Consider the following 57,671-nt stretch of genomic DNA (forward strand, 5'->3'; position numbering starts at 1 on the left):
GCCAAAGCCTGTATTAAAATTTAACATTGTTTTAATCCTTATTTATTTTGGAATAAAATAGCAAATTCTATTCCAAAATTTAAAATTGTGAAATTAAATCACTAAAATTGAGTAACAAGAATTTTATTTAAATCCTTACCTACACGATTTAAAACTTCTCGAGCAACACTGCTATTAGCATTTGCACTTCTAATTTTATAAATTGTATCTCCATTTATACCTACAACCATACCACCATTTGAAAATTTAACTTGAGGAATTCCAAAAGGACCTATAATCGTAGTTTTTGTTGCAGTTACAGCTAAATACTCTCCTAATTCTGGATTGGCAATCGACGCAAGATTATTGTAAGCTTGTTTATTGGTGTATAAGTCTGAACAACGACCTCCACCAAAACCACAAAGAACTCCATTATCTTGTTCATATTCAGTAGGTTTTACAATCACACCAATTTGACTTAACTTTGTCATACCTAAATTAATGTTTTGAAAAATAAAAACACTATCTCTAAAAAGCTTATACCCACCCTTAACTTGTTTCATCTCATCTAAATTAAGAGCTTTAACACCTGCACTATTATCACTGAGTGCACCATTGCTGACTTTAGCTAGAAAATCATCTGCAAAAGCAGAACTTGCTAATAAAGCACCTAAAGTTGCAATGCTAAGTAACTTTTTGATCATATTTGCTCCTTCTATGTAAAAATATAACATAAATTATTTTATCATAAATGATAATTTTAAATCAAATTTTTAAAAGTCTTAATTTTTAAGGGTTTAAATAATGTTTATAATGAATTTATAACACTTTAAAAGTTTTTTATTTTTTTAATATAATTTAATAATAATGTGTAAATTGGTAATATTATTTAGTAATTAATTTTAATAAATTTTCTAAACCTTAATATTCACACTTCTATGTTTAGTTTTAGTTCTAGAACTTAATTTACTAAGATGATTGGTATTGGAATTGTTATTTGTATTGTCATTCGTATTAGAACTATTATTATCTATTTTTACATCAAAAAGAATTTCTAATTCTTTTACTAAATCAAATTTATTTTCAAGAAGTTTTTTTATGAGTTCATTTCTTATATTATCATCTTTATAAGTTTCTTTGTTTTTACTTTCTGCTTGGATGGGTTTAAAGGGTTTGTCTTTTGTTTGATTAGTTTCGTTGGTTTGTTGTGTTAAGTTAGAATTATTTTGTTGTGCTATTTGTGCCTTATATTTTTCTCCCATAGCGTCACTCTTAGCTTTCATTTCTAGCCATTGTTTTTTGAATTCTTCTACACTACTTATATTTTCAGTTAAAGAAAGCATCTTCATCATACTTGAACCTATATTATCATCTAGGGCATAAGTAATATTATTATCTTTCATAAATTGATATAACTCTTGTATTTTATCTGCTCCAAAATTGTCATCAAGACCTGCTAACTTGCCTGCAATTGTTGTTTCACCGCGTAAAAATTGAGAACTATCATTTGAAGCAAAAAATGCCATTAAAACTCCGCCTTTAGATATTGAACCATCTATGTTTGTATAAATATTTTTTCCTATATCCACACCTGTGCTTAATTTAAAAATATCTGATTTTTTATTGATGTAACCATCACCAAAACTATCCCAATCAGGAAAGCTTATAGTATTTTTTAAAGAATTTTCATATAAGTTTTTATCTGTCATATCTACAAAACCTGTAGGATTTGAGCTAGCAGCTTTATAATATTCATCTTTAGTATAGATTTTTGTTACTTGCAAGGTTTTACTATCCCATTGAAACCATTGTGGAATTTTATTTATATCTTCAGTTGTAAAATTTCCTTTTGGCTCATCAATAAGTTGTGAAAAAACTTTATAAGCTCTCCCTATACTTTTAGCTATATCTAAACTTGTAAAAGCTTTCACCGTATCTATTTGATCTTTTACAAAATTCTCCATACCCTTAGCATAAATCTTATAATCTTTAGGTATTCCTGCAGCTTCATTGAAATCACTGGTAAAAAAACCATCTTCATCTACACCATAACCTAGTATTTTATTAACGGCCTTAGATTTATCACTTACTAAATTTGAATTTGTTTGTTTTAATGAGGTATTGTTTGAAATATTGTTATTATTATTTAAATTTGTATTGTTGTTTATTTCTTTATTATTATCTACCAAATCATTTGTTTTAGAATTCTTTTTAGAATTTAAAGTATTTGTATAGTAATTATAATTTGAGTAAGAATTTATATTATTTATCATTTTACTGCCTTTTGGTTATAGTGGTAGATAATTTACCATTTCTACCTTATATATCGGTAGAAATGTAGAAAAGTTTAGTGAGAAATGCGACCAATCTGTAAGCCACCAAAATAGCTATCAAACTTATCTTTATACCCAATACTTAATTGCCTAACTATTAGATTATTATTAAGAACTTGACTAGATAACTGATAAATTTGTCCATTAGGAGCCAACATAATAGCTGCATAAGTAAAATAGTTATAAGGAGTTCCTAAACTTGAAACAGTCCAATTGTTTTGAGCTAAAAAACCTAAGTAATACTTAGAATTTTTTGGATCTTTTTCTAAAGTTGCAGTTTTCCAAGCAGTTTCTTCTGCTGGTGTAAGAGTTCCAGCTAATGCAGCAGCTCTATGATTGGCAATAGCAAGACATACATTACCTGAACACTGGGTAGAAACAGGATACCACCCACCCTTAACTTGTTTCATCTCATCAAGGTTAAGAACTTTAACACCTGCACTATTATCACTGAGTGCACCATTGCTGACTTTAGCTAGAAAATCATCCCCAAAAGCAGAACTTGCTAATAAAGCACCTAAAGTTGCAATGCTAAGTAATTTTTTAATCATAATTTATCTCTTCTATGATAAAAATATAACATAAACTATTTTATCATAAATGATAATTTTAAATCAAATTTTTAAAAGTCTTAATTTTTAAGGGTTTAAATAATGTTTATAATGAATTTATAACACTTTAAAAGTTTTTTATTTTTTAATATAATTTAATGATAATGTGTAAATTGGTAATAAATTAGAATTTATAAAAATCATTCATTCCTTAAAGTATCTAAAACATTGATTTGAGTTGCTTTTTTAGCCGGATAAAAAGAGGATAAAGCGATAATAATCAAAGCTCCAATGATCGTCAAAGTAAAATCCATAATCGACAAATCAAGCGGTAATTTACTCGTCCCATAAACATCGGCTGGTAAGGTAACGATATCGAAATTTCCTAGAAGCCACAAAGCGATAAAAGCAAGTAAAATACCCACTATCATACCACCACCACCTATAAGCATCCCTAAAGCAAAAAAACTTTTTTTAACCTCTGCTTTGCTCGCACCCAAAGCAAATAAAAGAGCGATTTCGCTACGACGATTCATAACGATCATTAAAAGAGAACTGACTATATTTAAACTGGCAACCAAGATAATCAGCATCAAAACTATAAAAAGCGCTCTTTTTTCAAGCTTTAAAGCTGAAAAGAAATTTTTATTTTGTTCCCACCATCCTATAACGATATAATCATCTTTTAAATAATTTTTTATTTTTTCCACATCTTTAAAAGCATCATCGCTATAAACATGGATTCCATCATAACCTTGATTTTCATTCATTCCAAGAACTTTTCTTAAAGCCTTAACATCAGTATACATATAAGCTTTATCATAAAATGCTAGTCCAGAAGTAAAACGAGCCTTTACTTTAAAACGTTTAGTTTGTGGGATCAAAGAAAATCCACTAGGATTAAAATTTGAAAAAATAAGTGAAATCATATCGTTTTTACGTAAGCCATACTCATCCACCAAAGCCGATCCTAAAAGTATATCAAAACCACTTAAATTTTGATCTTTAATAGCCTTAGCAACGATTTCATTGATCTGAATTTCATCTTTAAAATTGACACCAAAAAGCACTCCGCCTTCAAAGCGATTATCTCCTTTTACAACAACTTGAGTGCTGACATAAGGACTAAAAAGTAATTTAGGAAATCTTTCTTTAAGTTCATTAACTAATTCGTCGTTAGCAGGAGCGTAGAATTTTGGCATTATTGTAATAGGATAATTCATTACAAAAAAACGTTTTTCAAACTCCTTATCAAAACCATTCATGATAGCCATTGCTACAAGTAAAACGCAAAGTCCTACACATACGCCCAAAAAAGCTAAAAGCATAGATAAATTGATAAAGGGTTGCTCTTTATCAAATCTTAAATATTTAAAAAGTAAATATTTTAAAACGCTTTTATTCAAGCTAAAATCCCTTGTTTTGGACCGCTTTTTCCATGGCATTCTTTAAATTTTTTACCACTCCCGCAAGGACAAGGTGCATTTCTAGGAACTTTTTTAAATTCGGGCTCATCAAACCCATCTTCACTCACACCAATTTCTACTGAATTTTCAAGGATTTTTTCATTCTCTTTACTTGCTTTGTTTTCTAAATCTTTTACTTCTTCTTGATTAAATCTCACACTAAAAAGTAATTTAATGCTATCAAATTTGATACGATTGACAAGCTCTAAAAAGAGATTATAGCTCTCTTTTTTATATTCTACCAAAGGATCTTTTTGATTGTATCCGCGAAGACCTATACCTGTTTTTAAAATATCCATTTGATATAAGTGTTCCCTCCAAGCATTATCTAAAACTTGCAAATACAAAATACGCTCGATATTGTGCAATTCTTTTTCATCTAATTTTTCCATTTTCTGATGATAAGAATTTTCTAAAATTTCACTTAATTTATCTTGCATTTCAATCAAGCTAAGATTTTCAAAATCACTTTCTTTGATTTCAGTAGAACATTCATCAAAAATTTTATTTTTTAAAATTTCAAAATTAAAATCCGCATTACTCTCTTCAAGCATAAATTCGCTCATCACATTCGCACTATATTCTGCAATATTTTGCGATATTTTAGCTTTTATATCATATTCTTCATCTAATAATTCATTGCGATAACGATAAATAGTCTTTCTCTGCTCATTGGCTACATCATCGTATTCAAGCAAATGTTTCCTACTTTCAAAATGCAAACTTTCAACTTTTTTTTGGGCATTTTCAACCGCCCTTGTAACTATGCTTGATTCTATATGCTCACCTTCTTTTATACCCAAACGTTCCATGATTCCTTTGATACGATCTCCGCCAAAAATTCTCAATAAATTATCTTCTAAACTAAGATAAAAACGGCTTGTTCCAGGATCGCCTTGACGTCCTGCACGACCACGAAGTTGATTATCTATACGGCGACTTTCATGTCTTTCAGTTCCTATGATATAAAGGCCGCCTAAAGCTCTTACTTCATCGTCAATTTTGATATCAACCCCACGTCCTGCCATGTTGGTAGCTATGGTTACAGCTCCTTTTTTTCCAGCATCTTGTATGATTAACGCCTCTTGCTCATGATTTTTAGCATTTAAAACATGATGAGGAATTTTTTCTTTTGCCAACATATTGTGAAAAACTTCACTTCTTTCTATGCTTGCTGTTCCTACAAGAACAGGTTGTCCTTTTTTATTTGCTTGTTTAATCTCTTCAATTACAGCTTTAAATTTTTCATTTTGCGTTTTATAGATCAAATCATCTTTATCTTGTCTTTTGATAGGAATATTAGTTGGAATTGAAATCACATCCAAGTTATAAATTTGTGAAAATTCTGTCGCTTCTGTTTGTGCTGTTCCAGTCATACCGGCGAGTTTTTTATACATTCTAAAATAATTTTGAAAAGTGATATCGGCTAAAGTTTGGCTTTCTTCTTGAATTTTTACATTTTCTTTAGCCTCTAAAGCTTGGTGAAGTCCTTCACTAAAACGGCGTCCTTCGCTTAAACGCCCAGTAAATTCATCCACTATAATCACTTCTTTGTTTCTTATAACATAATGCACATCCTTCTCAAAAAGATTGTGAGCTTTTAATGCTTGATCAAGCTGATGAGCCAAAATAGCATTATCGAGACTATATAAATTTTCCACCCCAAAGAGTTTTTCCGCTTTTGCAATCCCTGCTTCAGTGATTAAGATATTTCTATTCTTTTCATCAACTACGAAATCTCCTTCAGGTTTAGCAGGAGGCAATACCGCCTCACCTCTTTTCATCTGTTTTGCTACTTCATTAGCCTTGATATAACCATCTAAGGTTCGATTGGTAGGACCGCTGATAATCAAAGGAGTTCTTGCCTCATCAATCAAAATGCTATCTACTTCATCCACAATAACAAAATTATGCTCTCTTTGAACTTTTTCAGCCTTTGAAAATTTCATATTATCTCTTAAATAATCAAAACCAAATTCATTATTTGTTCCATAAGTAATATCGCAATCATAGGCTTTTTTATGCTCCAAATCGCTATTTTGCGATGAAAGAACAACGCCGACACTAAATCCTAAAAAATTATAAATTGCACTCATTTGCTCGGCATCTCTTTTTGCCAAATAATCATTAACGGTTACAACATGAACACCTTTTCCACTCATAGCATTTAAAACGACAGGTAAAGTTGCCACAAGGGTTTTTCCCTCTCCTGTTTTCATTTCGGCAATCTTACCTTCGTGCAAAACCATTCCACCGATTAATTGCACATCAAAATGACGCATATTTAAGGTTCTTTTTCCTGTTTCCCTTACTATTGCAAAAACATCATTTAAAATATCATCTTCTTTTTTTTCTCCGCCTAAAATTTGGTTTTTAAGTTGTAAAAATTCAGCTTTAAGCTCATCATCGCTTAAATTTTGATATTTAGATTCAAGCATATTAATCTGTGCCACTCGTTTAAAATACTTTTTTATCTCACGATCGTTTTTTGTTCCAAATATGACTCTTAAAGCATTTAAAAACATTATTTAAACCTTTTACTAAAAAAATTTTAAGCCACTATTATAGCTATTATTTAATTAAAATTAGCTAGAATTAGTAAAAAATTTAAGGAAAATAATGAAAAAAATTTTTATATTTTTTTTAATCACTATGGTTAAACTTTGGGCTATTGATCTTGATTTTAACACCTATTCAAGTAATTTTACCCAATTAATTAAGTCTAAAAATTCAACACTTCTTTATAGCGGGCATTTTATCATAAGCAAAGACAAGGCATTTTGGGAATATGATACACCCAATAAAAAAGAAATCTATATCAATAAAAATCAAGTCGTGATTATAGAACACGATTTAGAGCAAGCCATCTTTTCAAAACTCGATAATATACCCAATCTTAATCAAATTTTTAAAAATGCTAAACTAATATCAAAAGATAAACTTTTAGCAAAGTATAAAAATATTAACTACACTATTACTTTAAATCAAGAAAAAATTCAAACTATTGCCTATAAAGACGAATTTGAAAACGACGTAACAATAACCTTAAGCAATGAAATCAAAAATCCTAAAATTGATTCTAAGGTTTTTGAATTTAAAATTCCAAAAAATTACGACATAGTTCAATAAGAAACTATTGAACATGGCTTGAGTTATTATCCAATTTTAAATCAAAACCCGTGCTTGAATTTTCATCAGCAATAGCTTTTGTTGTATTTTTTTCTTGAAATATTTTTGGCGGATTTTTAATTAAATCCTGTTTGATTTTTTCCTCAAGCTCCAAAGGACTAATTTTTGGAATATTAAGAGAATCTGGGTTGATTTCTCCATTGTCTTGTTTTTCATTATCTTCTTCTGTGTTTTTAAAAAGCTGCCCTATTTGTTTTGATTCAGGTATATTTGGAATTGAAATATTATTTGAAGTTTTTACTTGCGGAACTTCAGGAACGCTTAAATTTTCTAAAACTTTTTTAACTTCATTGCTTGTATTATTTTTTTTAGCTTCAGTACTTTCTAAAAATCTTTTAAATTCCTCTAAATCAAATTTTTCAACTCCGCTTAAAGATAAAATATAAATTTCATCAATATTCATTTTATATCTTTTCTCCACAAACTTTTTTAAAACTTTTTTAAAATTATCCTTGCCAATCTCAGTAAACATATCTTCATAAAAAAATCCAGAAATCACGGTATTGATAGAATCGATTAGCTTAAGTTCATTCTCTTCTAAATTTTTTCCCTCAAAATCTAAAGAAATTTCAATCTTTTTAAGAGTATTTGATCCACTTTTAGAATATAAATCCGTTCTTAGTTTGGATATCTCAAGACTTTGTGCATGTAAATTTAAAAATAGAAAAATTACAAAAAATATTTTTTTCATTTTTATTTCCTTATATTAAGAGATATTGTCTTCAAATTCAAGATCCAAAAAAACATTGTCTTTATAAAAATCAATAACCCTAGAATCAAATTTTAAAATACTTGCAAAATAAGTTTCAAATTTCACACCCTTAGTAAAATAAATTTTTAAGGTGTTGGGATTGATTGCTCGTGATAATGCTACATAAAGTTGTCCGTTCTCAAATATATGATCTATATCACAAACTAATTTTTCTATACTCATACCTTGGGATTTATGTATAGTAATAGCATAGGCTAATTTTATAGGGAATTGACTCACACTTGCTAGAGTATTAACGAACAGTTCTCCATTATTTTGCTCAATTTCCTCCATAAAAAAAATATAAGGCTCAAGCATGATATTGATCCCATTATTTTTTACAATACTAATATAAATTTTATCCTCATCGTAGATGATATCCTCAATTATTCCTTGTTCGCCATTATAATAATTTTTATCCCAGTTATTGATACAAAAAATAATTCGAGCTCCTATTTTAATCTTAAGCTCTTCTAAAATATTTAAGCCCTTAATCCAACTTTGTAATTTATGATCCTCAAGATCTTTATCTTCTTTTTGAATTTTAGCTTGAAAACTAACCAAAGGAGTTGATAAACGATTGAGTTTGTTTTCATTGATTTCATTTACCTTTTTGTTTATCCCACAAAGCAAGGTATAATCATCTTCTAATTTTTCCAATTCCCTTGTATCAATGCACATTTGCTCAAATCGCTTTATAATCTTTTCATCTAAAAATCCCTGTCTTATTAGAGATAAATTTTTATAAAATTCTAAATTTTGAGTTCTTTTGGACTGAGAAAGCTTAACATTTTTAAAATTTAAATCTTTCCAAAAAAAAGAAGAAAAAGCGTAATAGGAATTTAAAAAAAGCGTCTCTTTTTTTTCTCTAATCACAGGGGGTAATTGAAAAAAATCTCCTACAACTAAAATTTTTCCATCAAATCTTGAATTTTTTATCCTAAAACCTATCATTTCAAAAATATTAGCACTCACCATAGAAATTTCATCGATAATAATAAGATCGATTTTCTTTAAATTCTCATTTAATTTAGCGATTTTTTCCTTTTGTTTGCGATCAAAAACACTCAAAGCTATTATATCTTCGCAATAACCCAAGCAAAAAAAACTATGCAAAGTAACTCCGCCAATATTAAATGCTGAAAGGGCACTAGAGCCTAAAGCGACTACAAACTTACCTTTTTTCTTATAAGAATTTATCAAATTATTAGTCAAAAAACTCTTTCCTACACCAGCGCCACCACTTAAAAAAACATTATCATTGATTAAAATTTTTTCTAGTTTATCAAGCATTATATTTCCTTGGCTTTAATTATAACGATTTTTTGTAAAAGGTTGATTATGCAATATATTTTAGTTTTTTCTCTATTGTTTTTTACAGCTTGCTCTTTTAAAAACCCAATAAACCATCTTAAAGAAAATAAAACAGATACGCATTATGCAAAATTAGAATTCAAGCAAAGTATTGATATATTACCCAAATATGACCAAAATATCAATCTTGATGCTAAAAATTATAAAAAAATCTTTTTCAAACCTTGGCACTCTTCTTTTAAGAACTATAAAAATCAAAATCTATTTTGGTCCTTTCCAATCTATTTGAATTTAAAAAATAAATATTATTTTTTTAATAAACAAGAAATCTCCAAATCTTGGTTCAAAAAACAAATTGAAAATGCCAATACAAGCAATATAGGAAAATTAAACCAAAAGGCCTTAGTGATCCAAAACACTCTACTTAAAAATTTCCCTACACAAAAAGCAATACTAAAAAATCCTTTTCAAGAAAACGAAGGTTTTCCATTTGACTATGCAAATGATGGAATTTTAAATATTGGCACACCTGTTTTAATTTCTCACTATACAAAAGATAAGCGATACGCTTTTGTGGTAAGTGAAACTGGATTTGGTTTTGTCGAGAGTAAAGATCTAGAGATATTTTCTAATCCTAGAGCAAAAATTTATGAAAAACTTGATTTTATTACACCGCTTAAAGAAAAACAAGCTGTTTTTAGTGAAAATAATCATTTTTTCTTTGAAACTAGAATCGGTGCTATTTATCCATATTATAAACAAGATAAAAAATATTTTTATGGAAAGATTGGTTCTAAAAAATATAAAATTTTGAAAAAAGATGCAACCAAATTTCCTTTAAAATTAAACGATACTAATTTAAAAAACCAATTAAATCAAATGCTTGGTTTGCCTTATGGGTGGGGTGGATATAATTTAGAAAGGGATTGTTCTTTATTTACTCGTGATGTATTTTCAGCTTTTGGGCTTTATTTGCCAAGAAATTCAAGTGCGCAAAAAAATGCTTTTCATCATTTTGATATCAGCATGTTAAATAATAACCAAAAAAAAGATTTTTTAGATCGATTTGGAAAAGCTTATATAACCTTGCTTTATATCCCAGGACACATTATGCTTTATGCTGGAAAAGTTGAAAATAATAATATAGTTATACATAATATCTGGGGATTAAGAAAAGGAGAAACACAAAGACTTATCATAGGAGAAAGCTCAATCACTTCTTTAGAAATAGGAAAAAAAGAAATTCTCGAAAAAAACCTATTGCTTTCAAAACTTAAAGAGGTAAGCTTTATCAGTTTAAATCAAAAAGAAATCGATGAGATAAATAAGTATTTAGCCAAAGATTTATCTAATCGATAAATCTTTTATTTAAATTATGAAAATATTCTATACGTCTATCCCTTAAAAATGGCCACCAACGCCTTACATTTTCACTTCTTTTTTTGTCAATCTCTATAACCTTAACACATTCGTTTTCATTATCCAACAAACAAAGCTCTTCTCCTTGAGGGCCAAAAATAAAAGAATTTCCCCAAAATCTTATTCCATCCTCTACCCCACTTGCGTCTTTTTCAAACCCAACACGGTTAATCGCAGCCACAAATAAACCATTAGCAATAGCATGTCCTTTTTGAACTCCTAACCAAGCTCCAAGTTGCTTTTGCTTTTCTTCTTCCTCATCCTTATCAAACCATCCAATAGCCGTAGGATAAATAAGAATTTCAGCCCCCTGCAAAGCCATCAATCTTGCCGCTTCAGGATACCATTGATCCCAACAAATCAATACTCCAAGCTTACCCACGCTCGTTTGAATTGGTTTAAAACCTAAATCGCCTGGCGTAAAATAAAATTTTTCATAAAAGCAAGGATCGTCAGGTATATGCATTTTTCGGTATTTTCCGGCTATACTACCATCTTTTTCAAAAACAACGGCTGTGTTATGATAAAGTCCCGCACTACGTTTTTCAAACAATGAGGTTAATAAAACTATATTGTGCTTTTTAGCTATATTTGACCAAAACTCAATATCTTTTTCATAATCATTTGCATAATCAAAATAAGCAACATTTTCGCTTTGACAAAAATATTCACTTTGATGAAGTTCTCCTAAACATACAAGATCGGCTCCTTTTTTTACTGCCTCTTCTATGAATTCACAAGTTTTTTTTATCGTTTGTTCTTTATTGGAATGAAATTTTTGCTGCACAAGAGCTATTTTCATTGTCTTTGCCTTTCTTGTTCTTGATCATCATAAGGATCTAAATGAATTTGCATATCCCATTTTTCATCTTTAAACATCAAACGCACATTATTTTCAATCTCATCTGAAATTTTATGCGCATTTAAAAGCGAAATTATAGGACAAAAAACCAAATGCACACTTAAATAATTACAATTTGGCGTTCTTCTCGTTTTTAACTCATGATAAGAAATAACCTCTGGATGTTTGGAAATTAAAGTACAAATTTGATCAACTTGATCTTTTGGTAAAGCCTGATCCATTAAAAATGATAAAGCTTTTTTAATAATCTTAAAAGCAGAAAAGGCCGTATAAAGGCTGATTACTATCCCAAAAATAGCATCGATAATATATAAATTTGTAAAATAAATCAGCACCAAAGCAAGTAAGGTGCAGATATTGGTTAAAAAATCACTTCTATAATGTAAAGCATCACTTTCAATGATTAGACTTTTTGTTTTTTTTGCTACATAATTTAAAAAAAGGATGAGAAAAAAAGTTACAATAAGAGCAAAAATCATAACATAGATACTTGAATTTAAATCAATAATTTCTTTTTTATAATAAATTTTTAAAATACTTTCATAAAAGATAAAAATACCTACGCATACGATAAAACCACCTTCTAAAAGACCCATTAAAGCTTCGATTTTAGAAAAACCGAAATTATAATTTTCATTTGCCCTTTGCGCACTCTTTTTTAAAGCCAAAAAATTAAACGCAGAAATTGCAAAATCCATCAAAGAATCAATCGCACTTGAAAGCACTGCAACCGATCCACTCATCAAGCCAACTACAAATTTAACACAAGCCAAGCTAAGGGCACAAACACTTGCAATGATAGTGGCTTTTTTTTGCAAACTCATCTTAAACCCTTAAAGCGATTTTGACAAGAACAATGCAAAGAACCATTTTGACGCACAAATACTCTCGCATCCACTCCCACAATCTTTCGATCAGGCAAAGCCTTAGAAAGCCTTTCGATTACGATATTATCATTATCATCTTTATACAATGGAACGATTAAGGCATTATTGACAAAAACAAAATTTGCATAGGTTGCACCCATTCTACGATTATCATAAAAAAAAGGCTTAGGCAATGGCAATGGCAATAAATTAAATCCTGTTTTTTCAAGCTCTTCTTGCATTTTCTTTAAAGGTAAAAAATGCTCATCTTTTTCATCTTCGCAAACACAATGTGCTATCGTATTTTTATCGATAAATCTAGCCAAAATATCCACATGAGAATCCGTATCATCTCCTTTAATAAAACCATTTTCTAGCCAAATAATATGTTTTAATCCAAAAATTTCTTTTAATTTTTTATCGATTTGAGTTTTATCAAGATGAGAATTTCTATTTGTATTTAAAAGACAATTTGTCGTCGTAAGCATAACTCCATCGCCATTAAAATCAATACTTCCACCCTCTAAAATAAAATCGATTTTTTCAAGTTTTTCTTTAAATTTTATATCAAAAAGTTTAGAATTTACAGCATTGTCTAATTCGCTTTGAAATTTATTTCCCCAAGCATTGAAGGTAAAATCAAGAGCTTGCAAACGATCATCCTTTAAAACATCTATAGGACCAAAGTCCCGTATCCACGTATCGTTTGTATTGCATTTAAAAAATTCAACGTTTTTTATATCCTTAAAAGGGATAAAATCTTGATCTTGCGGAGCAATCAATAAAACCTTTTGAAATTGACTTACAACCCTTACAAATTCTTGATAGCTTTCTAAAATTTCGTTCAGATAAGGCTTCCAATCTGTCTTTTCATGTGGTAAAGAAAGGATTAGATATTCTTGCTCACTCCATTCTGGTATTGATTTTATCATTATATACCTTTGCTGATTAAAAGATTTAATTGTGTTTGTGAAATAAATTTAAGAAAGTAGCCCACAAAAAAGGGCTAAAAAATTATTTGAAAAAGATTTTCACTTTACCATTATTTAAAACAAGCTTTCCATCTTCGTTTGAAATTTTAAAAGTTCCATTAAAATTGGAAAGGAAAGAATTTTCAAAATCCATTACATCCAAAGGATGGCAAAGCATTTGAGTCGATGCAGCACGATCTCCGTTGATTTTTATAGCATTGCCATTATTGGTGTATGATCCAAAAAAGCGATTACAACCTGCATAACCGTAAAATTTATCTTTATCAAAGCTAATATTTGGAGTTTCTTCGGCATTCTTAGGATCAAATGTTTTTCCATTGACTACAATTTTTTCTATTTTCAATAGTTGATTTTGCATAAGTTTATTTTGAGCGTTTGAAGTCGAATCTGAAGTTACTGAAGTACTCGCACAACCTGCAAAAAAAGCTGTAGCTAAAGCGATTTTTAGTGTTTTTTTCATATTTTTATCCTTTAAATTTGAAATTGCTTTAATTCGTTATCAAGATTATGACATACTATTTTTAACTCATCAGCAACTTGAAGCAAAATTTTTGAAATTTCTTCATTTTTTTCACTTGCTTCAACATTTTCCTCCATTCTCATTAACAAATCTTGTATATTTTCTTGACTTGCTTTTATTTTTTGACTACATTGATGCACAAGATTTTTTGCATCTTGATTGCAAAATTTAACTTCATTTGCACTATTAACTAATAAATTTGTGTCTTCGTTTAAAGAATGAATTTTTTGAGAATTATCCTTAAGTTCATTAGCTACTTTTTCTATGCTGATTAATAATTCTTTTGTAATGACTGCGACACTATTTAAAAATTCTTCACTGTTATTCGCAAGCAATCTTATATCTTCTGCAATAACAGAAAACCCTTTTCCATAAATTCCAGCTCTTGCTGACTCTATACTCGCATTTAAAGATAAAAGATTAGTTTTATCAGCAATTTCATTCATCATTTGAGTAGCTTTTTGTATATTTTTTGCTTGCTCAACCATACTTTCAATTTTCTTGGCTAAGCTGTTTTCACTTTCGGCTATATCTGTAACTTTTTGTGCTACTGCAAACAAAGATTGAAGCATTTGTTCTAATAATTCATAAGATTTATCATTAGCAATATTTGCATCACTTGATAAATTTGCCAACTCTCTTAAATCTGATCCTATACTATTTCCAAGATGAAAACTCGAATCAATCTTTTTGTGATTTAGCTCTGTAATTTCGTTTAAAGAGGTTGCATTTGAATTTAAAAGAATGCTTTGGTGTTCCACATTTTTAGAACTCAAACTTGCCCCGCTTACAGCTTTATGGGTTTTTTCAATAAACTGATTTATATATCCACAAGCAGTTGCGATTTCATCTTGACCTTTGATACGAATCCTTGCTTTTAAATTTCCACTGCCTTGAGCCAATTCTTTAGCATGATTTAAAAGCTCCAAAACAGGACGACCTATAACGATTTTTAGTACAAAAAGCACAACTACTAAAGTTACTATTAAAGCAATTGTAAAAATCACTATATAGGTTTGGCTTGTTCTTGAAATATCTTTTTCTATATTTTCTAAAGAATGATATACATCCATAACACCTATAACGCTACCTTCCTTTACATTTGCATGACAAGCTATACATGTTTTATTTGCAACCAAAGGACGAATAAGTCTTAAATGATCTATTCCATTAATACTTTGTTCTAAAGAAATCAAACTAGGATTTGAAAATTGATCTAAAATAATATTTTCGTTAGAAGTAATAGGATTTTTAATATCAAAAAGCTCTATCGTCTCTTTGGATGGATAAATTTTTATATCACTAATTCCATCTATAGTTTTAGCATCATTAATAGCTTCTTTTATTTTGTCCGGATCACCTAAATTCATAGCCATTCTCATAGTTTGAAAGACTAAATTGCTAGCTGTGTTAAGATTTTCTTTGCTCATCTGATTGGCCGTATTTTTAAAATCAAAACTAACTATAATTTGCATAATCACAAAGCTTAATAGTAAAACAACAAAAATCGCTGATGAGACTTTAAATCCAATAGTCTTAAACATTTACGCATTACTTTCACATATAAAATATTACATCATTGTACTAAAAATATTATTTAATTTTTATTAAATAATATTTTGATTATCAAAAAATGGAATTATTGTATTTTAATGTAAAAAATGTCTCACTCCGGTAAAATAAAGAGCCATAGCGTATTCATCCGCAGCTTTTATCACTTCATCATCTCTTATGCTTCCACCAGGTTCAACTATAGCCTTAACTCCAACTTTACTTGCTTCATCTATGCTATCTCTAAATGGAAAGAAAGCTTCACTTGCCAAAACACAACCTTGTAAATCAAGTCCCATTTCATTAGCCTTAGTAATGGCTGCTTTTGCTGCGTCAATTCTGCTCGTCATTCCCATACCTATAGCTACCATAGCTCCATTTTTAACATAAACGACATTATTTGATTTTGTAAATGCAGCAATTTTCATAGCAATTTCTAAATCTTGAAGTTCTTCCTTGCTTGCTTCTCTTTTTGAAACAAGCTTGGCATTTTTAAGTTCATCATTGCCTACTTCATCACTATTTTGATACACAAATCCACCATCGATATGTTTAAAATCATGCGCATCAAAACTACGCACTAAATAAGGATTTTCTTGAGTGAAAATTTTAATACGTTTTTTACCCTCAAATACCTCCAAAGCCTCTTTACTTACATTTGCAGCGATTATCACTTCGACATAAATTTCATTTATTTTTTCAGCTAAAGTTTTATCAAGTGTTCCATTGATTGCAACCACTCCACCATAAGCACTTACATTATCACATTTTAATGCGCTAATATAGCTTTGTAAAAGATTTTCTTTGATTGCAAAACCGCAAGGATTTCCATGTTTTACTATTGTAACTGCTGGAGAATCGCCAAAACTACTAGCTAAATTTAAAGCCGCATTGATATCGGTAAGATTGTTAAAACTAGCTTCGCCTTTAAGGGCTTTGAAATTGGTGCTAAAAAAGGAGTCAAACTCATACAAAGCACCTTTTTGATGAGGATTTTCCCCATATTTGGTATCAAAAACCTTTTGTCCTACTATAAATTTACTTGCTCCAAAACCCCCATTAAAACGCTCGTTCATATAATTTGCTATATAAGAATCATAATTTGCTGTATGCTCATAAGCTTTTATCATTAAATTTAGGCGAAATTTTTCATCATTTTTTTCATTTTTTAAAGCCTCAATCACCTCTTCATAATCAAGTGGATTACAAATCACCATCACATCTTTATAGTTTTTTGCTGCAGATCTGATCATCGCAGGTCCGCCTATATCGATATTTTCTATGATTTCATCAAAATCATCACTCATAATAGTAGTCTTTTTAAAAGGATACAAATTCACACATACCAAATCAATACCTAAAATTCCATTTTCTTTGGCTTGTTTAACATGATTTTCATCATTTCTTTTATGTAAAATTCCCCCATGAATTTTAGGATGCAAAGTTTTTACTCGCCCTTCAAAAAGCTCAGGACTTTTTGTAAAATCACTCACTTCTACAACTTTTATCCCATTTTCTTTTAAAATTTTAAAAGTTCCACCCGTTGAAAGAAGCTCAAAACCTAAATTTTCAAGCTCTTTGGCAAATTCTACTATACCTTCTTTATCACTGACGCTAAGCAATGCTCTCATTTTACTCCTTTAAATATTTTTGTAATCTGTCATAATTCTTTTGCAATTCTACAAATTGATTATGTGCCTCTTTTTTCCTATGTAGTGGTACGAGATCGGGGTGAAGTTGCCTTGCTAATTCTTTATAATGTTTTTTTAAATTTTCTTTATTTAATGTTTCTTGTGTTAAATCAAAGATTTTTAATAGCATATCAAGTTCGCTTTGTTCAAAATTATTTATTTGCTCTTGTCTAGAAAAATCTTTATCTTGTTCTTTTTTATACCGTTTGCTTTGATTTAGTTTTTTATAAGCTTTAATATAAAGCAAACTTTCTGTTTTCTTAAATAAAAAGATTACTCCCAAACTAATAATATTAACAGCGACACAAATTCCAAAAATATTAAAAATATAATTATAATTTATTCTTCTTATATTGATAATTTCTTTATAATATCCACTAAATTGATGTGCAATTAAATTGATAGTATCAAAATAAAAAAATACAATAAGTAAAATAGTTAGAAGTGTCACCCATATTAAAGACAGAAAAAATTTAGCATTCCAAGATAAATATTTAAAGACTATTACACTGCATTTTATAGGATAATATATAAAAGCTTTTGAGAAATAATATGGTGCAAATACAAAAGCAGCCAAAGAACGACCGAGAATTTGCCAAATATTATCGATTAATTTAGACAAAATTGCTTCAGCAATAAAAATGATGGCACTACCAACAAGAGTAATCAGCCAAGCACTTATAAAAAAAACTAAAATAGCTGCAATTAGACTCTTTTTATCAAAACCTAAAAAATATAAAATTTCGCCTAAAACACCTCTAAGATGATACGCTTCTTGTGCGGCAATTAATCCACCAACAATACAATAAACAAAAACACAAATACGCATTATAGTGACAATTATACCCAAAGCCATATACAAAAGCATTTTCATTTATTTTCCAAATGCTTTTTAATTTTTTCATAAGCTTCGTTGATTTTTTGGAACTTTTCTACCCCTTTTTTGATTTCTTCTTCGCTAACATTATTTGCATTTAAAATATCAGGATGGTATTTTTTTGCTAAATTTCGGTATTGTTTTTTTACAGCATTGATATCAGCATTTTTTGGTAATTCTAAAATTTCAAAAGCTTCATCCAGACTGATTTGTTGTTTAGAAGTGTTTAAATTTGAAAAATTATTGATAAAATTTTCTAATTCACTTTGGCTTATATCAAAAGCCCTTGCAATTTGTTCTAAAATTTCTTTCTTTTTAGGGCTAAATTCTGCATCAATAAAAGCCATAAAAACAAGTACCCTAAATACATTAAAACGCTCATTTTTTGGCAAAGGAACTTCTTTTAAAAAATCTTTTGCTACTTCAAAAGCATCGTTTAAATTTTCTTTATGTTCATTAAAACTTGCTTTTAAAAATTCTCTTTCTCGCCTATCTTTTGCATTGGCATCTAAAATTTGAGTGATCATATCGGCTTCATCTTGACTGATTCTGCCGTCACTTTTTGCAATTTTTGCCAAAAGTGCGATCACATAATAATTCATCCGCCTTTTAAATTCATCTATTCTTTCTTCCATCACACCACGCATAAAGCCTTTTGCAAAACCTTTAGCACCGCGTGCAGTAGAATTGAAAAAATCTTGCTTTCCCCAAGTTTTATAATACCAATAAAAAACTAAAATAACTAAAATGATTAAAATTAAACTCATTGAATTTGCTCTTTAAAACTTTCAAAATAAAGATTTTCTAGCTCTTTTTTACTTAAGTTAATATCATCGAGTCTAAAACAATCCTCATCGGTACTTACGCCTAATTTGTGAGCTTTTATCTTAAATTCTTGAATTAATTGTAAAAATTGTTCTTCACATGCTTCATCAACGCCTACTATAACACGACTAAAGCTTTCATCAAAAATCATTTTTTTATCATTAAAACCACTTTCTAAAATCATACCTTTTTTAGAAATAGCGCACATTTTTGCCAAAGTTATAGCAATGCCACCTATACCAACACTATTTGCACATTCAAGCAAAGATTTTTGATTTGCTTTATAAAGAAAATCCCAAAGCATTAATTCTGCTTTATAATCTATATTTTTAAGATTTCCTGCTACTTTTTTATCTTGAATTTTCATCACTAAAGAACCAGAAAAATTACCTAAAGTTTCTCCTAGAAGATAGATTCTAATTCCAGCCTTATCAAAATTTGTTTTTAAAACGCGATTAGAATTTTCTAAAACGCCAACATTTACAATGGTAGGACTTGGATAAATACTCACTCCTTCTGTTTCATTATATAAAGAGACATTACCACTAACCACAGGGGTATTTAATTCCTTACAAGCCTCCTTAATCCCCTCGCATCCTTGCGCAAATTGCCACATTACTTCAGGATTTTGCGGATTCCCATAATTTAAACAATCGCTAATTGCTAAAGGTTTAGCTCCGGTACAAGCTACTTTTCTTCCAGCACTTGCCACAGCTGTAATTGCTCCAAGTTTTGGATCGATATAATTTAAACGAGAATTACATTCTATAGCCATTGCTATAGCCGCATTGTTTTCTTTTACGCGTATAACACTCGCACCCAATCTTCCATCAGCCTTAATTGTATTGGTTTGCACGCTTGAATCAAATTGATCATAAATAAAAGCTTTATCATTAACATTTTCATTTTTTATCATCTGAATGAATAAATCTTGTATATTGTTTTTCAACTCAAACTGATAATCTTTAATACTATCTAGATATTTTGGCTTACTTATTGGACGGTCTAAAATAGGCGCTTTCTCACTTAAAGGTTCAATAGGTATAAGCCCTACAAGTTCATCTTTCCAAAAAAGTTCCATATTTCCCGTATCAGTCACTTCACCCATTACAACAGCATCTAAATCCCATTTTTTAAAGATTTCTATCACTTTATCTTCATAGCCTTTTTTTGCACAAATAAGCATTCTTTCTTGAGATTCGCTAAGCATTAGCTCATAGGGTGTCATACCGCTTTCACGCATAGGAGTTTTATCAAGATAAAGCTTCATTCCACTTCCACTTCGTCCCGCCATTTCAAAAGAACTTGAAGTAAGCCCAGCAGCTCCCATATCTTGAATTCCTACAATAAAATCAGTTTTAAAAAGTTCTAAGCACGCCTCCATTAAAAGTTTTTCACTGAAAGGATCTCCTATTTGCACTGTTGGTCTTAAACTTTTATTTTGTTCATTAAAGCTATCGCTAGCCATAACAGCACCGCCGAGCCCATCTCTACCGGTTTTTGACCCTACATAAATCACAGGATTTCCTACCCCTTCAGCTTTGGCATAAAAAATATCTTCTTTTTTGCAAATCCCTAATGCAAATGCATTGACTAAAATATTTCCATTAAAACATTCATCAAAAGAGCATTCTCCACCTATGGTTGGAACACCCATACAATTTCCATAATGAGAAATTCCACTTACAACCCCTTTGACAAGATATTTTTGATGATTTCCATATTTTTCATCATAAATATTTCCAAATTTTAAAGAATTAAGTCCAGCAACAACTCTTGCACCCATAGTAAAAACATCGCGTAAAATTCCACCTACTCCAGTTGCTGCCCCCGCAAAAGGTTCAATAAAGCTAGGATGATTATGACTTTCAACCTTAAAAACCGCTGCCATATCTTGACCTATATCTATCACCCCTGCATTTTCACCAGGACCTTGGATCACCCAAGGTGCTTTGGTTGGAAAGCCATTGAGGTATTTTTTACTTGATTTATAAGAGCAATGCTCGCTCCACATAGCAGAAATAACACCTAATTCAAGTAAATTAGGTTCTCGTCCAAGAATTTCTAAAATTTGATCATATTCTTCATCGCTGATTTTATGTGCTTTTATAATTTCTTTATCCATATTATTACCTTTCATTTTCCTAAACAAAAATTATTAAACATTTCATCTAAAATCTCATCTCTTTCAAAATCTTTAGTAAATTTAGAAAGTTCACCTATCGCCAAATTTAATTCAAATGCAAAAAGCTCTAAAGAACTTTCTTGCAAAAGATCCTTTGCGCTTGATATAGCCTCACTTGCAATTTTGCAAGAATTAATTAACTCCAAAGAACTTACCATAGTATCTTCAGCATCAAAAGAATTGAGATATTTTTCCAATTCTTCTTTAAGCAAATTAATATCATTTTGGGCGCTAAGTTTTATAAAATCTATATTTTGACTATTTTCAAAAACCTCACACAAATCAGTTTTGTTTAAAATCCAAAATACTTTTTTATCACTATTTTGCAATAAATTATAAATTTCTAAATCTTCCTTATCCTCTTTTCTAGAAGAATCAAAAACAGCCAAAATGATATCCGCATCTTTTAAACTTTTTTTGCTTAATTCCACGCCTATTTGTTCTATTTTATCTTTACTTTCTCTAATACCTGCTGTATCAATAATGCGAAGTAAATAAGAACCTAATTTAAAATTTTCTTCTATAGTATCACGTGTCGTCCCTGCTATATCTGAAACTATGGCTCTTTTATAGGAAAGTAAAGCATTTAAAAGAGAGGATTTTCCAACATTTGGCTTACCCACTATAGCTATTTTAAAACCTTCTATAAGTCCTTTTTTACTTTGAGAAATCGTATAAATTTCTCTTAAAATTTTAGCATTATCTTGACACATAAGACTAATTTGTTCTAATAAATCAGGTGGCAAATCATCATCAGCATAATCAATACTTGTTTCCACAAAAGCTAAAGTTTTAACTAAATCGGTGCGGATTTTTTCTAAAAGATCTCCTAAATCACCTCGCATATTTCTTGCGATAACTTTAGCTGCAAGAGCAGATTTTGAAACGATTAAATCTTGTATGTTTAAAGCCTTTAAAGGAGTCATTTTTCCATTTAAACAGGCTCTTTTACTAAATTCTCCAGCTTGAGCTAATCTAGCTCCTAAATTTACAAGCTCATCAAGCAAAATCTCACTCACGCTAAAACCACCGTGAATTTGAAATTCCACTATATCTTCACCTGTAAAACTAAAAGGTGCTTTAAAATATATAACTATAGCCTCATCTAAAAATTCATCTTTGTGATTATAAAGTTTGGTAAAAGTAGCATAACGCGGAATTAATTGTTTTTTTTTACTTAATCTTAAAGCAATTTCTAAAGATCTCTCACCACTCAATCTCACGATAGAAATTGAACCTATTCCATGTGCTGTTGCAATAGCTACTATAGTATCATTCATCTTTTTTCAAAAAATCATTTATAACTACAAATCTTTGATTATTATTTTGCCTAATACCCACATATTTATGCGGAAATTCAGCCCTTAATTTCTCTAAAGCAATTTTAATTAAAACTCCATCTAAGGGCTTAGTTTGACCATTACCATTGGTTTTAACCTTTTTAATTACATCTTGAAGATAAATTTGCATATTTTGAATTTGGTTTTCTAAAAATTGAGCGATTTCAAGACGCACTAAAAGATCATATTTTGCATTAATCCAGCTATGTAAAAGATAAGAAATAGCCTTATAACGATGTGCTTCTTTCCCGATAAGCAAAGCCGCATCTTCACCATCTAAATGAATAAATACACTTTCATTATTGTACATTTTTATTTCTATTAAAGAAATATTAAAACAAGTTGATGCAAGCAATTTCTCAAGCTGAATACGAATTTCATCTAAAATATCTTGAGTATTTCGACTATCCTTGCTCTCACGATGAAAACTATCAAAAATTTTATCACTCTTAACAATATATTCTTCTTTTTTTAACTTTGAATTCACTATTTTACTATTTACTTTAATATCTTTTTTAATGTTTTCTGATTCAGAAGATATTTTTTCTCGAAACTTATTTGGATGAGAATTCCTTTTTAAATTTTTTTTACGATATTTATTTTTTACACTCGCTTCAATAATTGCATTTTTACGTCCAAAGCCTAAAAAACCATTTTTCGGATGCTGTATAATCTCATACTCTAAATCAACTACCGAACACTCAAGATTTTTTGAAGCCTCGGTTAATGCGGTTTGAAGATCTTTAGCTTCGATTCTCATACTCTTACTCCGCTTGTTTTTTGTGATGCTCTTTGGCAAAAATTTTATTGATTATCCATTGTTGTACTAAAGAGCAAAGATTATTTACAAACCAATAAAGCGTAAGTCCAGCTGGAAAAGTAATAAAGAAAAACGTAAATATAACTGGTAAAAATTTCATAATTTTTGCTTGCATAGGGTCTTGTATGGCCATTGGCGTAATAAGTTGTTGTATAAACATAGTTGCACCCATTAAAATCGGAAGAACAAAGTAAGGATCCATAATCGATAAATCGTGTATCCAAAATATCCAATGTGCGGCTTTTAACTCAATTGCATTTAATAATACGCGATAAATCGCAAAGAAAATTGGAATTTGTAAAAGTATAGGCAAACATCCACTCATAGGATTTGCACCGTGTTTTTTATAAAGCTCCATCATGTGTATATTCATCTTTTGCGGATCGCCCTTATAGCGTTCTCTTAACTCTTTCATTTTTGGAGCTAGATCTTTCAATTTATTCATAGAAATCATAGACTTGTAGGTTAGCGGAAATAAAATTATACGAATAATAAGCACCATTATTACTATAGACCAACCCCAATTTCCTATATGATTGTGTAAAAAATCTAAAAATACAAACATAGGTTTTGCGATAAAAGTAAACCAACCATATTCTACCACAGCCTCAAGACGCGGATCTATACTTTTTAAAATCACATGCTCTTTAGAGCCTATATACCCACCTGCGTCAAACTCATTATCACTATATGCAAAAACCAAAGGATTTTCCTGTGCATCTTTACTGACAGTTATGTTTAATGGCTTGTTAAAATTATAAAAAAATGTTGCATAATATCTATCGAAAGCGGAAGTCATCCAAGCATTTTGAACATTTTCTTCTTTGTCCATTTTCCCATCTTCGAAAGTATGAATGGTCTCTTTATCATCCATAACCAACGCTCCATGTACAGTATAACTATCTACTGCTATATTTGGACGATAACCGGGACTGATAAAATAATGTGCATTTCTACTAAGCCTAACTTGTATTTTATAGTTTCCTTTAGGATAGAAGGTGATGTTTTTTTCAATGGTTAAATTTGAAAGCTTTTGTGTAAGTTTTAAAGTTTTGCTGTTATTTTCATCAATAAAAATTTCACTAAAATCTACATGATATGGCACACTAAAAGCTTCATTATTAATATTATTGTCACTAAAACGAATTTCTAAAGGATAAGGCAAATTTTCTTTAGAAATTAAATCAATCGATTCACCTTTCTCATTTTGATATTTTTTATCTTTAAGATAAAAATTTGCAATCCTACCCAAAGAATCGATCTTTGCTTCAAAATGATTACTCTTAATATCAGCTATGATTTTACCTTGTAATGCTGATCCTTTAGAAGTTTCAGCCAAGGCAGTTTGAATATTATTTTGAATAGTTAGATTTTGAGAATCGCTTTTATGGGTAATATTTTGTTCTAATTTGATTTGATGCTTTGGTATAAAAAAATAATCATACACAATAAAAAATAAAAAAGAAAGCACCACAGCTAAAAGTATACGCTTTTGTTGAAAAATATTATTTGAATTATTCACTTACTTATCCTTGATTAATATATTTTATAAAATAAAAAGTCTGATTTTTATAAGGTATATAAAAATAGTAAAGTTTTTTGCGCGCTAAAAAATTAGGCTTAAAACACAAACTGCAAGGGATTATTTTTTTTGAAATCTTTGGATAATCAAATCCGCCTTTTAAAAAAGGATTGCATCTAAAAATCCTAAAAAGAGTTAAAAAAAATGCGACAAAAAAATTATTCTTTTGAAATTGCCAGCAAGCATATTCTGAACAAGAGGGATAAAATCTACACACAGAAGGTTTAAAAGGACTTAAAAATCTTTGATATATATCAAGTAATTTTAAACATACTATTTTAAACATTCTAATTTCTTTAATCCCCATTTTAAACTTCTTTCCAATTTAGAAAAAGAAATCTGAACAATCTCATTTTTTGCAACAAAAATATATTTTCCATTATAAATATTTGCTTCAAATTTAGAAAATAAAGCTCTTAAAATACGCTTGGATCGATTTCTAATTACTGCCTTTCCAACTTTTCTACTAGCAACAACCGCCATTTTATGTTCATTACATTTGAGATAAAAAATAATAACTCCGTCACAATACCATTTTTTGCCAAACCTATATATGGCTGAGAATTCTTCATTTTTATTAATCTTATTAAAAATTCTCACACGGCGAGTCTTTTTCTGCCTTTAGCACGTCTTGCATTAATTACCTTACGTCCATTTTTACTCTTCATACGAATACGAAATCCGTGAGTACGTTTTCTTGGAGTACCATGTGGTTGATAAGTTCTTTTCATTTTAAATTTTCCTTAAAAATTTTATTTTGTTTAAAGAATAAAAGCGAATTGTATCTCAATCTTACTTATAAATTGCTTTTATGTTTAAAGTAGTCAAGATCAATAAAATTAAATTATTTGATATATTAACAAGATTTTACTATACTTTAGAAAAACTATGAATATTAAAATGCAAATTTAACCAATGATAAGAAGTTTACATTATTTAAGAGCCATGGGCTATAATTTTATAGATGAAACAAACAAAATTAAAATAAAAATACAAAATTTTCAAGATTTAAAAACAAATATACAAAAGTGTAATTTGTGCCACTTTTCAAAATCACGCCGCTTTATCCTTATGGAATCGGAAATAAAAAATGCTAAGTTAATGATTGTAGATACTTTGGAACAAAATATTGAAAATGAAAATAATGATATTTTAGAATCTAAAAAAGGAAAAATATTACAAAATTATATAAATGATATTTTAGGACTTAAAAAGGATCAATTTTATTTCTCTCATCTTTTTAAATGTTATCCTAATGGAAAATTTGATGATTTTTCGCTACAATCTTGTTTGCCATTTTTTTGGAATGAAGTAGAATTGCTCCAACCTAAATTTATTCTTTGTTTGGGAGAATATACTTTTAATGGCTTGGGTTTTTCAAATTTTAATGTGCTTAGAGGAGAAATTTTCACCCATGAGAAATTTTTCTTTATGGCAAGCTTTGAGCTTGAATTTATAGAAAAAAATCCAAGTTATGAAAAATTTTTTATACAAGATTTACAAAAAATTAAAGGATTTTTATGAAAAAAATACTCTTGAGTTTAAGTTTATGTTTTTGCCTTCTTTTGGCCAAAGAGCAACAATTAGTAGACATACCGCCTTCTAAAGATTTTTATCCCAACCTTAATACACAAGAATGCGGTATCAATTGTCTTTTTGAGCTTTTAGAATCAAGACTTTACATCAGCTTTTTGAGCGAATTTACAGACCAAAGCGATGAATTTCTATCTAATGTTTATACAAAACTTTTAAATTCAATTACAGATTTTGATCAAGCTGTGCAAAAAATTACTGCGGTAAAAATGGCCATTATTATTCCAGAAAAAACTATTAAAAGCTATTCCAATACTATTGTAAATTCTAGTATTGCTTATCTTTTAAGACAAAGAGCGGATATTAAAGTCAAAGTATTTTTAATCGGAACAGAAGATGAAAATAAAATACGTCAAACTCTAGATCAAATTGAAAATCAAGGTTATCAATATATTATTGCAGCTCTTACATTAAAAGGTGTCTCGGCTCTTAAAGATTATTCTAAAAATATGAAAATATTTATTCCAACTCTTCATAAAAATTTTGCTTCTAATTTCAACCAAAACATAATTTTTGGAAGTATAGATTACGATGCACAAATTGTAGAGCTTTTAAAACAATCCAATTCTAATTTAGCAATTTTTAGCGACAACTCTTCTCTATCTAATAATTTAAATTCACTCATACTTTACCACAATAATCAAAATGCAAAAATTTACAAAATTAATGGAGAAAAACTTGATTTTTATAAACTTTTTAGATCTCAAGGAAGCCTTAACAACTCTTCAATATTTTTCAATACACCTTTGATTAAAACGGCACTTACAAGCTCTCAATTGCGTGTTTATAATATACGTCCTTATGTTCTACTTTCCACTCAAATTAATTACAATCCTGCCTTTTTAAATCTTACTCAAGAGGCAGATCGAAGAAAATTTATAATTGCAAATTCTATAAATAATCATGACGATAGTCTATCTTATTTAAATGAAATTTTTAATCAAAATATAGATTATAATTGGGTAGCTTATGCGACAAGTATTGGAACTGATTATTTTTATACAAATTTTTTAAATCAAAATAGCCAAAGCATATTTGATGAAAAAATTGAAAACTCGCAGGTTTTATATAAAGTTCGACTAATGCAAGGAGTAAAAGCTAATTTTGAAGAATTAAAATAATTCTTCAAAAAGTTTTTTAATTTCTAGATCCATTTTAACAGGTTTTCCCTCTCTAACATAAGCGAGAGTTCCGTTCATTCTAAAAATCTTATGTTCATCTTTATAAATTTCTTGTAAAATTTCTATAGATGCAGTCTTAATTTCCATAATTTTAGTTTTAACCTCTACTATGTCTCCAAGTTTAGCAGGTTTAATAAATTTGCAATTTACACTAGTTAAAAAAAAATGCCCAGTGGAAGCATCAAATATCTGAGCATTTTTAGAAAATAGAACTTCGCTTCTAGCCCTTTCGCAAAATTTTAAATAATTACTATGATAAACAACTCCACCTGCATCTGTATCTTCGTAATAAATTCTTATCTTCATTGAAAATCCTTAAAAAACCTATAATTTTAAAATTATATCATTAAATATTTTTTTAAAAGAATAAATGTTAAAATTTCCATTACGCTTTAGGACAAAATTTATGCAAAAAAATATTTTAGAAAATCAATTATTAAAACACCCTTTATACTCCAAAATTCAAAAATTAAAAGAATTAAAATGCACAAATGAACTCTATTTAAAAGATTGTGTGATTTTAAACACAAATAATACTCAAATGGATGAAATTTTAGAGCTTGCAAAAGAATTAAAACCATGGAGAAAAGGTCCTTTCCAAATAAATGATCTTTTTATTGATACAGAGTGGCAAAGTTTTATTAAATTTAATATTTTAAAGCCTTTTATGAGTGAAATTTCGGGAAAAACCGTAGCAGATATTGGGTGCAATAATGGTTATTATATGTTTAAAATGCTTGAATTTAATCCAGCATTATTAATAGGTTTTGATCCCTCTATAAAATATCGATTGCAATTTGAACTCATTAATGCCTTAGCTAAAACTTCAATAAAATATGAACTTTTAGGTGTTGAAGATCTTCCAAACTACCCGCTTAAATTTGATGTGATTTTTTGCCTTGGAGTAATTTATCATAGAAGCAATCCGGTTAAGATGTTAAAAGAATTAAAATCAGGACTCAATAAAAATGGAGTAGTTTTTTTAGATACTATGTATATAGAAGATGAAAGAGAAATTGCACTTGTTCCAAATAAAACTTATTCAAAAATTCCAAATATTTATTTTATTCCGAGTATAGGTGCTTTAAAAAATTGGTGCGAAAGAGCAGGTTTTAAAGATTTTCAAATTTTAAGCACTAAAAAAACCGATGAAAATGAGCAAAGAAAAACAGAATGGATTGATTCTTATTCTTTAAATGATTTTTTGGATCCAAATGATAAAAACCTTACCATAGAAGGCTATGAAGCTCCAAAAAGAGTTTATGTAAAAATAAAGATATAAATTATTTTTGCTTTTTGTCGATTTTGTCGTAAAAATATTTTGAAATATAGATTGAACTATCTAAATCAAAGGTTTAAAATGGCAAAAAAAGATAATTTTGAAGAGTATGCACAACTTGAAGAATATATCTCTCAAGAAGAAATATCACGCATAAAATCCGAACTTTTAACTTGTTCAGAGATTAATACTTCACTAACTGGAACCATTGTTGAACTTGATAAAAATTTTGCAAAGTCTATTTTAGTCACCACAAATGACATGGTAGTGGATGATCACGGATTGATTTTTGATGCTTTTATTTTTGCTGCTGCAAATTATGTTGCACAAGCTGCAATTAACAAAGAATTCTCTGTTGTTATAGGTTCAAAATGTTTTTTTTACGCTCCTTTAAAAATAGGCGATGTGCTAGAACTAGAAGCTCGTGCTTTGTTTGATGAAACTTCAAAAAAAAGAGATGTTAAAGTAGTTGGATACACCAAAGAAATTAAAATGTTTGAAGCCACTATACAAATTGTTACCACTGAAGAACATATATTTAAATTAAAACGCCCACCACTTACAGCAGCTAAACCTGCTGAAGATCCAAATGCTTCTGCAGCAGCAACCATGGCTAATCCAGAAGCAATGGCGTCAGCACTTATTGCATCAATGGGTAAGTAATTAAGGAGTCATTTTAATATCTATCCAATTGCTAGGGCAGTCTTTATGATACATTCCGCTAGCATCATAATACTCCTTACAATCATCATAAAAACGGTTTGAAACACCTCTTTCGTTAATAAAACATCCAGAAAATCCTAAAAGTAAAGCTACAATCAATATATATTTTTTCATAATTCACTCTCAAAATCTGTTTTGTTTACGCCATTTATAAGGCTCTATTGGATTGTCATCTTTCCAAAGTCCTAATTTATGCTCTTGTGCCTTTTTTTGTTCTTTGGTATATATATTTGTATAATAAGTATCAGCCCATGCATAACCCTTGCTGACCATTAATTCATTGATATCTACATCTTTAAACTTAACAATAGCAATAATTCTACCATAAATATCTTTATTTTTGTAAAAAATTTCTACTTCTTTATTTTGCAAAATTCGTTTTAAAACATTTTTGGCTTCTTTTCCAAAATTTTGCTTAAGTTCTGGGGCATCTATACCAAAAAATCTAACCTTGCTTATTTTATTAGAATTTAAAATTTCTATAGTGTCTCCATCAATTACCTTTACAACCTTAGCTTTAAAACTTGGAGTTTTTGCTATATAATTTTGGACAAAAATCACTACAAGGAAAAAAACTAAAATAGCTAAAAGTTTTTTTGGATCACTTAAAACACTTCTTAAATTTAAGATTTTATTATAATTTATTTTCATTTTATCCTTATTTTTTGAAAAAATATGCCATAATTTTAACAAAGAAAAGGAGATAAAATGCAAAAAGTTGTGGATAATTTTAAGGATTTGTGCAAAATTCCCCATTGTAGCTATGAAACAGAACAAATGAAAGAATTTTTAATCAACTATTCTAAGGATAAAAATTTTATAGTTAATGTAGATAAAGCTGGAAATATTCATGCCATTAAGGGTCATCCTAAACTTTGCCTACAAAGCCACTATGATATGGTATGTATGGGAGATGCACCTAAAGTTGATGTTTATGAAGAAAATGGATATCTAAAAGCTAAAAATTCAAGCTTGGGTGCAGATAATGGCATAGGTATAGCGATTATGATGAGTGCAATGAATCATTTCAAAAATCTAGAATGCCTTTTTACTAATGATGAGGAAGTTGGCTTAATGGGAGTTAATTCTTTAGAACATAAAATACAATCAAATATGCTTTTAAATCTAGATCATGAAAGCGATAATGAAATCATGATAGGTTGCGCCGGTGGTGTCGATATAGAAGCAACTTTGTCTTATAAAAATATAAAAAGCAAGGGTAAAATTTATGAATTACAAGCACAAAATTTTAAAGGTGGTCACTCAGGGATTAATATCATAAACAATGAAAAAAGCTCCATTAAAGAAATGGCAAAATTTATAAGACAAAATCACGGAAAAATCATATTTTTTGAAGGTGGAGAAAGAGTAAATTCTATACCAAAACATGCCAAAGCTTTAGTATGTTTTGAAAACGAAATTCAAAGTAATGAATGGATAAAATGCGAATTTAAAGGTGAAAAAGAATTTGAATTTTGCGATCAAAGCGATAAACTTTTAGATACTATCAATAGCTTTTCTCATGGAGTTAGAGCTTACGATGAAAATCTAGGTATAGTTCAAACCAGTATTAACCTTGCAACTTTAAAAATGAAAAACAATAGAATAGAATTTACACTTTTTGCAAGATCAAATATATTAGAGGGATTAAAACAAATTGAATTTGAAACTTTAGAATTTTTTAGAGCATTTGGTTATCAAAGCAAAAGTTTCAATTTTTACCCACCTTGGGAAGGCAAACCAAATGCACTCAGTGATTTAGTTTTTAAAGCTTTAAAAAAAGTATCTCCAGAAGCTAAAATTTCAGCTATTCACGCAGGGCTTGAATGTGGCATCATAGAGAAAAAACAAAAATTACTATGTGCTTCCATAGGTCCAAATATTTACAATCCTCATTCTACAGATGAACGTTGTGAAATAGCCTCTGTGGAAAAAATTTCTAAAGTTGTTTTTGAAGTTTTAGAAAATCTCAATTAATCTTTAAAGCTCCTTGTGAAAAAATTTCTTTAATAAAAAAACACAGAACAAGGAGCACAAGCTTACAAATGAAAAGTAAAATCCTAAATATTTTTCATACAAAAAGTCAATTACAAAAGGTGTGCAAAACGCTAGCATAGCATATGAAATATTATAAGCAAAACCCAAGCCACTAAATTTAAGCTCACTTTTAAAAATTTGAGTCATAAAAATTGGAGCAAAAGTAATAATACCTTGAGAAAAACAAACTATTAAAAAATACCATAAAAGCTGCTGATTATAAAAACTAAAAAAGATTCCAGAAACCATAAATATAAGACTAAACAAAGTGCAAATTTTATAACTTCCCCATTTGCTAGCCAAAACGCCTTGTATAAAAGATCCAAAAACTACAGCTAAAATGCCGAAATTTTGTATCCATAAAGCCTCCTTAGCACCTATATTTAAAAGCTCTTTAAAATGCATAGGCAAAATCATCAAAGTCGCCACTCCACTTGTTAAAACTATAGTCATTAAAAAACAAATAAACATGCTCATTTTATGTGTTTTAAAAGCCTCTTTCAAAGGAAATTTTAAAAGTTTTTTCTGTGATTGCAATCTTAAAAATTCTGGAGTTTCATTTAATTTTTTTCTTAAAAATAAAACAAAAATTCCAAATATCCCACTTAAAACAAAAGGAAATCTCCATGCGTATTGCTCTATTTCAGCTGCAGAAAAATACGCACCTAAAATCAAAATTGTAAAACTTGCAAACAATAAACCTGAAGTTAAGGTAGCAGAAGCAAAACCAAGCACAAATGGAATTTGACGCCCTTTTGCAAATTCGCTAATATACACCCAAGATCCACTTACTTCAGCTCCTATAGCCAGACCTTGAAAAATACGAATCAAAAATAAAGAAAAAGTAGAATACAACCCTATTTTTTCATAAGTCGGCAAAAAAGCTAAAATAAAATTGGGCACAACCATAAGAAATATAGACAAATAAAAAATATTTTTTCGTCCATATTTATCTCCAAAATGTGCCATGACTATAGCACCAAATGGACGTGCTAAGTATGCCGCTCCAAAGGCCACATAAGAGTTTATTTGAGTCCAAAAAAAATCATTTTGTGGAAAAAAAATTTTAGAAAAAATATCTAAAAAAAATACAAAAAGAACAAAATCATAAAATTCTAATATACCGCCTACAGACGCATAAATAATATTTTTATATTTTTTTTGCATATTTTTTATATTTTTATACAATAAAGGTAAAACCTTTATTGTATTTTACCGCCTTCAATAACTACATCATCGGCTCGAACATCATCACCAAAATGCTGTTTTAATGTTTCATCATAAGCTTTATGAAAAAAATGCTCTTCGCCTAATTTGATAATTAAGTTATCAATAAATTCTTTAAGTTCCTTGTCTCCTTTTTTAACCGCAGGAGCTATAACATCTTTATTTCCTAACTCTTTGATTGCCATTTTAAATTGAAGATGATCCTTTACCCAAGCAAAAAGTAAAGTATTATCATGACTTAAAGCATCTCCTCTTTTATCCATTAAAGCTGCAAAAGTTTCGGTATTTTGATCATATTTTAAAGTTTTTATATCAGGATAGTTTTTTGTAAAATACGCATCCGCGGTTGTTCCTTTATTTATAAGTAAAGTTTTATCCTTTAAATCCTCTATGTTATCGATAGTACTATCTTTTGGCGTAACAACCCCTAAGGCAACTTTCATATAAGGCAAACAAAAATCCACCTGCTCTGCTCTTTCTGGAGTTTGAGTAAAATTAGCCAAAATAATATCAACTTTATTCGATTTTAAAAATTCTACTCTATTGGCTGCTTCGACAAGCACAAATTGAACTTTATTTTCATCTCCTAAAAGTTCTTTTGCAATACGCTTGGCCAAATAAACATCATAGCCTTGATTTTTACCTTTTTCATCTACATAACCAAAAGGTGGTTTATCACCAAAAACCCCTATTCTTACAACTCCATTTTGCTTAATTTTTTCAAGAGAATTTGCATGATCCAAATTTCCTCCGCAAGCGTTTAAAAATATAGCTACTATGGCTATAAAAATGCCTAAAAATACGTTCTTCATTTTATCCTTTCTAATCATTTTGAAAATTCGAGAAAGGTATTATACTTTAATTTTGTATTGCTTAAATAAATATCACTTTTATTTTTTAAAATTAAATATAAATTGATATAATTTGGTTTTAAAAAAGTTTAAGGAATGTATATGAAAAAATATATTGTATTGTTTTTAAGCGTGATCTTCTTTTTCGCGTGTAATGACAATTCACTTGATAAAAACATTGCAAAAAAGTATAAAAACAATCTAAATTCTCAAATACAAGATACTTTAAAAGATATGCAAGAAGAATTTGAAATAAAAATAGAATTTCACGACTTTCAATGCCAAAGCAATGATAATTTTGTAAAATGCACTAGTCCTAATTTAGAAATTTTTAGCAAAAATAATAAAAAATTGCTTAAGATTAAAAGCATAGAACTTAGTTCCAATGAGGTTTATACAGGAGATAAAAAAGGTCTCATTTCTATTAAGGATTTGCAAGAATTTTTATTTTCTAAAAATAAACAATTGCAATCTAAAATCACTTTTAAAGACTTAAAATTAAGCAATGAAATGATTGATGAAATCAAAAAAATACCTTTAAATAAAAATCCTAAAATTAATAATTATCTTTATGAATTAGCCGCCAACCCTTATACAATATCATTTGAAAATTTAAACTCTGAAAAAGATAACAGCCATTATAATGATATTTTAAATATTAGTATTCAAAACAATAATAAGCTTGATTTTAATCTTAATCTAAACATAGCTTATAAATCCAAATTACTAGACATATTGGATTCTATAGGATTAAAATACAACACAGATTCACTTTCTACCGAAGAAATAAGTGATAATAATACTGATTTAAATTTTGCATTTTCTCAAATACAAGAAAATATTATCATCCAAAATATAAAACTCGCATCTTCTTTGGATACTAAAGGTGTATTTGAAAACTATATTGAAGTAGCTAAATCTATGCTAAATTTATCTAAAGAGCAAAGTCAAAAAGAAGATCAAGTTTTAATTTTTGACAAGACCTTAAAAACATTCGAAAAAATTACACAAAATCCAATTTATAAACTTGATATAGAAATGTTTTTTAAAAATATTTCTCTAGATGCATACTCGCAAGAAAAAGAAAAAGCTATAGAAAAATTAACTATTAATGGCGAAGATTTTACTGAAATTATTCCAATTATCAGCAATGCTATTCTAAATAATCTTCTTTATGACTTTTACTAAACTGCTATATAGAAGGTGAGATAATGAAAATTCTATTTTCCCCAAGCGAAAATAAAAATGAAAATTGCACACAAAATCCAATCAATGAAAATTCTTTCATCTTTAAAGAGTTATTTACCTTTAGAATGCAAGCTCTAAGTAAGTATGAAGAATATATTCAACATTCTAATTTAGAAGACTTAAAAGAACTTTTTGGCATAAAAAATGAAAATGAGATAAATAAATTCAAACACGATTTAAGAAAAGCTTCTACTCAAAGTGCCATAACACTTTATAATGGTGTAAGTTATGAATATTTGAATTTCAATTCTTTATCTCCTGAAAGTCAAAATTATATTTTAGAAAATACCCTTATATTTTCTAATCTTTTTGGGGTTGTAAAAGCTAACGATACCCTACCCTTTTACAAATTTAAACAAGGTGCAAAACTTGGAAATTTCACTATAGAAAAATTTTATAAAGAGCATTTTAGTGATGCTTTAGATGAGTATTTGCAAAATGAAGAAATTCTTGATTTAAGAGCAGGATTTTACGATAAGTTTTATATTCCAAAAAAGAAATTTTTCGCTTATAAATTTATAAAAAATGGTAAAGTGGTTAGTCATTTTGCAAAAGCTTACAGGGGAATTTTACTTGCTTTGTGTGCAAATATAAAAGCTAAAAACAATCAAGAAATATTAGATAATCTTCCTTCAAACCTTAAACTCAAAGAAATTCAAATCAAAGGTTTAAAAGAAGAAATTACACTTGAAATATTAGATTCTATTTAAGGTATTTCAAAACCAAACTTGCGTAGTAACTTGCTGCCCTAGGCAAAAGCTCATCATTAAATACATAATGAGAGTTATGCAAGTATATATCGTTTTCATTTTCTAAAAAAGCATAAGCACATTTTCTCATTTCGCAAAAAAATCCAAAATCTTCACTTCCCATTAAAGGTTTATGGTTAAATTCGCAATTTTTTTCACCAAAAAGCTCTTTAGCTACCTCTGATGCAAATTCCACTGCTTCATCGTTATTGATAGTTATAGGGGCTATAACTTCTTTTGAAATTTTAATTTCTACATCATTTGCATCCGCTATTCCTTGGCAAATTTTACGAAGTTTTTCTTCGGTTAATTTTCTAGTTTCACTATCAAGTGCTCTAATGCTAACTTTTAAAATGGCATTATCTGGGATAATATTAAAAGCATATCCTGAGTTAAAGGCACCAATGCTTACAACAGCAGAATTTTGCGGATCAACATTTCTAGAAACTATACTTTGTAAGGCAATCACAAGCAATGAAGCCGCATATATCGGATCTTTAGTTTTTTCTGGAGCACTACCATGTCCTCCTTTACCAATGATTTCTAGGGTATAACTATCAGAAGAAGCCATCATGGCACCTTTTTTCAGATAGAATTTCTTCGACGATCCAAAAGGCATATTATGCCATCCAAAGATAAAATCACTATCAAATTTTTCAAACAATCCGTCTTTTATCATTTCATTTGCACCGCCTAAACCCTCTTCAGCAGGTTGAAAATAAAGATTTAAAGTCCCATTAAATTCTTGATTTACTAAATATTTTGCAGCAAGTAACAATGAACTCGTATGTCCATCATGGCCGCAAGCATGCATTATATTTTCTTTTTTACTTTTATAATCTAAATTTGTACATTCTTGCATAGGCAAAGCATCCATATCTGCACGAAGCCCGATTTTTTTAAAACTATTTCCTTTTTTAAGAACTCCAACAACGCCAGTTTTGCCGATACCTTCATAAACTTCATAACCAAATTCTTTTAGCTTTTTAGCTACTAGATTTGCGGTTTGAATTTCATCAAATCCCAATTCTGGATTTTGATGAATTTGATGACGAATTTTAATAAATTCATCCTTTAGAGCTACAATTTCTGGTATGAGTTTCATTTTACTTTCCCCTTTCTATAAAATGATCTTTTTTAGGTAAAATAAATTGCGAAGCAATAGCTGAGACAAAAATCAAAACAAATGTATAAACAAAACCTAAAGTAAAACTATGTGTTTTATCTACACTAAATGATACAAGCTCAAGATTTAAAGCTAAAAGTGTAAAAGTGATACTCCAAAAAGTACTCATAATATATGCACTACGTTGAGGGCTTGCATTTTTTAATTCTGAAGGAAGATTAAAGAAAAAAGGCCACCATAAAGAAAAAAACAAGCCTGACAAAACAGCAAAAATTTGTATTATAATTAATTTTTCTAAAAAAAGCATACAAATTCCACTTATAAGCATACATAAACTTCCTATTAAAAGCATTATTTTAAAAGAATAACCCTTTCTTTTAAAATAAAGTCCTATAAAAGGTCCAAAGATAATAGCAAAATTAGCTAAAGCCGGAATTTCTTTTTTAGCAATATCGGCAAGTTCTTTAGTAAAACCAGCATATTCTGCATAAAATGTAGGCAAAAAAGTAAAAATAGAATTTAAAAATAAAATAGGACCCATATAAAAAACAATCATGCCCCAAGTTAAGCGGGATTTTAAAGCAGATAAAAATTCTTTTTTATCACTAGTCTTTTCTTGTTTTATATCTTTGTTTTCATCCTTTCCTATAAAAATCCAAAGAATGATCAAAACTAAATTAATCCACGCATAAAAAGATAAAGAATAACGCCAATTTCCAAAATAGTTTGAAATGCTTTCAGCAAAAAGAAGTGCAATGATATAACCTACTATATTTGAGTTAGTATTAAAACTGATCATAAAATGCAAACTTTTCTTTTCAAACCATTGTTGAGTAATGGGCACTAAACACACCAAAGCACAGGCTGAACCAAGTCCCATTAAAAAACGTATGATTAAAATTCCAAGATAACTTTCCACAAAAGTTAAAAACACACCTGAGCTAATCAAAAGACAACCTAAAAAATATCCTTTTTTAAGTCCAAATTTATAAACTAAAAAAGCTGTAAAAGAAGCACCAAAAATTTTTGCAATAATAATAATGCTTGTAATTAAAGTTGCTTGTTGATTATCTAAACCTAAATCCGACTTTATAAGCGGCATTAAAGATCCTGTAGAAGCCCAAGATGCACTACAAACAGCATACACGCTAAATATAATAAAAGCAACTCCTATACGTTGCAAATTAAACAAAAATAAATTTTGCACAAACACTCCTTACAATTTTGATGCAATTTTGATAATGCTTTTAGCCACTTCAAAACTTTGATAAAAAGATTTTAAAGGTAAAAATTCAAACGCGGAATGAAAATTATGTGCTCCTGTAAAAAAATTTGGTGCAAACAAACCTTTTAAAGCTAAAGCACTTCCGTCAGTTCCCCCTCGCATAGGAAAAGATTTTGCTTTAATATCGCATTCACAAAAAGCTTGTTTTAAAATTTCTAAACCCATTTTATTGCTATCATTCATACTATCTTTTAAATTAGAATAAACATCTTCTATTTTCAAAGAAATATTTGCTCTCTCGTAACGCTTTTGCATAAATTCCACTACTTCTTTGATATAAGCTTTTTTCTTTTCATATTTTTCTTTATTGTGATCTCTTATATTTAAAAGTAAATTAGCACTGATTTGATTAGAGTGAAATTCTTGCACCCAAATATAACCTTCATCATTTTCTGTATTTTCTGGAGTTTGCAACCTATCAAAACAATTAGCTATATCTACTCCTATTAAAGTTGGATTTAAGAGCACTCCTTTAGCACTCATAGGATGAGCACTCACCCCTTGTATTTCTATAAAAGCCGAACCTGCATTAAAAGTTTCAAAGACTAATTCTCCAAGCTCGCAACAATCAATCGTAAAAGCAAAATCCGGATTAAAATACTTTAAATCAAGCATTTTTGATCCTCTAAGTCCTATTTCTTCATCAGGAACAAAACTTACATAAATATCCCCATATTCACATTTTTCATTCACCAAATAATGAAGTAAAGTCATAATCGTTGCAATAGCTGCTTTATTATCAGCCCCTAAAACACTTGTTCCATCTGAAAAGATAATCTCTTCATTTATATATTTTAAAAGCTCGGGATGATCTTTAGGATCGCACATGATATTTTTTTCTTTATTTAAACATAAAGCCTCACCCGTAAATTTTAAAATTTGAGGTTTTATAACATCACTAAGACCCACATCCACTGTATCCAAATGAGCACAAAAACCTATACTTTTTTTATTTGAATTTCCTTTAAGTCTTGCAGTTAATATAGCATTATCTTGCAACAAAATATCGCTTAATCCTAAAATTTCAAGTTCTTTTTTCAGCAAAAGAGCCAAATCGTATTGCCCTTTAGAACTTGGCAAAGTTTGTACCTTAGCATTGCTTTGAGAAGGTATAGCCAAATACCTAAAAAAATTGTCAATCTGTAATTGTTTATAATCCATTTTTATCCTTTCATAATATAATTATAAGAGCTTTCAAAACCCAATGGAATATCAAGCATCCAAAATAAATATAAAGTCAAAGTTAAGGCTATCATTAAAGCTATACTATAGGGTATCATAATAGAACAAAGGGTTCCGACTCCAGTTTTAGAACTATATTTTCTACAATACATAATAATAAGTGGATAAAAAGGAAATAATGGAGTCATAACATTGATTGCACTATCACTCACCCTAAAGGCAGCTTGGGTCAATTCAGGAGAAATTCCTAAAAGCATTAGCATAGGCACAAAAATAGGAGCCAAAACCGCCCATTTTGAAGTAGCAGATGTTACAAACAAATTTAAAAATCCAGTAAAAACAATCACTCCAAAAATGGTAATACCGCTTGGTAAAGCTAAAGACTTTAACAATTCTGCTCCGCTAACAGCAAGAAGTTTAGATAAATTGGACGCATTAAATACATATAAAAATTGACCACAAATGAAGCAAAATACCATAAAACCTATCAAGGGTTTTAAAGCGTCACTCATTGCCTCCATTACTTGATTTAAATTCTGAAATTTTTTTGATATTTTGCCAAAAATAAATCCAGGAATAGCGAAAAATAAAAATAAAAATGCAACAAGCCCTTTCATCAAAACAGCATCTTTTTCACTCAAGCTACCATGCGATCCCCTTAATAACGACTCATCAGGATATGCTAAAATAATTAAAATGATCAACATTGCAACTAAAGTAACCATTGCATATACAAACCCTCTATTTTCATCCGGTGTAATACAATTAGAAAAATCTTCATGATTTTGATCTATAGGTAAATTTTTTTTCAAGTAAGGCTCTGCAATCTTTTCACACACAAACCAACAAAATAAAATAACACTTATCGTTCCAGCCAATGAAACAAAATAATTACAAAGGACATTAATATTAATACTAGAATCTATAATATGTGCAGCTTTTTCTGTAAAACCTTGCATAATAGGATCGATAACCGATGGAGTAAAACTTGCTGAAAATCCTCCAGCTAATCCGGCAAAAGCTGTAGCTATACCCGCAACAGGATGTTTTCCAGCAGACATAAAAAGCATGGCCACTATAGGCATTAAAAACACGTAAGCACCATCTCCTATAATATGACTTGCAACCGAAATAACCAAAACAATAGGCACAACAACTTTTTCCGGAATAATTAAAGAAAGTTTAATCAAAGCAACTCTTAAAAATCCACTTTTTTCAGCTACCCCTATCCCCAAAGCAACCACTAAGGTAATTGCTAAAGGGGGAAAATTGATAAAATTTAAAACCATTTTGCTAAGTAATTCTAAAAAATTACCTAAAGATAAAAAATTTTTAATTACTATTTGTTCTCTACTTCCATCAGATCTTATTAAAAAATAATCAAAGTGAAAAAAGGATAATAAAAAAGATATAAGCAAAACAAGTAAAAAAGCAAAAAAGAAAAGTATAGTTACATCTGGAATTTTATTTCCGATCTTTTCTATGTTTTTTAAAAAAACATTCATTAAAACTCCTTAACTTCTATAAAAATAATTATATAATAGCTATTTTTTAAATTCAAATTAAAAATACATTTTTTTTAAAAAAATCATCTTTTTTTAAGAAAAATGTTATAGTATTACACAAATAAAAGGAGATAAAGATGCAGCATTTATTATTTGTATTTTTAATTATTGTTTTTTTATTTGCCATTTTCATTATTATTATGCGTTATGAAAAAAAAATCGATCTTTTAAACCAAAATATCCAAAATATAAAAGAGGATCTTATAGAGCTTAAAGAAGTTGCTAAGAAAAATCGCTCTTTAATTGAAAAAAATAAATCCAATATAGAAAATATGCTAAAATAAACTATATAAAAGAAGCTTCAAGCCTATAAACTAGTTTATGATTAAATGTCAAAACAAATGTTTTGTTACAGCTTTGCTTGTTTTTATTCTTATAAACAAAACTTTTTAAAAAACTAAAAAGCGAATTATTTGACATTTTTCCTTGCAAGATTATATACATGGTATTTTGTAAAATTCCATATTTATAACTTGCACCGCTTGGGAATTCTTCTAAATTAAAATTTAAACTGTCATTAATATTATCATAATTAAAAATTTCAATCTTAACAAAACCGATCTCCATATCTTTATATTCTAAATCTCTAAAAATCTCAAGTTTGTCTTTTTTTGATAGTTGAATATTTCCACTTAATTCATAATTTTCAGATTTTATAATAAAATTTGCATTCTGAAATATTCTAGAAAAAGTTTTTAATAATTTAAATTGTCCCCTTTTAGAGTCGTTACGGCTAAAATTTTGAGCATCATCTTGAGTAAATGCCTGTATATACATATCAGAATCCAAATTGATCTTTTTTGTCTCATCGTCTGTTTCGTTATTAAAAAAATTCTCTACCACAATAACATCTTCATTGCTATATCTTTCTAGATGCTTCATGATTTCATCAAAATTAAAACAATCATCATTAAATTCCAAAGTTTTAACTATATTGGTTATAAAATCCACTCCATCTCTATTAGGAATTTTATCCTTAATCACAAATGCTTCATTGCAAAAACTAGATTTTTCAATCTCATATTCATTACTTTTTCCCGCGAAAACAATTTTCATTATAAAACCTTAGCAATAAGTTCCAATGGATGCACAAAAACCACTTTACTTGATTTTCGCTCCAAATTATTAGAAATTTGCATCCTGCAAGCTGAACATTCAGCGCTTACAAAATGTGCCATGGTTTGATTGATCATTTCTACTTTTTTTTCACCCACGCTTAAAGTTTTATCATAATGCTTTGTTTGCATACTTATTCCACCAAAGCCACAACAAGCATCAGGATTTTGCATTTCTATATAAGTATAGTTAGCTTTTAATAATTCCCTTGGCTCTTTAAAAACTCCTTGCATTCTTCTTGCATGACAAGGATCGTGATAAGTAATGCTATATTTTTTTTGCTTTTTATTCTTTAAGAGTTGTTTTAAAGAGGTAAATTGATATAGATATTGACTTGCTATATAAATTTTAGAAGAAATTTTTTTAGCACGATTGGCCCATTCTTGTTCATCTTGCATCATAAAAAAACGTTCATAATCAATTTTTAGCATAGCGGAGCAAGTAGCTTCAGGGATAATTATTGCATCAAGTTTTTGCAATTTTTCCTCAAAATATTCTATATTTTTTTTAGCTAAAATTTCAACACTTTTAAAATCTCCGGAAAAAAAATGCGCCACCCCACAACAAGCTTGTTTTTTCATCAAATCAACATTGATTTTTAACTCTTTTAAAATTTTTAATGTAGAAAAACCTGTTTGCGTGTAACAATAATTCGTCAAACAACCCACATATAAACCTATGGTTTTACTTCCACCATTATCTATAAAATTAGGATTTGAATTTAAAAAACTTTTTTTATTAAAACTTGACAAAAATCGACCTTTTTTCACAAAAGGCATTGAAAATTTAGCCCTCATACCTAAATTTTTTTCAAAATCTTTATTTTGAATATGAAAGGCACAGCTTTGAAATATATAACCTAATTTTGCCAATATATCAAGCCATTTTCGATTTTTCAAGCATGAAAGTATGATTTTTTTATACCAAGGCATACCAAATTTCTTAACCATATCAAAACGCATTTTTTCTATAGCATTATCCACGCTTAATTTACTAGGACAAATCTCCACGCAATGATTGCATAAAAAACAAGACTCAAAAACACTTTCAAGCTCTTTATTAAGCTGTAATTTTCCTTCCTTATAGGCTGCTATGAGATCTAAAAAGCCTCTAGGGCTTGTAACTTCATCATGATTGATATCGTAAATAGTACAATTAGGTATGCATTTACCACATTTTACGCAAAGATCTGAAGCATTGTTCATACTGTTTTAGAAAAAACTTTCTTTTCTTCGCTGATATTTTTCATATAAGCATCAAAACACATGGCAATATTACGTATCAATAAAACACCAGTTTCATTAACCTTAATATCATCTTCACTTATATTCAAAAAATCTTCGTATTCTTTTAAAGCTTTCAAATCTTCTTTAAAATACTCTTTAAAATTTATCTTAAATTCTTCTTCTGTTTTTTTAATATCAAGCTTAAAATTAGCCATTAAATTCATAATCACATATTTTCTAAGTTCATCATCAAAATTCAATTTCACACCTCTTTCAAAAGGCAATCTTCCTTCATCTATAGCCCTTTCATAGCTTAGCATATCTTTAAAATTTTGTGCATAATGCTTTTTTCCCTCACCGATACTAGTAAGCCCTATACCGATCAAATCCGCACCACCTTTAGTGGTATAACCTTGAAAATTTCTATGCAAAGTTCCATTTTCTAAAGCTTTAAAAAGCTCATCTTCTTCTTTAGCAAAATGATCCATTCCTATCATTTTATAGCCATTTTGACTTAAAAATTTTTCACAAAATTCTAAAATTTGAAGTTTTATATCTGGACTTGGCAAAGTGTTTTCATCAAATTTTCTCATATTTTTCTTAAGCCAAGGCACATGAGCATAATTAAAAATTGCCAAACGATCTGGATTTAAAATCAAAATTTTTTCTAAAGTTTGAGTAAAACTTTCTAAAGTTTGATAAGGTAAGCCATAAATTAAATCCATATTAACAGATTTTATTCCTCTATCTCTCACTAATTTTAAAGCATTTTTAGTCAGATCAAAGGGTTGAATTCTATGAATTTCTTTCTGTACTTTTTCATCAAAATCTTGCACCCCAAAACTAATGCGATTAAAACCATATTTGGTTAAAACATCGGCTTGTTCTTCATTTAAAAAACGAGGATCTATTTCACAACTAATTTCAGCATCTAAAGCAAAATTATCAAATACAGATTTAATTTTTAAAATAAGCTTTTCAAGTTGTTTAGCACTAAAAAAAGTTGGAGTCCCTCCTCCAAAATGCATTTGGACAACTTCTCTTTTAGTGTCTAGTGCGGAACTTAAGATATCAAGCTCTTTAAGGATATAATTTAGATATCTTTCTTTACTCTCCTCTTTTGCAGTATAAATCACATTGCATCCGCAAAAATAACAAGCACTCCTGCAAAAAGGCAAATGAAAATAAAGCGACAAGGGTCTGTTTTGTTGTTTTAAAATATCTAAATACTCTTCATATTTAAAATCGGTGTTAAATTCCACAGCTGTAGGATAAGATGTGTAACGTGGTCCTGCTTTGGAATATTTTACAAAAGCTTTATAATCTCTCATTATTTTTAATCCTCTCTGCCATAGCTTCCATATCTACAAATAAATTAGGATGTTCTTTTTTAATATCTGCAATGAGTTTTTCTAAATCAATATTAATTTCCATCAATCCGCCTTTGGCACGCTTTTTAATCTCATCCATAGCCACAATCCAAGCATCGTTAAAATCGATAGGAATTTGTTGATAAATTGCCTTTTCAAGCTTTAATTCAAAATTTTCTTTTTGAGTTTGCTTTAAACTTTCTAAAATATTTTTCAAGCTATTTAAGGAAATCATGGTATGAATTTCATCATTTTCATCTACTATAAACCAAGGTTCAGGAGAATCAAGATTACCGTTTTTAAGTACTAAGCATTTCTCATTTTCGCTATCACTTTGTCTCATCTCAAAAATAGCTCTATCTTCTTTTTTCATACCTAAATTATTACTAAAATCATCAATACGTTTTAAACAGGTATTATATTTTTCAATTTCTTTCATTTACTATCCTTAATTAATTAATTCACCATTTTTAACCATAAAAATTTTTCTTTATCATTACAATTTTTTATCTTTTATTATTTTAGCTAATTCCTTAGCATGATAAGTAATAATGAGTTTTGCACCTGCTCTTTTAAAAGCTATCATTGTCTCATATAAAACTTTTTCATAATCAATCACACCTGCCTTTTCTGCAGCCTTTAACATAGCGTATTCACCACTGACATTATAAACACATAAAGGTAAATTAGAATGAAGTGAAATCTCTTTTACTATATCAAGGTAGGCAAGAGCTGGTTTAACCATTAAAATATCAGCCCCTTGTCTTTCATCTTCCAAGCTTTCCTCTAAAGCTTCCTTACCATTAGCAAAATCCATTTGATAACTTTTTCTATCTCCATAGCTAGGAGCTGATTCTGCTACATCTCGAAAAGGGCCATAATAACTTGAAGCAAATTTAGTAGAATACGCCATAATAGGCAAATTTTCAAAACCTTCTTGATCAAGCGTTTGACGCAAAGTTTCAATAATACCATCCATCATTCCACTTGGTGCTATCATATCAACCCCTGCTCTAGCGTGAACTAAAGCTTGTTTTGCTGAAATTTCTAAGGTTGCGTCATTATCCACGCTTTTAGTTTGCATATTAATAATACCGCAATGTCCATGATCTGTGTATTCACAAAAACAAAGATCGCTAATCACAAAAAGATTGGGAAATTCTTTTTTAATTTCTCTTATGCTTCTTGCAATTAACCCTTCATCGTCCAATGCATCACTTCCACAACTATCTTTTTTATCTTTTTCAAGGACTCCAAAAAGTATAATCGCTTTTATACCAAGATCAACAATGATTTTGCATTCTTTTAAAATTTCATCCAAACTCATTTGAAAAACATTTGGCATAGAGGAAATTTCTTTTTTTATACCCGTACCATTAACCACAAAAAGAGGATATATTAAATCATCAATATTTAAAAAATTTTCTCTTACCATTGATCTCAAATTTTCATTCATTCTAAGTCTTCGAAAGCGTTTAAACATTTTTTGTCCTTTTCTTTGATAGAATTGAATATAAATTTTAACATAAATTTTATTATAGAAAGTAGCCAATGGATATAAAAATTTCAGAAATTGCAAATTTACCTAGCAAATGGGGAAGTTTTAAAATACAAAGCTTTAAAGAAAATGATAAGGAGCACTTATGTATTTTCAAAGGTGAACCTAAAGACATATTAAACCTTAGAATTCATTCAGAATGTTTAACAGGAGATGCTTTAGGAAGTTTAAAATGTGATTGCGGAGAGCAACTTGAATTTTCTTTAAAATATATTGAACAGCATGAAGGTATGATTATATATCTTAGACAAGAAGGTAGAGGTATAGGACTTTTCAATAAAGTAAATGCTTATGCCTTACAAGATAAAGGTTTAAACACCATAGAGGCCAATCATCAACTTGGCTTTAAAGCCGATGAAAGAACTTATGAAATAGTGGAATTTATACTCAAATATTATAAAATTTCTAAAGTTAATTTACTCACAAATAATCCGGAAAAATTAGAAAGTTTAAAAGATAAAATTTTAGCACGAGTACCTGTACTTATCAATCCAAACCGCTTCAATAAAAATTATTTAGATATTAAACAATCACAAATGGGACATTTACTTTGAATTTGGATTTTTTACACCCTATTTTAGAAAATTTCAATCAAAAAGATTTTGAAAATAAAGTAAAAATTTATCAAGAAAATTTGAACAAATTTAATAAAATTCACAATCTCACTCAAATTAGAAATATTGAAGAAAACATTATAGACAGCATAAAAATTCTTAGTTTTTTTGATTTTTCTAAAGTGAAAAATATAGCTGATATAGGTAGTGGAGCTGGGTTTCCTGCTATTTTTTTAGCCCTTTTGCTTAAAAGGAATTTTTATCTTTTCGAACCAAATCCTAAAAAAGCTGCTTTTTTAAGAACAATAAAAATAGAATGCGATTTACCTCATTTAAATATTTACAAAGAAAAAGCACAAGAAAATAAAAATAATATTAAAGCCGATATTATCACTTCTAGAGCTTTGATGGATATAAAACCTTTGATTCAAATTTGTAAAAATTTAAGTTCTGAAAAAACCACTTTTATTTTATGGAAAGGCAGTGAAATTTACAAAGAATTAGAAGGTTTGGAAAATAAAGATTATCAAATTTTTGAAAATGGATTTAGAAAATACTGCATTTTAAGTAGCTCAAAAGCTACTTAAAATTATTTTACTATATCTGCACTAAAAGTAAGATCTACTAAAGGCCAAGAAATTCCTCCATGCCCTGGAGCTGCATCGCTTAAAGCTTTTAAAGCTTGTGAGCTGTTTTTAAATGTATGTAAATCAAGCTGTCCTTTTGCAATAAATTTATCTTTATCTATTGTATAACTTAAAGGAACTATAGCACTTTTTTTGTTTATAGTAATTTTTGCAGAAATAAGACCTTTATTTTCTCCTGCAATTACGTCTTGAAACATTACCTTAATATCAGAATTTCCAAGCAAATTTGGAAAAAATACTTTCGTAATATTGCCAGTAATCACATCATTACCCTCTCCCATAAAAGCACTGCTTGGCTTAATAACAGCCCTTGCACCCTTTAAATAAACCACTAAATCTTTAGCTTTTTTAGAGAACTTATATTTAACATCTTTAAATTCCCCGCTCACTCCAATCATATCTTTGGTTTTATATCCTTCAAAACCAACTTTTAAACTATCTTGCTTAAAAGAAAATGCACTTAAATTTGAAGCAAGCAATAAAGAAACTGCTGTACTGATTAAAATCTTTTTCATTTTTTTCCTTTTTTAATTAATTTTTAAAACAACTCTAAATTATAATACATATTTTTAAATGAAAAATCTTTTCCTTTGAAAATATTTTTTATTACCAAAGAATTCCTTTAAACATTAAAGTTAAAAAATATCCTCCTATCAATAAAGCTATTCCTAAAAATAAAGCTAAACCAAAAACTCTAACACCGCTTTTTAGAAACTTTTTAAAATCTATTTGTAAGCCCAAAGCTGCCATAGCAAAAACGATACAAATCGTACAAAGATTTCTTCCGAGATTTACTATAGTATTCGTTTCAATACCTAAAAAACTCTCTCTATCAGATAAATAAGTATTAAACACTATCATTCCTAAAAAAGCAAAAGCAAAATAAGGTATAGTAAGAGTTTTAGTAGTTTTTCCATGATCTGAATGTTGATCTTTGGCAACAAAATAAGTTACTATAAGTAAAAATGGAACAAGTAGAATAACTCTCATCATTTTAATAATAATTGCAATATTTGCAGCCTTTTGGTCAAAATTCGCCATGTCCTTTGCCATATCTGCAGCCCCAGCAACATTAGCTACTTCATGTAAAATTGCTCCCATATAAACTCCCATAGCATTTTGATCAAAACCTGGAATTAAATCAAAAGCAAAACCAAACGGACATAAAAACATAAAAATAAGTCCGAAAATGACCACAGTTCCTACAGCTAGAATACCCTTAAAAGGATCACTTTTTAAGCTTGATTCTAAAGCCAATACAGCTGCTGCACCACAAATAGCACTACCAGCACCCACAAGCATTGAGGTTTCTCTATCAAGTCTAAAAATTTTTGTTCCAATAATCACAGAAGTAATAAAAATAGAAGATACCACAATAGCAGAAAAAATAAACCCATTAAAACCTACACTTAAAAGCTCGGTTAATGTAATGTTAAAACCATATAAAACTATGCCTAGTCTCAAAAGCTTTTTAGCACTAAAATGAACTCCCGCTTGAAAAGTATGTTGATACTTAAAAAACCAAGGAGAAAGTAAAACGCCAATAATTATCGCAAAAGCTGTTGCGGCTAAATGGGTTGCATCTTTAATACTTTGAATATTTGAAAGATACATAGAAAAAACTACGATACACGCGGTGAAAACTAGACCTTTTATATTAGACCTAATGATATTTTTAATATGTTTTGTATTCATCATAAATTTATTTCCTTTCTAAAAAAATACAAATATTATTTAATTTTCTTGTAATTATAATTATTTTTTTTATATAATAAAAATATATTATTTTAATTTTTATAATAAAATATTTTAATTAAACAAGGTCAAATTCATGACAATGAAAATCAAGGATATGGAAATTTTTTTAGATCTTTTAAATACGAAAAGTCCTACTCATACAGCTAACAATTTTGGTGTAACCCAATCTAGCATTTCTATTATCATTAAAAATATTGAACATAGTTTAGGAGGAGTTTTATTTGAGAGATTAGGTAAAAAGTTATTGCCTACACCTAAAGCCTTATATTTAGGAAATACTTGGATGAAACTCGTGCAAGAATATCACAAAAGCTTAAAAGATTTACATGATGAAAATATTCTTTTAGGAGATATAAAAATCGCAGCGACTCAAAGCATTGTCGAACATTTTCTTGGACCAATTTTATTTGAATTTAAATCCAATTTTCCAAAAATTAAAATTCATTTTCAAACTGAAAACTCAAAAGAATGTCTTAATTTATTAAAAAATGGATATATAGAATTTGCCTTAATTGAAACAGAATTAAACCCATTATTACTAGAATACGAAGACTTGCAAATGGAATTTTGGCATAAAGACGAACTTGTAGTTGCAACTAGTGATAAAAAACTTGGCAAAAAAGAATTTTATATTGACGAACTATTAAATAAAAAATGGATTCTAAGAGAAGCCGGATCAGGTCTTAGGGATAAATTTTTAGGCGAAATTGGTGCTATATCCAAAAAACTTGATATATTCTTAGAACTTGATAGAATGACAGCATTAAAAGAAATCGTTTTACAAAAAAATGCAATTTCCGTTTTTTCAAAAAAGAGCATAGAAAGAGAATTAAGAAATAAAAGCCTTTACGAGATTAAATTAAAGAACATTAATTTAGAACGCAATTTTTATACTTTAAAAAGAAAAAATTACAATTTTAATCGTGCTTTAGAAAAATTTGAATTCTTTTTAAGAAATTATAAAATTTAAAAATATTTATATATTTAAAGTTAAGAAATATTTCGATATAATAAAAGGTTATGGTAACTAAAATTGCTTAAGGAAAAATGTTAGATGAATGCTAAAACTCAAAATTTAGAACTTGAAGAATTATTTAAAGAAAATAAAGAAGATTATATTACCTATGAAAAACTAGTTAAATATTTAGATAAACAACCAAATAGTACTATTGTTAAGAAAATATCTGCTTTAATGAAAAAATACAAAGTCCAACTATTTTCAGCTGCAGAAATTGCACAAATGAAAAATATTGAAGATGCCAAAAGATTACAAGAAGAAAAACAAAAACTCCAAGATACTAGCCTTGAAAATGAATTTGATTTAGCTAATGAAAATGATTTACTTGAATGGAGCAGATCAGATTCTCCTGTGCGTATGTATTTAAGAGAAATGGGACAAATTGCTCTTTTAAGTAAAGATGAAGAGGTTGAAATTTCAAAAAAAATTGAACTTGGTGAAGATATTATTATCGACGCTTTTTGCTCCGTTCCTTATCTTATAGATTTTATTTTAGATTATCGAGAACCTTTAATTAATCGCGAAAGACGCGTAAAAGAACTTTTTAAAAGTTTTGACGATGAAGATAAAAATAGCGATAAAGATGGACTTGAAGATCTTGAGGATGAGGAGAATGAAGAGGAGTTAGAAAACGATGAAGAAGCTCCCAAAAAACCTAATAAAAAAGAAGATGAAAGAACTTTAAAAGTTATAGAAAAATTTAAAGCCTTAGAAAAAGCAAAAAAAGATTGGCTAAAAGTTTCCAAGGATAAAGAAAGCGGAGATGAACTTTTAGATAAGCTTGGTATTGCCTTTAAAAAAAATATTTTAAAAGAAAAATTAATGGATTTGGGACCAACTTCTAAGTTAATCAGTGAAATAGTAAAATCAATGGAAACAGCACTTAAAAGCGATGAAGAATTTGACAAAGAACTTAAACGCCTTGAATATCGCTTACCTATGTTTTCTGAAGAACTTAAAAATCGCCATGCTGATATACTCAAAGATATTACTAAACTTACCAAAGAAGAAATTACAGAAAAGGCACTTGAGGCTACTATGGTAAGTACTTATATGGAAATTAAAAAACTTTTTCAAACTAAAGAAGCAAGTAAAAAAGGATTTGACTTAGAAAAAGAACGTTTAAAGGAAATTTTAGAACAAATAAAACGAGGTAAAAAAATATCAGATGAAGCAAAAACTAGAATGGCAAAATCAAATTTACGCTTAGTTGTAAGTATAGCAAAACGCTATACAAATCGCGGATTGCCATTTTTAGATCTCATCCAAGAAGGCAATATAGGTCTTATGAAGGCTGTTGATAAATTTGAATACAAACGAGGATATAAATTTTCAACTTATGCTACTTGGTGGATACGTCAAGCTATCTCAAGAGCAATTGCAGATCAAGCAAGAACCATTAGAATTCCTATACATATGATAGAAACTATCAATCAAATTAACAAAATTATACGGGAGCATTTACAAAAAGATGGTAAAGAGCCTGATGTAAGTGTTATAGCCAAAGAAGTTGGTTTAAATATAGATAAAGTTAAACAAGTGATCAAAATTACAAAAGAACCTATCTCTCTTGAAGCACCAATTGGAAATGAGGATGATGGAAAATTTGGAGATTTTATAGAGGATAGAAATTCACTTTCTCCTATAGATCATATACTCAAAAATGATTTAAAAGAACAAATTGATGAAGTTTTAGATCAGCTTAATGAGAGAGAAAAAACAGTAATTAGAATGCGTTTCGGGTTAATGGACGATGAAAGCGATAGAACCTTGGAAGAAATAGGAAAAGAGCTTAATGTTACACGAGAAAGAGTGCGTCAAATAGAGAGTTCGGCTATAAAAAAATTAAAACATCCAAAAGTAGGAAGAAAGCTGAAAAATTATATAGAAGGATGGAAGTAAAAGTTTCAAATCTTTTACTCCTAGATTAAAACACCTTTATCAATGTCTAGCTTTTGCTAAAACAAATCCGCAAATAAAACCAAATATATGACCATACCAAGCTATATTTATTCCCATAAACAAAGGAATAAAACTCATCAATAAAATCGCAACAATAATTCCTAAAGTGCTTTTTCTATCTAAAAAAGCAAAATATCCCATTAAAACACAAATTGCTCCACTAGCTCCTATAAGATTAACATCAAAATCAAAAAAATAAATATAAACAACACTTAAAAAAGAACACAATAAACCGCCTATCAAATAGACCGATACAAAATATAATTTTCCTAAATATTTTTCTAAAATACTGCCAAATTGAAAAAGCATAATCATATTAAGTATAAGGTGAGTTAAACTGCCGTGCAAGAACATAGATGTTAAAATCTGCCAATAAGCGCCCTTAAAAAATGAAGTATTGAGTCCTAATAAATTATAATCATAACCAGGTATGAGAAAATACAATATAATATTCAAAAAAATCAAAATAAATGTAATCAATAGCAACCCTTTTTATATTATTGTCTTAAAATTCACATAAAATTCACATAAATTTTTTAGAATGTATCAAAAATTTGATTTAGGGAAAATATTTTGAAAATATTTTTTTTAATACCTTTATTTATTTATTTTACATATTTAAATGCTGATATTATCATATCTCCGGATAGTTTGCCTAGTATTTCTAAAGAATTTATTGAAAAAAATTTTAAAGCACCTATAGGTATAGTTCAAAGAGATAAAAATTCTTACGAAGTTTATCTTAGTGATGGTATAGAAATAGAATTTGAAATTGATGGAACATGGAAAGAAATAGAGAGTAAACTTAATCCTTTCGAATTTGATTTTCTACCATCTAATATCAGTAACATCATAAAAAATCAATTTCCAAACGTTAAGGCTAGAGAGATAGAAAGAAAAATTAATCACTATAAAATAAAACTTACCAACGGATTAAAAATTTATATCGATTTTAATGGGACAATTTTGCATAAAAATTTAGATTACTAACAATAAAATATCTTTTATCTTAAATAGGACTTTCTAATTTCCTTTTAAAAAAAGCGCCTATAATAAAAAATAGAGTAAAAATTACAAAAAAATATAAAAATTTTGGAATTGGCATAGGATCTCCAGCTGCATACGAATGAAGTCCAGAAAGATAAAAATTTACTCCAAAATAAGTCATTAAAATAGAATAAAATCCTGCTACACTTGCAGTTGCAAAAACATAAGGATTGTTAAATATAGAAATAAATCTAAGGTGTAAGATTATAGTATAAACAACAATAGATATTAAAGCCCAAGTTTCTTTGGAATCCCAACCCCAATATCTTCCCCAACTTTCATTAGCCCAAACTCCACCCAAAAAATTACCAATAGTTAATAAAGCAAGTCCTAGTATCATTGCCATTTCATTAACACAATGCAAATTTAAAATACTTTGATCAACCTGTTTTCTCTTTTGATTTCTTAAGATAAATAAAAATAAGGTAAAAATTCCAAGCAAAAAACAAAGCCCTAAAAATCCATAGCTTGCCGTGATAATAGAAACATGAATATTTAGCCAATAAGACTTTAAGACAGGTACCAAATTAGTGATTTGAGGATCCATAAAACCAAGATGTGCAACAAATAAAGCAATTCCCGCCATAATACTTGCGGTGCAAAGCACCAAAGAAGATTTTTTATAAAAAATTAAACCCGAAAAGGCACACGCAAAAGCAATATAAACCATACTTTCATAAGCATTACTCCAAGGTGCATGATCACCAACATACCAACGAATTATTAAAGCAAATACATGAACAATTACACTGCAAGAAATCAATAAAAATAATATTCTTTTAATCCATTTTGATATTTTTTTTAAGCTTAAAATTTCATAAAAAATTAAAACAAAAAGTATAGCACCTAAACAAAGATAAATAAAAGTAAGATTTTCAAAAATATTGTAATGATTTAAAAAAATTTCCAAATTAATTTTAATTTTTGATGGAATAAAATTTTGAGCATAGTATTTTTGAAATTTCTTAAGTTTTTCTAAATTCTCATTAGCTTCTGAAAAATCTTTATTTATTAAACCTTGATTAAAGTCAAAAAAATATTTTAAAAGTAAATTTCTTATATTTTCTATATCTCTTAAATTAAATGGCATATTTGTAGCAGGAGAATACCAAGTATATGTTTTTTGGCTTGGATCTGGAAAGATTCTAAAAACTTCACCGCTATAAATATAAAAAGCGGAATTAATTTTTTCATCTAGAGTCAAAACATCTTTATCAAATTGATCCCTTAAGGCAGGTTTTTTACGACTTGCTTCTTCAACATAATTTGAAAGCTTATAAAACCCTTTATCAAAAACATCATTATAGGCTATATATTTTTCATTTTTATCCACACCTAAAATTGATTTAAGTTTTGGAGTTTTTATACTTATCATTTTAATATATTGAAAATTTTGCGGATACATCATCATACCTAAAAAAATCTGATTATAATTTAGTCCTAAAAAACTATTTTTTTTGGTAATCTTGTGGATATAATTCATTGCTACAGTATCTATAGGTTTAATTCTTCCATCAAAATCTTGAACCAATAAGCTACCAAAAAGTAAAGAATGCTGCAAGGAATCATCTTTAATGCTTTGTACAAGTTTTAAAGTATCCCATTCCGCAAAAACCTTAGTATGCATAATAAAAAGACAAAACACTACCAAAACAAAGTTTTTTTGATTTTTAAGATAATTCGAAAGCTTAGCAAATCTTGATCTTTTATCAAACAAAATCCAAATAAAAGCACATATTAGTAGAGTATAACCGATATAAGTTGGAATTTTTCCAGGATCTTTATTAACTGAAAAAATAGTCCCTTGCTCATCTTGATCGTAAGAACTTTGAAAAAATCTATATCCGCCATAATCTAAAACATTATTCATAAAAATTTTATACTCAAAACTTTTATCTTTATCAATCACTTCAATATCTGAAGCATATGATGAAGGACTCATTGAACCTGCGTAACGCTCTAAAATAAAATCTTTTAAATTTATAGAAAAAGGAAGCTCTATCTCTTCAGGACCCCAATTGAGTGCAAAAATTTCTCCTCCTAATCTAAAAGGCAACACATTTTCATTGTTATAATTTGGCACAAGTAAAATTTCTTTAGAGTCGCCATTAAAAGAAATTTTCATCTTAATAATAGGATTAGTCATTGCGTTAGCTGCTTTTTCGTAATCAAGTAATTCTAAATCTATTTTTTTATCTTTTATAACAATCTCTTTTTTAAAAGTATTCTTCAAGAAAGGATTAAAAGTAACACCAAAAGATTGATATTCTCTAACTTTTCCATTATTATTATAAAGCATTAAAGCTATAAACTCATCTCTAGTTACAACGATATTTGAACTTTGACCTTCTCTTATATGCATACCTCCTTCTATCCCAAAATATCTTGTGATTCCGGCACCCAATAAAATAACTATAAAAGCACAATGCAATAATAAAGCGGCATATTTTTTTCTCTGGAAAAGTTTATGTATAAAAATAATGCCTACAAGATTAATCAAAAGCAAAAGATGCAACAAATCAAACCAAAAAGCATTATAAACCATTACTTTAGCAGCGTTTGTTCCAAAGTCATTTTCAATAAAAGTAGCTACCGCACAAGAAATTGCATAAATAAAAAGCAAAATAAGACTCATCCAAAAAGAAAAAAAGATTTTTTTAAACATTATTTTCTCTATAACTCAAAAAAAGTTTTTTAAAAAGTTCATCTTCGGTTAAATTCTGGTTTTGTATATCACTTAAAATATTCATAGTTAGAATCAAGCGCTTAGAATTCATAAAACCTGGATAAATAAGTAAAGTTTTACCAGTAGAATTGAAAAAAACTAAGGTTGGAGTTGAATCGATATTAAAGTTTTTCAAAAGCTCTTCTGTGCTTATTTTTTCACCCTGATAATTGTGAATTTTATGATAACTTATATTGATATAGTAAGAATTATACTGATTTTTAAGTATTTTTTGAATTTCTTCATTATTTTTTATTTCATTTTTTAATCCTTCACAATAAATACAATTATTAGCACTAAATATAATCAAAGTAGGCTTTTTAGAAAAAATAATCTCTTGATTATTTTTAAAAAAAATTGCAATATCTTTGTAAGAATTTACATCAAGATTATCCGAAATATTTATATTTTCTTTAGAAGTTTGCGTCCCTTTAGAAATAATATCCTCATCTATCTTATTGTCATTGCAGCCAAAAAATAATACACTTAATATTAAAATAATTTTTTTTAACATTCATTCCTTTCAGTAAATAATAAATTTACCAGAAATCAGTCTGGTAAATTTATTAATTCAATAAATCAAATATAAAAGCATAGATCATTAAAAATAAAAATATCATCCCTGTAATAAGCATCAAATAACCAGCTATTTTAGCTATACCTTTATAAGAATCAAATCTAGATTTTTTTTCATATAAACTCTCAAGCTTTCCGCTTTCTTGTAATCGTTTATAATAAACACTTCTTTCATTCTTAACTTCACTCTCGCTTTGGGTTCCAGAAAAAATAACCATATCCATAGGGAAACGATCTGCCCTAAAGTGAGTATTGAAAAAATGGATCGCAAAAATAAATCCTGTCGCAAGTAAAGCTTCATCAGAATGCACCAAAGAGCAAAGATTGATCATCCATCCCGGTAAAAATAAACTAAAAAAAGTTGGAAACCATAAAACTAGTCCTGAAAACCCTATTACAAACATACCCCAAAATACAGCCAAATAATCAAATTTTTCCCAATAAGTCCAACGATCGAATTGTGGTCTTTCCCCCATGCCAAAAAACCATTTAAAATGTGCTTTTATATCTTTAAAATCTTGATAATTTGGCATTAAAGAGTCAGGACCAAAAAGGGCTTTTAAAATCTTCATTTTATCAAGCTTTCCAGTTTGCGGATCACGCACTAAATCTCTTCTTTTCCAATTTACAATAATAATTTCCCCTATATGAGAAAAAAACACAGCAAACATAATAATAGCACTAATATGATGTACAATAGTCGCTCCAATTGGTCCACCCATAATATCAACTAGAGTTTGAGCCCATGGAGCTGTATAGAATTTTTGTGGTAAACCTGAAAAAGCTAAGCCGAGAAAACTAGCAGCCATAAAAAAGTGTTGAATCTTATGAAACGTTGAAAAACGTTTAATTAAAATTTTATCACTATGCGCTTCTTCCTTTGCTTTTTTCCATTGAATCGGATTAAAAATTCTTGCTAAAATAAGTCTTATACTCCAAAGCAAAGTATGTAAGC

Annotated in this window: 57 protein-coding genes (1 of these 57 running past the window's edge); 15 read left to right on the forward strand and 42 right to left on the reverse strand. The window is 28.8% G+C overall.

The genetic code is table 11. From position 1 onward, the window contains the following. Nucleotides 1-101: 101 nt before the first annotated feature. The 5 genes from CQA76_RS06530 to secA all read right to left on the reverse strand — a co-directional run bounded on the left by CQA76_RS06530 (nucleotide 102) and on the right by secA (nucleotide 6,854). Nucleotides 102-683, reverse strand: coding sequence for a hypothetical protein (locus tag CQA76_RS06530; RefSeq protein WP_137622620.1), 582 nt, complete (start codon nucleotides 681-683; stop codon nucleotides 102-104). 210 nt (nucleotides 684-893) lie between these two features. Further along, the gene (locus CQA76_RS09055; RefSeq protein WP_170999722.1) at nucleotides 894-2,252 is read right to left on the reverse strand and encodes a Cj0814 family flagellar-dependent secreted protein; all 1,359 of its coding nucleotides are present in this window, start codon (nucleotides 2,250-2,252) and stop codon (nucleotides 894-896) included. A 74-nt stretch (nucleotides 2,253-2,326) separates the two neighbouring features. Further along, on the reverse strand, nucleotides 2,327-2,863 hold the full coding sequence (locus CQA76_RS06540) for a hypothetical protein (RefSeq protein WP_137622621.1): 537 nt from the start codon (nucleotides 2,861-2,863) through the stop codon (nucleotides 2,327-2,329). A gap of 200 nt (nucleotides 2,864-3,063) precedes the next feature. Further along, complete coding sequence (locus CQA76_RS06545; RefSeq protein ID WP_137622622.1) at nucleotides 3,064-4,269, reverse strand: ABC transporter permease; 1,206 nt, start codon at nucleotides 4,267-4,269, stop codon at nucleotides 3,064-3,066. Then, the gene (secA, locus tag CQA76_RS06550; RefSeq protein WP_137622623.1) at nucleotides 4,266-6,854 is read right to left on the reverse strand and encodes a preprotein translocase subunit SecA; all 2,589 of its coding nucleotides are present in this window, start codon (nucleotides 6,852-6,854) and stop codon (nucleotides 4,266-4,268) included. Before secA ends, CQA76_RS06545 begins: the two co-directional genes overlap by 4 nt. A gap of 94 nt (nucleotides 6,855-6,948) precedes the next feature. On the opposite strand from secA, the gene lolA reads away from it, so the two are divergent. Further along, a complete protein-coding gene (gene lolA / locus CQA76_RS06555) occupies nucleotides 6,949-7,458 on the forward strand; it encodes a LolA-like outer membrane lipoprotein chaperone (RefSeq protein ID WP_137622624.1) in 510 nt (169 codons plus the stop codon). 4 nt (nucleotides 7,459-7,462) lie between these two features. On the opposite strand, the gene CQA76_RS06560 is transcribed toward lolA, so the two are convergent. Both CQA76_RS06560 and CQA76_RS06565 read right to left on the reverse strand, forming a co-directional pair. Further along, nucleotides 7,463-8,209 carry a hypothetical protein gene (locus tag CQA76_RS06560; RefSeq protein WP_137622625.1) on the reverse strand — a complete coding sequence of 249 codons (747 nt, stop codon included), beginning with the start codon at nucleotides 8,207-8,209 and terminating at the stop codon, nucleotides 7,463-7,465. Nucleotides 8,210-8,224: 15 nt separating this feature from the next. Further along, complete coding sequence (locus CQA76_RS06565) at nucleotides 8,225-9,562, reverse strand: ATP-dependent DNA helicase (RefSeq protein ID WP_137622626.1); 1,338 nt, start codon at nucleotides 9,560-9,562, stop codon at nucleotides 8,225-8,227. 48 nt (nucleotides 9,563-9,610) lie between these two features. Between CQA76_RS06565 and CQA76_RS06570 the strand changes: the two genes are divergently transcribed. Then, a complete protein-coding gene (locus CQA76_RS06570) occupies nucleotides 9,611-10,942 on the forward strand; it encodes an SH3 domain-containing C40 family peptidase (protein WP_137622627.1) in 1,332 nt (443 codons plus the stop codon). Here the strand turns inward: CQA76_RS06570 and CQA76_RS06575 are convergent. The 15 genes from CQA76_RS06575 to rpmH all read right to left on the reverse strand — a co-directional run bounded on the left by CQA76_RS06575 (nucleotide 10,932) and on the right by rpmH (nucleotide 25,844). Continuing rightward, nucleotides 10,932-11,804 carry an N-carbamoylputrescine amidohydrolase gene (locus tag CQA76_RS06575; RefSeq protein WP_137622628.1) on the reverse strand — a complete coding sequence of 291 codons (873 nt, stop codon included), beginning with the start codon at nucleotides 11,802-11,804 and terminating at the stop codon, nucleotides 10,932-10,934. The genes CQA76_RS06570 and CQA76_RS06575 overlap by 11 nt on opposite strands. After that, entirely contained in the window at nucleotides 11,801-12,688 is an 888-nt protein-coding gene (locus tag CQA76_RS06580) for a cation diffusion facilitator family transporter (protein ID WP_137622629.1), read from the reverse strand. Before CQA76_RS06580 ends, CQA76_RS06575 begins: the two co-directional genes overlap by 4 nt. Then, on the reverse strand, nucleotides 12,685-13,662 hold the full coding sequence (locus CQA76_RS06585) for an agmatine deiminase family protein (RefSeq protein ID WP_137622630.1): 978 nt from the start codon (nucleotides 13,660-13,662) through the stop codon (nucleotides 12,685-12,687). The genes CQA76_RS06580 and CQA76_RS06585 overlap by 4 nt, the downstream gene beginning before the upstream one ends. Nucleotides 13,663-13,744: 82 nt before the next feature. Beyond that, nucleotides 13,745-14,182 carry an META domain-containing protein gene (locus CQA76_RS06590; RefSeq protein ID WP_137622631.1) on the reverse strand — a complete coding sequence of 146 codons (438 nt, stop codon included), beginning with the start codon at nucleotides 14,180-14,182 and terminating at the stop codon, nucleotides 13,745-13,747. An 11-nt stretch (nucleotides 14,183-14,193) separates the two neighbouring features. Then, a complete protein-coding gene (locus CQA76_RS06595) occupies nucleotides 14,194-15,786 on the reverse strand; it encodes a methyl-accepting chemotaxis protein (protein WP_137622632.1) in 1,593 nt (530 codons plus the stop codon). Nucleotides 15,787-15,891: 105 nt separating this feature from the next. After that, nucleotides 15,892-17,424, reverse strand: a complete 1,533-nt coding sequence (purH, locus tag CQA76_RS06600) for a bifunctional phosphoribosylaminoimidazolecarboxamide formyltransferase/IMP cyclohydrolase (protein ID WP_137622633.1) — start codon at nucleotides 17,422-17,424, stop codon at nucleotides 15,892-15,894. A 1-nt stretch (nucleotide 17,425) separates the two neighbouring features. Further along, entirely contained in the window at nucleotides 17,426-18,358 is a 933-nt protein-coding gene (locus CQA76_RS06605; protein ID WP_137622634.1) for a J domain-containing protein, read from the reverse strand. Continuing rightward, the gene (locus CQA76_RS06610) at nucleotides 18,355-19,128 is read right to left on the reverse strand and encodes a J domain-containing protein (RefSeq protein ID WP_137622635.1); all 774 of its coding nucleotides are present in this window, start codon (nucleotides 19,126-19,128) and stop codon (nucleotides 18,355-18,357) included. Before CQA76_RS06610 ends, CQA76_RS06605 begins: the two co-directional genes overlap by 4 nt. Next, complete coding sequence (purL, locus tag CQA76_RS06615; RefSeq protein ID WP_137622636.1) at nucleotides 19,125-21,311, reverse strand: phosphoribosylformylglycinamidine synthase subunit PurL; 2,187 nt, start codon at nucleotides 21,309-21,311, stop codon at nucleotides 19,125-19,127. The genes CQA76_RS06610 and purL overlap by 4 nt, the downstream gene beginning before the upstream one ends. An 11-nt stretch (nucleotides 21,312-21,322) precedes the next feature. After that, nucleotides 21,323-22,651 (reverse strand): tRNA uridine-5-carboxymethylaminomethyl(34) synthesis GTPase MnmE, encoded by a 1,329-nt coding sequence (gene mnmE, locus CQA76_RS06620; protein ID WP_137622637.1) that lies wholly within the window; start codon nucleotides 22,649-22,651, stop codon nucleotides 21,323-21,325. Then, the gene (locus tag CQA76_RS06625; protein WP_137622638.1) at nucleotides 22,644-23,471 is read right to left on the reverse strand and encodes a Jag N-terminal domain-containing protein; all 828 of its coding nucleotides are present in this window, start codon (nucleotides 23,469-23,471) and stop codon (nucleotides 22,644-22,646) included. Before CQA76_RS06625 ends, mnmE begins: the two co-directional genes overlap by 8 nt. Before the next feature lie 4 nt (nucleotides 23,472-23,475). Then, nucleotides 23,476-25,053, reverse strand: a complete 1,578-nt coding sequence (gene yidC, locus CQA76_RS06630) for a membrane protein insertase YidC (RefSeq protein WP_137622639.1) — start codon at nucleotides 25,051-25,053, stop codon at nucleotides 23,476-23,478. A gap of 4 nt (nucleotides 25,054-25,057) precedes the next feature. Then, complete coding sequence (yidD, locus tag CQA76_RS06635; protein ID WP_137622640.1) at nucleotides 25,058-25,399, reverse strand: membrane protein insertion efficiency factor YidD; 342 nt, start codon at nucleotides 25,397-25,399, stop codon at nucleotides 25,058-25,060. Beyond that, nucleotides 25,387-25,713 carry a ribonuclease P protein component gene (rnpA, locus tag CQA76_RS06640; protein WP_137622641.1) on the reverse strand — a complete coding sequence of 109 codons (327 nt, stop codon included), beginning with the start codon at nucleotides 25,711-25,713 and terminating at the stop codon, nucleotides 25,387-25,389. Before rnpA ends, yidD begins: the two co-directional genes overlap by 13 nt. Beyond that, complete coding sequence (gene rpmH, locus CQA76_RS06645; protein ID WP_137622642.1) at nucleotides 25,710-25,844, reverse strand: 50S ribosomal protein L34; 135 nt, start codon at nucleotides 25,842-25,844, stop codon at nucleotides 25,710-25,712. The genes rnpA and rpmH overlap by 4 nt, the downstream gene beginning before the upstream one ends. 184 nt (nucleotides 25,845-26,028) lie before the next feature. Here rpmH and CQA76_RS09060 point away from each other — a divergent pair, with 184 nt between their 5' ends. Both CQA76_RS09060 and CQA76_RS06650 read left to right on the forward strand, forming a co-directional pair. Then, the gene (locus CQA76_RS09060; RefSeq protein ID WP_170999723.1) at nucleotides 26,029-26,637 is read left to right on the forward strand and encodes a uracil-DNA glycosylase family protein; all 609 of its coding nucleotides are present in this window, start codon (nucleotides 26,029-26,031) and stop codon (nucleotides 26,635-26,637) included. Continuing rightward, the gene (locus tag CQA76_RS06650) at nucleotides 26,634-27,827 is read left to right on the forward strand and encodes a hypothetical protein (protein WP_170999724.1); all 1,194 of its coding nucleotides are present in this window, start codon (nucleotides 26,634-26,636) and stop codon (nucleotides 27,825-27,827) included. Before CQA76_RS09060 ends, CQA76_RS06650 begins: the two co-directional genes overlap by 4 nt. On the opposite strand, the gene CQA76_RS06655 is transcribed toward CQA76_RS06650, so the two are convergent. Then, nucleotides 27,819-28,193: a YbgC/FadM family acyl-CoA thioesterase gene (locus CQA76_RS06655; protein WP_137622643.1), complete on the reverse strand. Its 375-nt coding sequence runs from the start codon at nucleotides 28,191-28,193 to the stop codon at nucleotides 27,819-27,821. The genes CQA76_RS06650 and CQA76_RS06655 overlap by 9 nt on opposite strands. Nucleotides 28,194-28,293: 100 nt before the next feature. Here CQA76_RS06655 and cmoB point away from each other — a divergent pair, with 100 nt between their 5' ends. Further along, the gene (gene cmoB, locus CQA76_RS06660) at nucleotides 28,294-29,169 is read left to right on the forward strand and encodes a tRNA 5-methoxyuridine(34)/uridine 5-oxyacetic acid(34) synthase CmoB (RefSeq protein WP_137622644.1); all 876 of its coding nucleotides are present in this window, start codon (nucleotides 28,294-28,296) and stop codon (nucleotides 29,167-29,169) included. A 78-nt stretch (nucleotides 29,170-29,247) separates the two neighbouring features. Further along, the gene (locus CQA76_RS06665; protein ID WP_137622645.1) at nucleotides 29,248-29,829 is read left to right on the forward strand and encodes a hypothetical protein; all 582 of its coding nucleotides are present in this window, start codon (nucleotides 29,248-29,250) and stop codon (nucleotides 29,827-29,829) included. On the opposite strand, the gene CQA76_RS06670 is transcribed toward CQA76_RS06665, so the two are convergent. Further along, complete coding sequence (locus CQA76_RS06670; protein WP_137622646.1) at nucleotides 29,830-30,003, reverse strand: hypothetical protein; 174 nt, start codon at nucleotides 30,001-30,003, stop codon at nucleotides 29,830-29,832. It lies immediately after the preceding gene. A gap of 9 nt (nucleotides 30,004-30,012) precedes the next feature. Further along, nucleotides 30,013-30,540: a thermonuclease family protein gene (locus CQA76_RS06675; RefSeq protein WP_137622647.1), complete on the reverse strand. Its 528-nt coding sequence runs from the start codon at nucleotides 30,538-30,540 to the stop codon at nucleotides 30,013-30,015. Nucleotides 30,541-30,597: 57 nt separating this feature from the next. Here CQA76_RS06675 and CQA76_RS06680 point away from each other — a divergent pair, with 57 nt between their 5' ends. After that, entirely contained in the window at nucleotides 30,598-31,866 is a 1,269-nt protein-coding gene (locus CQA76_RS06680; RefSeq protein WP_137622648.1) for a M20/M25/M40 family metallo-hydrolase, read from the forward strand. 3 nt (nucleotides 31,867-31,869) lie between these two features. On the opposite strand, the gene CQA76_RS06685 is transcribed toward CQA76_RS06680, so the two are convergent. Next, on the reverse strand, nucleotides 31,870-33,093 hold the full coding sequence (locus CQA76_RS06685) for an MFS transporter (RefSeq protein WP_137622674.1): 1,224 nt from the start codon (nucleotides 33,091-33,093) through the stop codon (nucleotides 31,870-31,872). A gap of 35 nt (nucleotides 33,094-33,128) precedes the next feature. Then, nucleotides 33,129-33,965, reverse strand: coding sequence for a cysteine ABC transporter substrate-binding protein (locus CQA76_RS06690; RefSeq protein ID WP_137622649.1), 837 nt, complete (start codon nucleotides 33,963-33,965; stop codon nucleotides 33,129-33,131). A gap of 141 nt (nucleotides 33,966-34,106) precedes the next feature. Here CQA76_RS06690 and CQA76_RS06695 point away from each other — a divergent pair, with 141 nt between their 5' ends. Beyond that, nucleotides 34,107-35,192 carry a JlpA family lipoprotein adhesin gene (locus CQA76_RS06695; protein ID WP_170999725.1) on the forward strand — a complete coding sequence of 362 codons (1,086 nt, stop codon included), beginning with the start codon at nucleotides 34,107-34,109 and terminating at the stop codon, nucleotides 35,190-35,192. 23 nt (nucleotides 35,193-35,215) lie between these two features. After that, nucleotides 35,216-35,962 carry a YaaA family protein gene (locus tag CQA76_RS06700; RefSeq protein ID WP_137622651.1) on the forward strand — a complete coding sequence of 249 codons (747 nt, stop codon included), beginning with the start codon at nucleotides 35,216-35,218 and terminating at the stop codon, nucleotides 35,960-35,962. Here CQA76_RS06700 and CQA76_RS06705 read toward each other — a convergent pair. The 4 genes from CQA76_RS06705 to CQA76_RS06720 are packed head-to-tail and all read right to left on the reverse strand — an operon-like array spanning nucleotide 35,955 to nucleotide 41,099. Next, the gene (locus CQA76_RS06705) at nucleotides 35,955-37,106 is read right to left on the reverse strand and encodes a M20 aminoacylase family protein (protein WP_137622652.1); all 1,152 of its coding nucleotides are present in this window, start codon (nucleotides 37,104-37,106) and stop codon (nucleotides 35,955-35,957) included. The two genes, CQA76_RS06700 and CQA76_RS06705, sit on opposite strands and share 8 nt — an antisense overlap. Before the next feature lies 1 nt (nucleotide 37,107). Then, the gene (locus tag CQA76_RS06710) at nucleotides 37,108-38,334 is read right to left on the reverse strand and encodes an MFS transporter (protein WP_137622653.1); all 1,227 of its coding nucleotides are present in this window, start codon (nucleotides 38,332-38,334) and stop codon (nucleotides 37,108-37,110) included. Between the two features lie 9 nt (nucleotides 38,335-38,343). Then, on the reverse strand, nucleotides 38,344-39,573 hold the full coding sequence (gene pepT, locus CQA76_RS06715; RefSeq protein WP_137622654.1) for a peptidase T: 1,230 nt from the start codon (nucleotides 39,571-39,573) through the stop codon (nucleotides 38,344-38,346). Nucleotides 39,574-39,575: 2 nt separating this feature from the next. Beyond that, on the reverse strand, nucleotides 39,576-41,099 hold the full coding sequence (locus CQA76_RS06720; RefSeq protein ID WP_137622655.1) for an AbgT family transporter: 1,524 nt from the start codon (nucleotides 41,097-41,099) through the stop codon (nucleotides 39,576-39,578). A gap of 137 nt (nucleotides 41,100-41,236) precedes the next feature. Between CQA76_RS06720 and CQA76_RS06725 the strand changes: the two genes are divergently transcribed. Next, a complete protein-coding gene (locus CQA76_RS06725) occupies nucleotides 41,237-41,443 on the forward strand; it encodes a hypothetical protein (protein ID WP_137622656.1) in 207 nt (68 codons plus the stop codon). A 1-nt stretch (nucleotide 41,444) separates the two neighbouring features. On the opposite strand, the gene CQA76_RS06730 is transcribed toward CQA76_RS06725, so the two are convergent. Genes CQA76_RS06730 through hemB form a run of 5 tightly spaced genes read right to left on the reverse strand, consistent with a single transcriptional unit; the run spans nucleotide 41,445 to nucleotide 46,354 of the window. Next, nucleotides 41,445-42,218 (reverse strand): DUF5416 domain-containing protein, encoded by a 774-nt coding sequence (locus tag CQA76_RS06730; RefSeq protein ID WP_232364911.1) that lies wholly within the window; start codon nucleotides 42,216-42,218, stop codon nucleotides 41,445-41,447. Further along, nucleotides 42,215-43,480: a (Fe-S)-binding protein gene (locus tag CQA76_RS06735; protein WP_137622658.1), complete on the reverse strand. Its 1,266-nt coding sequence runs from the start codon at nucleotides 43,478-43,480 to the stop codon at nucleotides 42,215-42,217. Before CQA76_RS06735 ends, CQA76_RS06730 begins: the two co-directional genes overlap by 4 nt. Beyond that, a complete protein-coding gene (hemN, locus tag CQA76_RS06740; RefSeq protein ID WP_137622659.1) occupies nucleotides 43,477-44,832 on the reverse strand; it encodes an oxygen-independent coproporphyrinogen III oxidase in 1,356 nt (451 codons plus the stop codon). Before hemN ends, CQA76_RS06735 begins: the two co-directional genes overlap by 4 nt. Next, nucleotides 44,819-45,310, reverse strand: a complete 492-nt coding sequence (locus CQA76_RS06745) for a DUF2603 domain-containing protein (protein WP_137622660.1) — start codon at nucleotides 45,308-45,310, stop codon at nucleotides 44,819-44,821. Before CQA76_RS06745 ends, hemN begins: the two co-directional genes overlap by 14 nt. A gap of 57 nt (nucleotides 45,311-45,367) precedes the next feature. Next, nucleotides 45,368-46,354: a porphobilinogen synthase gene (gene hemB, locus CQA76_RS06750; protein WP_137622661.1), complete on the reverse strand. Its 987-nt coding sequence runs from the start codon at nucleotides 46,352-46,354 to the stop codon at nucleotides 45,368-45,370. Between the two features lie 68 nt (nucleotides 46,355-46,422). Here hemB and ribA point away from each other — a divergent pair, with 68 nt between their 5' ends. Together ribA and rsmG are read left to right on the forward strand one after the other, a co-directional pair. Further along, nucleotides 46,423-46,983 (forward strand): GTP cyclohydrolase II, encoded by a 561-nt coding sequence (gene ribA, locus CQA76_RS06755; protein ID WP_137622662.1) that lies wholly within the window; start codon nucleotides 46,423-46,425, stop codon nucleotides 46,981-46,983. Between the two features lie 2 nt (nucleotides 46,984-46,985). Next, nucleotides 46,986-47,570, forward strand: a complete 585-nt coding sequence (gene rsmG / locus CQA76_RS06760) for a 16S rRNA (guanine(527)-N(7))-methyltransferase RsmG (RefSeq protein ID WP_408608979.1) — start codon at nucleotides 46,986-46,988, stop codon at nucleotides 47,568-47,570. 2 nt (nucleotides 47,571-47,572) lie between these two features. Here rsmG and CQA76_RS06765 read toward each other — a convergent pair whose 3' ends face one another. Further along, nucleotides 47,573-48,145, reverse strand: a complete 573-nt coding sequence (locus CQA76_RS06765) for a hypothetical protein (RefSeq protein WP_137622664.1) — start codon at nucleotides 48,143-48,145, stop codon at nucleotides 47,573-47,575. A 91-nt stretch (nucleotides 48,146-48,236) separates the two neighbouring features. Continuing rightward, complete coding sequence (locus CQA76_RS06770) at nucleotides 48,237-49,328, reverse strand: YeiH family protein (RefSeq protein ID WP_137622665.1); 1,092 nt, start codon at nucleotides 49,326-49,328, stop codon at nucleotides 48,237-48,239. Nucleotides 49,329-49,467: 139 nt separating this feature from the next. On the opposite strand from CQA76_RS06770, the gene CQA76_RS06775 reads away from it, so the two are divergent. Both CQA76_RS06775 and rpoD read left to right on the forward strand, forming a co-directional pair. Continuing rightward, nucleotides 49,468-50,358 (forward strand): LysR family transcriptional regulator, encoded by an 891-nt coding sequence (locus tag CQA76_RS06775; RefSeq protein WP_137622675.1) that lies wholly within the window; start codon nucleotides 49,468-49,470, stop codon nucleotides 50,356-50,358. A gap of 84 nt (nucleotides 50,359-50,442) precedes the next feature. Next, nucleotides 50,443-52,308, forward strand: coding sequence for an RNA polymerase sigma factor RpoD (gene rpoD, locus CQA76_RS06780; RefSeq protein WP_137622666.1), 1,866 nt, complete (start codon nucleotides 50,443-50,445; stop codon nucleotides 52,306-52,308). 39 nt (nucleotides 52,309-52,347) lie between these two features. Here rpoD and CQA76_RS06785 read toward each other — a convergent pair whose 3' ends face one another. Further along, nucleotides 52,348-52,848, reverse strand: coding sequence for a rhomboid family intramembrane serine protease (locus CQA76_RS06785; protein WP_137622667.1), 501 nt, complete (start codon nucleotides 52,846-52,848; stop codon nucleotides 52,348-52,350). Between the two features lie 93 nt (nucleotides 52,849-52,941). On the opposite strand from CQA76_RS06785, the gene CQA76_RS06790 reads away from it, so the two are divergent. After that, the gene (locus CQA76_RS06790; protein WP_137622668.1) at nucleotides 52,942-53,358 is read left to right on the forward strand and encodes a PepSY-like domain-containing protein; all 417 of its coding nucleotides are present in this window, start codon (nucleotides 52,942-52,944) and stop codon (nucleotides 53,356-53,358) included. Between the two features lie 19 nt (nucleotides 53,359-53,377). On the opposite strand, the gene ccsA is transcribed toward CQA76_RS06790, so the two are convergent. The 3 genes in view from ccsA to CQA76_RS06805 are tightly spaced (at most 52 nt apart) and all read right to left on the reverse strand, a layout consistent with a single transcriptional unit that may run on beyond the window. Further along, the gene (ccsA, locus tag CQA76_RS06795) at nucleotides 53,378-56,080 is read right to left on the reverse strand and encodes a cytochrome c biogenesis protein (RefSeq protein ID WP_137622669.1); all 2,703 of its coding nucleotides are present in this window, start codon (nucleotides 56,078-56,080) and stop codon (nucleotides 53,378-53,380) included. Next, entirely contained in the window at nucleotides 56,073-56,654 is a 582-nt protein-coding gene (locus tag CQA76_RS06800; protein ID WP_137622670.1) for a SoxW family protein, read from the reverse strand. Before CQA76_RS06800 ends, ccsA begins: the two co-directional genes overlap by 8 nt. 52 nt (nucleotides 56,655-56,706) lie before the next feature. Continuing rightward, a protein-coding gene (locus CQA76_RS06805; protein ID WP_137622671.1) for a rhodanese-like domain-containing protein crosses the window boundary here: on the reverse strand, nucleotides 56,707-57,671 show its 3' portion. It continues 1,099 nt past the right edge of the window; only the last 965 of its 2,064 coding nucleotides appear in the window; its start codon lies beyond the right edge, outside the window; its stop codon occupies nucleotides 56,707-56,709.

The organism is Campylobacter aviculae (assembly GCF_005406215.1).
Lineage (GTDB): Bacteria > Campylobacterota > Campylobacteria > Campylobacterales > Campylobacteraceae > Campylobacter_D > Campylobacter_D aviculae.

Bases quoted from the DNA above. Each gene is read 5' to 3' on its own strand.
- cmoB (WP_137622644.1), top strand. From the start codon at position 28,294: ATGCAAAAAAATATTTTAGAAAATCAATTATTAAAACACCCTTTATAC.
- CQA76_RS06675 (WP_137622647.1), bottom strand. From the start codon at position 30,540: ATGAAAATAAATTATAATAAAATCTTAAATTTAAGAAGTGTTTTAAGT.
- CQA76_RS06625 (WP_137622638.1), bottom strand. From the start codon at position 23,471: ATGAGAATCGAAGCTAAAGATCTTCAAACCGCATTAACCGAGGCTTCA.
- yidD (WP_137622640.1), bottom strand. From the start codon at position 25,399: ATGTTTAAAATAGTATGTTTAAAATTACTTGATATATATCAAAGATTT.
- CQA76_RS06605 (WP_137622634.1), bottom strand. From the start codon at position 18,358: ATGAAAATGCTTTTGTATATGGCTTTGGGTATAATTGTCACTATAATG.
- CQA76_RS06565 (WP_137622626.1), bottom strand. From the start codon at position 9,562: ATGCTTGATAAACTAGAAAAAATTTTAATCAATGATAATGTTTTTTTA.
- pepT (WP_137622654.1), bottom strand. From the start codon at position 39,573: ATGGATTATAAACAATTACAGATTGACAATTTTTTTAGGTATTTGGCT.
- CQA76_RS06685 (WP_137622674.1), bottom strand. From the start codon at position 33,093: ATGCAAAAAAAATATAAAAATATTATTTATGCGTCTGTAGGCGGTATA.
- CQA76_RS06585 (WP_137622630.1), bottom strand. From the start codon at position 13,662: ATGATAAAATCAATACCAGAATGGAGTGAGCAAGAATATCTAATCCTT.
- CQA76_RS09055 (WP_170999722.1), bottom strand. From the start codon at position 2,252: ATGATAAATAATATAAATTCTTACTCAAATTATAATTACTATACAAAT.
- CQA76_RS06665 (WP_137622645.1), top strand. From the start codon at position 29,248: ATGGCAAAAAAAGATAATTTTGAAGAGTATGCACAACTTGAAGAATAT.
- CQA76_RS09060 (WP_170999723.1), top strand. From the start codon at position 26,029: ATGATAAGAAGTTTACATTATTTAAGAGCCATGGGCTATAATTTTATA.
- CQA76_RS06775 (WP_137622675.1), top strand. From the start codon at position 49,468: ATGAAAATCAAGGATATGGAAATTTTTTTAGATCTTTTAAATACGAAA.
- CQA76_RS06765 (WP_137622664.1), bottom strand. From the start codon at position 48,145: ATGAAAAAGATTTTAATCAGTACAGCAGTTTCTTTATTGCTTGCTTCA.
- CQA76_RS06695 (WP_170999725.1), top strand. From the start codon at position 34,107: ATGAAAAAATATATTGTATTGTTTTTAAGCGTGATCTTCTTTTTCGCG.
- rpoD (WP_137622666.1), top strand. From the start codon at position 50,443: ATGAATGCTAAAACTCAAAATTTAGAACTTGAAGAATTATTTAAAGAA.
- CQA76_RS06655 (WP_137622643.1), bottom strand. From the start codon at position 28,193: ATGAAGATAAGAATTTATTACGAAGATACAGATGCAGGTGGAGTTGTT.
- CQA76_RS06725 (WP_137622656.1), top strand. From the start codon at position 41,237: ATGCAGCATTTATTATTTGTATTTTTAATTATTGTTTTTTTATTTGCC.
- CQA76_RS06705 (WP_137622652.1), bottom strand. From the start codon at position 37,106: ATGAAACTCATACCAGAAATTGTAGCTCTAAAGGATGAATTTATTAAA.
- CQA76_RS06800 (WP_137622670.1), bottom strand. From the start codon at position 56,654: ATGTTAAAAAAAATTATTTTAATATTAAGTGTATTATTTTTTGGCTGC.
- lolA (WP_137622624.1), top strand. From the start codon at position 6,949: ATGAAAAAAATTTTTATATTTTTTTTAATCACTATGGTTAAACTTTGG.
- CQA76_RS06745 (WP_137622660.1), bottom strand. From the start codon at position 45,310: ATGAAAGAAATTGAAAAATATAATACCTGTTTAAAACGTATTGATGAT.
- secA (WP_137622623.1), bottom strand. From the start codon at position 6,854: ATGTTTTTAAATGCTTTAAGAGTCATATTTGGAACAAAAAACGATCGT.
- purL (WP_137622636.1), bottom strand. From the start codon at position 21,311: ATGGATAAAGAAATTATAAAAGCACATAAAATCAGCGATGAAGAATAT.
- CQA76_RS06540 (WP_137622621.1), bottom strand. From the start codon at position 2,863: ATGATTAAAAAATTACTTAGCATTGCAACTTTAGGTGCTTTATTAGCA.
- CQA76_RS06595 (WP_137622632.1), bottom strand. From the start codon at position 15,786: ATGTTTAAGACTATTGGATTTAAAGTCTCATCAGCGATTTTTGTTGTT.
- ccsA (WP_137622669.1), bottom strand. From the start codon at position 56,080: ATGTTTAAAAAAATCTTTTTTTCTTTTTGGATGAGTCTTATTTTGCTT.
- CQA76_RS06700 (WP_137622651.1), top strand. From the start codon at position 35,216: ATGAAAATTCTATTTTCCCCAAGCGAAAATAAAAATGAAAATTGCACA.
- CQA76_RS06590 (WP_137622631.1), bottom strand. From the start codon at position 14,182: ATGAAAAAAACACTAAAAATCGCTTTAGCTACAGCTTTTTTTGCAGGT.
- CQA76_RS06720 (WP_137622655.1), bottom strand. From the start codon at position 41,099: ATGAATGTTTTTTTAAAAAACATAGAAAAGATCGGAAATAAAATTCCA.
- CQA76_RS06530 (WP_137622620.1), bottom strand. From the start codon at position 683: ATGATCAAAAAGTTACTTAGCATTGCAACTTTAGGTGCTTTATTAGCA.
- CQA76_RS06580 (WP_137622629.1), bottom strand. From the start codon at position 12,688: ATGAGTTTGCAAAAAAAAGCCACTATCATTGCAAGTGTTTGTGCCCTT.
- ribA (WP_137622662.1), top strand. From the start codon at position 46,423: ATGGATATAAAAATTTCAGAAATTGCAAATTTACCTAGCAAATGGGGA.
- CQA76_RS06575 (WP_137622628.1), bottom strand. From the start codon at position 11,804: ATGAAAATAGCTCTTGTGCAGCAAAAATTTCATTCCAATAAAGAACAA.
- CQA76_RS06680 (WP_137622648.1), top strand. From the start codon at position 30,598: ATGCAAAAAGTTGTGGATAATTTTAAGGATTTGTGCAAAATTCCCCAT.
- CQA76_RS06610 (WP_137622635.1), bottom strand. From the start codon at position 19,128: ATGAGTTTAATTTTAATCATTTTAGTTATTTTAGTTTTTTATTGGTAT.
- CQA76_RS06690 (WP_137622649.1), bottom strand. From the start codon at position 33,965: ATGAAGAACGTATTTTTAGGCATTTTTATAGCCATAGTAGCTATATTT.
- CQA76_RS06770 (WP_137622665.1), bottom strand. From the start codon at position 49,328: ATGATGAATACAAAACATATTAAAAATATCATTAGGTCTAATATAAAA.
- CQA76_RS06560 (WP_137622625.1), bottom strand. From the start codon at position 8,209: ATGAAAAAAATATTTTTTGTAATTTTTCTATTTTTAAATTTACATGCA.
- CQA76_RS06735 (WP_137622658.1), bottom strand. From the start codon at position 43,480: ATGAACAATGCTTCAGATCTTTGCGTAAAATGTGGTAAATGCATACCT.
- CQA76_RS06650 (WP_170999724.1), top strand. From the start codon at position 26,634: ATGAAAAAAATACTCTTGAGTTTAAGTTTATGTTTTTGCCTTCTTTTG.
- hemN (WP_137622659.1), bottom strand. From the start codon at position 44,832: ATGAGAGATTATAAAGCTTTTGTAAAATATTCCAAAGCAGGACCACGT.
- purH (WP_137622633.1), bottom strand. From the start codon at position 17,424: ATGAGAGCATTGCTTAGCGTCAGTGATAAAGAAGGTATAGTAGAATTT.
- CQA76_RS06670 (WP_137622646.1), bottom strand. From the start codon at position 30,003: ATGAAAAAATATATATTGATTGTAGCTTTACTTTTAGGATTTTCTGGA.
- CQA76_RS06570 (WP_137622627.1), top strand. From the start codon at position 9,611: ATGCAATATATTTTAGTTTTTTCTCTATTGTTTTTTACAGCTTGCTCT.
- rpmH (WP_137622642.1), bottom strand. From the start codon at position 25,844: ATGAAAAGAACTTATCAACCACATGGTACTCCAAGAAAACGTACTCAC.
- hemB (WP_137622661.1), bottom strand. From the start codon at position 46,354: ATGTTTAAACGCTTTCGAAGACTTAGAATGAATGAAAATTTGAGATCA.
- mnmE (WP_137622637.1), bottom strand. From the start codon at position 22,651: ATGAATGATACTATAGTAGCTATTGCAACAGCACATGGAATAGGTTCA.